Annotated in this window: 46 protein-coding genes, 1 tRNA gene and 16 pseudogenes (2 of these 63 cut by a window edge); 37 read left to right on the forward strand and 26 right to left on the reverse strand. The window is 34.4% G+C overall.

Annotated elements, in window-relative coordinates; translation table 11 throughout:
• Window positions 1-201 (forward strand): annotated as a pseudogene (locus tag O1Q06_RS08175) (PmbA/TldA family metallopeptidase) (its annotated part extends 18 nt beyond the left edge of the window); the annotation flags it as partial.
• Between the two features lie 16 nt (window positions 202-217).
• On the opposite strand, the gene O1Q06_RS08180 reads toward O1Q06_RS08175, so the two are convergent.
• Window positions 218-418: a hypothetical protein gene (locus tag O1Q06_RS08180; RefSeq protein ID WP_410542631.1), complete on the reverse strand. Its 201-nt coding sequence runs from the start codon at window positions 416-418 to the stop codon at window positions 218-220.
• A gap of 24 nt (window positions 419-442) precedes the next feature.
• Window positions 443-1,312, reverse strand: a complete 870-nt coding sequence (locus O1Q06_RS08185; protein WP_410542288.1) for an IS982 family transposase — start codon at window positions 1,310-1,312, stop codon at window positions 443-445.
• Window positions 1,313-1,399: 87 nt separating this feature from the next.
• Here O1Q06_RS08185 and O1Q06_RS08190 point away from each other — a divergent pair.
• The 5 genes and pseudogenes from O1Q06_RS08190 to O1Q06_RS08210 all read left to right on the forward strand — a co-directional run.
• Window positions 1,400-1,870: pseudogene (locus tag O1Q06_RS08190) on the forward strand (metallopeptidase TldD-related protein); the annotation flags it as partial.
• 174 nt (window positions 1,871-2,044) lie between these two features.
• The gene (locus O1Q06_RS08195; protein WP_410542632.1) at window positions 2,045-2,296 is read left to right on the forward strand and encodes a cold-shock protein; all 252 of its coding nucleotides are present in this window, start codon (window positions 2,045-2,047) and stop codon (window positions 2,294-2,296) included.
• Window positions 2,297-2,330: 34 nt separating this feature from the next.
• Window positions 2,331-3,557, forward strand: a complete 1,227-nt coding sequence (locus O1Q06_RS08200; protein WP_410542633.1) for a DEAD/DEAH box helicase — start codon at window positions 2,331-2,333, stop codon at window positions 3,555-3,557.
• A 297-nt stretch (window positions 3,558-3,854) separates the two neighbouring features.
• Window positions 3,855-6,134, forward strand: coding sequence for an AAA family ATPase (locus O1Q06_RS08205; protein ID WP_410542634.1), 2,280 nt, complete (start codon window positions 3,855-3,857; stop codon window positions 6,132-6,134).
• 58 nt (window positions 6,135-6,192) lie between these two features.
• Window positions 6,193-6,819, forward strand: a complete 627-nt coding sequence (locus O1Q06_RS08210) for a hypothetical protein (protein ID WP_410542635.1) — start codon at window positions 6,193-6,195, stop codon at window positions 6,817-6,819.
• A 144-nt stretch (window positions 6,820-6,963) separates the two neighbouring features.
• Here the strand turns inward: O1Q06_RS08210 and O1Q06_RS08215 are convergent.
• A protein-coding gene (locus O1Q06_RS08215; RefSeq protein WP_410542255.1) for an IS630 family transposase occupies window positions 6,964-7,969 on the reverse strand; the annotation gives its coding sequence in 2 pieces (ribosomal slippage) (window positions 6,964-7,509 and window positions 7,511-7,969; 1,005 coding nt in all).
• A gap of 81 nt (window positions 7,970-8,050) precedes the next feature.
• On the opposite strand from O1Q06_RS08215, the pseudogene O1Q06_RS08220 reads away from it, so the two are divergent.
• Window positions 8,051-8,287: pseudogene (locus tag O1Q06_RS08220) on the forward strand (transposase); the annotation flags it as partial.
• Between the two features lie 121 nt (window positions 8,288-8,408).
• Here the strand turns inward: O1Q06_RS08220 and O1Q06_RS08225 are convergent.
• A complete protein-coding gene (locus O1Q06_RS08225; protein ID WP_410542636.1) occupies window positions 8,409-8,756 on the reverse strand; it encodes an IS630 transposase-related protein in 348 nt (115 codons plus the stop codon).
• A 278-nt stretch (window positions 8,757-9,034) separates the two neighbouring features.
• Here O1Q06_RS08225 and O1Q06_RS08230 point away from each other — a divergent pair, with 278 nt between their 5' ends.
• The 5 genes from O1Q06_RS08230 to rnc all read left to right on the forward strand — a co-directional run bounded on the left by O1Q06_RS08230 (window position 9,035) and on the right by rnc (window position 12,833).
• On the forward strand, window positions 9,035-9,925 hold the full coding sequence (locus O1Q06_RS08230; protein ID WP_410542637.1) for a class I fructose-bisphosphate aldolase: 891 nt from the start codon (window positions 9,035-9,037) through the stop codon (window positions 9,923-9,925).
• Between the two features lie 6 nt (window positions 9,926-9,931).
• Window positions 9,932-10,003, forward strand: a tRNA-Cys gene (locus tag O1Q06_RS08235).
• A gap of 107 nt (window positions 10,004-10,110) precedes the next feature.
• Window positions 10,111-10,908 carry a hypothetical protein gene (locus O1Q06_RS08240; RefSeq protein WP_410542638.1) on the forward strand — a complete coding sequence of 266 codons (798 nt, stop codon included), beginning with the start codon at window positions 10,111-10,113 and terminating at the stop codon, window positions 10,906-10,908.
• A gap of 72 nt (window positions 10,909-10,980) precedes the next feature.
• Window positions 10,981-12,048, forward strand: coding sequence for a quinone-dependent dihydroorotate dehydrogenase (locus tag O1Q06_RS08245; RefSeq protein WP_410542639.1), 1,068 nt, complete (start codon window positions 10,981-10,983; stop codon window positions 12,046-12,048).
• 92 nt (window positions 12,049-12,140) lie between these two features.
• A complete protein-coding gene (rnc, locus tag O1Q06_RS08250; protein ID WP_029237654.1) occupies window positions 12,141-12,833 on the forward strand; it encodes a ribonuclease III in 693 nt (230 codons plus the stop codon).
• Window positions 12,834-12,885: 52 nt separating this feature from the next.
• On the opposite strand, the gene O1Q06_RS08255 is transcribed toward rnc, so the two are convergent.
• The 3 genes from O1Q06_RS08255 to O1Q06_RS08265 are packed head-to-tail and all read right to left on the reverse strand — an operon-like array spanning window position 12,886 to window position 14,884.
• Window positions 12,886-13,485: an SCO family protein gene (locus O1Q06_RS08255; protein ID WP_410542640.1), complete on the reverse strand. Its 600-nt coding sequence runs from the start codon at window positions 13,483-13,485 to the stop codon at window positions 12,886-12,888.
• 35 nt (window positions 13,486-13,520) lie between these two features.
• Window positions 13,521-14,225 carry a DNA polymerase III subunit epsilon gene (dnaQ, locus tag O1Q06_RS08260; RefSeq protein ID WP_410542641.1) on the reverse strand — a complete coding sequence of 235 codons (705 nt, stop codon included), beginning with the start codon at window positions 14,223-14,225 and terminating at the stop codon, window positions 13,521-13,523.
• Complete coding sequence (locus O1Q06_RS08265) at window positions 14,225-14,884, reverse strand: Tim44/TimA family putative adaptor protein (RefSeq protein ID WP_341815717.1); 660 nt, start codon at window positions 14,882-14,884, stop codon at window positions 14,225-14,227. Before O1Q06_RS08265 ends, dnaQ begins: the two co-directional genes overlap by 1 nt.
• 164 nt (window positions 14,885-15,048) lie before the next feature.
• On the opposite strand from O1Q06_RS08265, the gene secB reads away from it, so the two are divergent.
• The 11 genes and pseudogenes from secB to O1Q06_RS08320 form a co-directional block, all read left to right on the forward strand.
• The gene (secB, locus tag O1Q06_RS08270) at window positions 15,049-15,552 is read left to right on the forward strand and encodes a protein-export chaperone SecB (RefSeq protein ID WP_007302467.1); all 504 of its coding nucleotides are present in this window, start codon (window positions 15,049-15,051) and stop codon (window positions 15,550-15,552) included.
• A 6-nt stretch (window positions 15,553-15,558) separates the two neighbouring features.
• Window positions 15,559-18,162: an aconitate hydratase AcnA gene (gene acnA / locus O1Q06_RS08275; protein ID WP_410542642.1), complete on the forward strand. Its 2,604-nt coding sequence runs from the start codon at window positions 15,559-15,561 to the stop codon at window positions 18,160-18,162.
• 126 nt (window positions 18,163-18,288) lie between these two features.
• On the forward strand, window positions 18,289-21,429 hold the full coding sequence (putA, locus tag O1Q06_RS08280; protein ID WP_410542643.1) for a bifunctional proline dehydrogenase/L-glutamate gamma-semialdehyde dehydrogenase PutA: 3,141 nt from the start codon (window positions 18,289-18,291) through the stop codon (window positions 21,427-21,429).
• A 166-nt stretch (window positions 21,430-21,595) separates the two neighbouring features.
• Window positions 21,596-22,237, forward strand: coding sequence for a protocatechuate 3,4-dioxygenase (locus tag O1Q06_RS08285; protein ID WP_012481990.1), 642 nt, complete (start codon window positions 21,596-21,598; stop codon window positions 22,235-22,237).
• Window positions 22,238-22,333: 96 nt separating this feature from the next.
• The gene (locus O1Q06_RS08290) at window positions 22,334-23,830 is read left to right on the forward strand and encodes a leucyl aminopeptidase (RefSeq protein ID WP_410543177.1); all 1,497 of its coding nucleotides are present in this window, start codon (window positions 22,334-22,336) and stop codon (window positions 23,828-23,830) included.
• Between the two features lie 256 nt (window positions 23,831-24,086).
• Window positions 24,087-24,299 carry a hypothetical protein gene (locus O1Q06_RS08295; protein ID WP_410542644.1) on the forward strand — a complete coding sequence of 71 codons (213 nt, stop codon included), beginning with the start codon at window positions 24,087-24,089 and terminating at the stop codon, window positions 24,297-24,299.
• Window positions 24,284-26,353 carry an NADH-quinone oxidoreductase subunit NuoG gene (gene nuoG / locus O1Q06_RS08300; protein ID WP_410542645.1) on the forward strand — a complete coding sequence of 690 codons (2,070 nt, stop codon included), beginning with the start codon at window positions 24,284-24,286 and terminating at the stop codon, window positions 26,351-26,353. Before O1Q06_RS08295 ends, nuoG begins: the two co-directional genes overlap by 16 nt.
• Before the next feature lie 73 nt (window positions 26,354-26,426).
• Window positions 26,427-26,786 carry a hypothetical protein gene (locus O1Q06_RS08305; protein WP_410542646.1) on the forward strand — a complete coding sequence of 120 codons (360 nt, stop codon included), beginning with the start codon at window positions 26,427-26,429 and terminating at the stop codon, window positions 26,784-26,786.
• The gene (gene nuoH, locus O1Q06_RS08310) at window positions 26,770-27,795 is read left to right on the forward strand and encodes an NADH-quinone oxidoreductase subunit NuoH (protein WP_410542647.1); all 1,026 of its coding nucleotides are present in this window, start codon (window positions 26,770-26,772) and stop codon (window positions 27,793-27,795) included. The genes O1Q06_RS08305 and nuoH overlap by 17 nt, the downstream gene beginning before the upstream one ends.
• Entirely contained in the window at window positions 27,788-28,786 is a 999-nt protein-coding gene (gene hemB / locus O1Q06_RS08315) for a porphobilinogen synthase (RefSeq protein ID WP_410542648.1), read from the forward strand. Before nuoH ends, hemB begins: the two co-directional genes overlap by 8 nt.
• 306 nt (window positions 28,787-29,092) lie before the next feature.
• Window positions 29,093-29,637, forward strand: a pseudogene (locus O1Q06_RS08320) (IS982 family transposase); the annotation flags it as partial.
• Between the two features lie 47 nt (window positions 29,638-29,684).
• Here O1Q06_RS08320 and O1Q06_RS08325 read toward each other — a convergent pair.
• The 4 genes and pseudogenes from O1Q06_RS08325 to O1Q06_RS08340 form a co-directional block, all read right to left on the reverse strand.
• Window positions 29,685-30,656: pseudogene (locus tag O1Q06_RS08325) on the reverse strand (IS630-like element ISWpi10 family transposase).
• Window positions 30,657-30,793: 137 nt separating this feature from the next.
• On the reverse strand, window positions 30,794-32,248 hold the full coding sequence (locus tag O1Q06_RS08330) for an IS4 family transposase (protein WP_410542423.1): 1,455 nt from the start codon (window positions 32,246-32,248) through the stop codon (window positions 30,794-30,796).
• 44 nt (window positions 32,249-32,292) lie between these two features.
• Window positions 32,293-32,637 carry a transposase gene (locus O1Q06_RS08335; RefSeq protein WP_410542566.1) on the reverse strand — a complete coding sequence of 115 codons (345 nt, stop codon included), beginning with the start codon at window positions 32,635-32,637 and terminating at the stop codon, window positions 32,293-32,295.
• 24 nt (window positions 32,638-32,661) lie between these two features.
• The gene (locus O1Q06_RS08340) at window positions 32,662-33,042 is read right to left on the reverse strand and encodes an IS630 transposase-related protein (RefSeq protein ID WP_410542537.1); all 381 of its coding nucleotides are present in this window, start codon (window positions 33,040-33,042) and stop codon (window positions 32,662-32,664) included.
• Window positions 33,043-33,104: 62 nt separating this feature from the next.
• Here O1Q06_RS08340 and O1Q06_RS08345 point away from each other — a divergent pair.
• The 3 genes and pseudogenes from O1Q06_RS08345 to O1Q06_RS08355 all read left to right on the forward strand — a co-directional run.
• Window positions 33,105-33,513, forward strand: a pseudogene (locus tag O1Q06_RS08345) (hypothetical protein); the annotation flags it as partial.
• Window positions 33,514-33,553: 40 nt separating this feature from the next.
• Window positions 33,554-34,150 carry a riboflavin synthase gene (locus tag O1Q06_RS08350; RefSeq protein ID WP_410542649.1) on the forward strand — a complete coding sequence of 199 codons (597 nt, stop codon included), beginning with the start codon at window positions 33,554-33,556 and terminating at the stop codon, window positions 34,148-34,150.
• A 57-nt stretch (window positions 34,151-34,207) separates the two neighbouring features.
• Entirely contained in the window at window positions 34,208-34,795 is a 588-nt protein-coding gene (locus O1Q06_RS08355; RefSeq protein ID WP_007302502.1) for a CvpA family protein, read from the forward strand.
• A 130-nt stretch (window positions 34,796-34,925) separates the two neighbouring features.
• On the opposite strand, the gene O1Q06_RS08360 is transcribed toward O1Q06_RS08355, so the two are convergent.
• Window positions 34,926-36,251 (reverse strand): phosphomannomutase/phosphoglucomutase, encoded by a 1,326-nt coding sequence (locus O1Q06_RS08360; protein ID WP_410542650.1) that lies wholly within the window; start codon window positions 36,249-36,251, stop codon window positions 34,926-34,928.
• 129 nt (window positions 36,252-36,380) lie between these two features.
• Here O1Q06_RS08360 and O1Q06_RS08365 point away from each other — a divergent pair, with 129 nt between their 5' ends.
• Both O1Q06_RS08365 and O1Q06_RS08370 read left to right on the forward strand, forming a co-directional pair.
• The gene (locus O1Q06_RS08365) at window positions 36,381-36,971 is read left to right on the forward strand and encodes a hypothetical protein (RefSeq protein WP_410542651.1); all 591 of its coding nucleotides are present in this window, start codon (window positions 36,381-36,383) and stop codon (window positions 36,969-36,971) included.
• Between the two features lie 52 nt (window positions 36,972-37,023).
• Window positions 37,024-37,827 (forward strand): annotated as a pseudogene (locus tag O1Q06_RS08370) (IS630 family transposase); the annotation flags it as partial.
• A 12-nt stretch (window positions 37,828-37,839) separates the two neighbouring features.
• On the opposite strand, the pseudogene O1Q06_RS08375 reads toward O1Q06_RS08370, so the two are convergent.
• A pseudogene (locus tag O1Q06_RS08375) lies at window positions 37,840-38,706 on the reverse strand (IS982 family transposase).
• A gap of 87 nt (window positions 38,707-38,793) precedes the next feature.
• Between O1Q06_RS08375 and O1Q06_RS08380 the strand changes: the two are divergent.
• The 4 pseudogenes from O1Q06_RS08380 to O1Q06_RS08395 form a co-directional block, all read left to right on the forward strand.
• A pseudogene (locus O1Q06_RS08380) lies at window positions 38,794-39,000 on the forward strand (transposase); the annotation flags it as partial.
• A gap of 16 nt (window positions 39,001-39,016) precedes the next feature.
• A pseudogene (locus O1Q06_RS08385) lies at window positions 39,017-40,075 on the forward strand (hypothetical protein); the annotation flags it as partial.
• A 19-nt stretch (window positions 40,076-40,094) separates the two neighbouring features.
• Window positions 40,095-41,024, forward strand: a pseudogene (locus O1Q06_RS08390) (IS630-like element ISWpi10 family transposase); the annotation flags it as partial.
• 77 nt (window positions 41,025-41,101) lie between these two features.
• A pseudogene (locus O1Q06_RS08395) lies at window positions 41,102-41,969 on the forward strand (IS982 family transposase).
• Window positions 41,970-42,205: 236 nt separating this feature from the next.
• Here the strand turns inward: O1Q06_RS08395 and O1Q06_RS08400 are convergent.
• From O1Q06_RS08400 to rseP, 5 genes are read right to left on the reverse strand one after another with little or no spacing between them, the layout of a single operon-like run.
• Window positions 42,206-45,259, reverse strand: coding sequence for a WPE palindromic element domain-containing protein (locus O1Q06_RS08400; protein ID WP_410542652.1), 3,054 nt, complete (start codon window positions 45,257-45,259; stop codon window positions 42,206-42,208).
• Window positions 45,260-45,304: 45 nt separating this feature from the next.
• Window positions 45,305-45,736, reverse strand: coding sequence for a 3-hydroxyacyl-ACP dehydratase FabZ (gene fabZ / locus O1Q06_RS08405; RefSeq protein ID WP_410543178.1), 432 nt, complete (start codon window positions 45,734-45,736; stop codon window positions 45,305-45,307).
• Window positions 45,737-45,740: 4 nt separating this feature from the next.
• Window positions 45,741-46,301, reverse strand: a complete 561-nt coding sequence (locus O1Q06_RS08410) for an OmpH family outer membrane protein (RefSeq protein WP_410542653.1) — start codon at window positions 46,299-46,301, stop codon at window positions 45,741-45,743.
• Window positions 46,302-48,635, reverse strand: coding sequence for an outer membrane protein assembly factor BamA (bamA, locus tag O1Q06_RS08415; protein WP_410542654.1), 2,334 nt, complete (start codon window positions 48,633-48,635; stop codon window positions 46,302-46,304).
• 7 nt (window positions 48,636-48,642) lie between these two features.
• Window positions 48,643-49,758, reverse strand: a complete 1,116-nt coding sequence (gene rseP / locus O1Q06_RS08420) for an RIP metalloprotease RseP (protein ID WP_410542655.1) — start codon at window positions 49,756-49,758, stop codon at window positions 48,643-48,645.
• Window positions 49,759-49,858: 100 nt separating this feature from the next.
• On the opposite strand from rseP, the gene O1Q06_RS08425 reads away from it, so the two are divergent.
• Window positions 49,859-50,125 (forward strand): succinate dehydrogenase assembly factor 2, encoded by a 267-nt coding sequence (locus tag O1Q06_RS08425; RefSeq protein ID WP_410543179.1) that lies wholly within the window; start codon window positions 49,859-49,861, stop codon window positions 50,123-50,125.
• Here the strand turns inward: O1Q06_RS08425 and O1Q06_RS08430 are convergent.
• Genes O1Q06_RS08430 through O1Q06_RS08440 form a run of 3 tightly spaced genes read right to left on the reverse strand, consistent with a single transcriptional unit; the run spans window position 50,103 to window position 52,414 of the window.
• Window positions 50,103-50,420, reverse strand: coding sequence for a cell division protein ZapA (locus O1Q06_RS08430; RefSeq protein ID WP_410542656.1), 318 nt, complete (start codon window positions 50,418-50,420; stop codon window positions 50,103-50,105). The two genes, O1Q06_RS08425 and O1Q06_RS08430, sit on opposite strands and share 23 nt — an antisense overlap.
• Before the next feature lie 43 nt (window positions 50,421-50,463).
• Window positions 50,464-50,742, reverse strand: a complete 279-nt coding sequence (locus O1Q06_RS08435) for an HU family DNA-binding protein (RefSeq protein WP_410542657.1) — start codon at window positions 50,740-50,742, stop codon at window positions 50,464-50,466.
• 19 nt (window positions 50,743-50,761) lie between these two features.
• Window positions 50,762-52,414, reverse strand: coding sequence for a 30S ribosomal protein S1 (locus tag O1Q06_RS08440; RefSeq protein ID WP_410542658.1), 1,653 nt, complete (start codon window positions 52,412-52,414; stop codon window positions 50,762-50,764).
• A gap of 103 nt (window positions 52,415-52,517) precedes the next feature.
• Between O1Q06_RS08440 and trmB the strand changes: the two genes are divergently transcribed.
• Entirely contained in the window at window positions 52,518-53,162 is a 645-nt protein-coding gene (gene trmB, locus O1Q06_RS08445; RefSeq protein WP_410542659.1) for a tRNA (guanosine(46)-N7)-methyltransferase TrmB, read from the forward strand.
• 40 nt (window positions 53,163-53,202) lie between these two features.
• Here trmB and O1Q06_RS08450 read toward each other — a convergent pair whose 3' ends face one another.
• The 3 genes and pseudogenes from O1Q06_RS08450 to terL form a co-directional block, all read right to left on the reverse strand.
• A complete protein-coding gene (locus O1Q06_RS08450; RefSeq protein WP_410542660.1) occupies window positions 53,203-53,394 on the reverse strand; it encodes a hypothetical protein in 192 nt (63 codons plus the stop codon).
• On the reverse strand, window positions 53,370-53,891 hold the full coding sequence (locus O1Q06_RS08455; RefSeq protein ID WP_006013204.1) for a pyrimidine dimer DNA glycosylase/endonuclease V: 522 nt from the start codon (window positions 53,889-53,891) through the stop codon (window positions 53,370-53,372). The genes O1Q06_RS08450 and O1Q06_RS08455 overlap by 25 nt, the downstream gene beginning before the upstream one ends.
• 130 nt (window positions 53,892-54,021) lie before the next feature.
• Window positions 54,022-54,411, reverse strand: a pseudogene (terL, locus tag O1Q06_RS08460) (phage terminase large subunit); the annotation flags it as partial.
• 81 nt (window positions 54,412-54,492) lie between these two features.
• Between terL and O1Q06_RS08465 the strand changes: the two are divergent.
• Window positions 54,493-54,912, forward strand: a pseudogene (locus O1Q06_RS08465) (IS630 family transposase); the annotation flags it as partial.
• Here O1Q06_RS08465 and O1Q06_RS08470 read toward each other — a convergent pair.
• A complete protein-coding gene (locus tag O1Q06_RS08470; protein WP_410542661.1) occupies window positions 54,823-55,692 on the reverse strand; it encodes an IS982 family transposase in 870 nt (289 codons plus the stop codon). The pseudogene O1Q06_RS08465 and the gene O1Q06_RS08470 sit on opposite strands and share 90 nt — an antisense overlap.
• Window positions 55,693-55,779: 87 nt before the next feature.
• Here O1Q06_RS08470 and O1Q06_RS08475 point away from each other — a divergent pair.
• Window positions 55,780-56,473: pseudogene (locus O1Q06_RS08475) on the forward strand (IS630 family transposase); the annotation flags it as partial.
• Between the two features lie 15 nt (window positions 56,474-56,488).
• Here O1Q06_RS08475 and O1Q06_RS08480 read toward each other — a convergent pair.
• Window positions 56,489-57,265: pseudogene (locus O1Q06_RS08480) on the reverse strand (terminase); the annotation flags it as partial.
• A gap of 50 nt (window positions 57,266-57,315) precedes the next feature.
• Between O1Q06_RS08480 and O1Q06_RS08485 the strand changes: the two are divergent.
• A protein-coding gene (locus O1Q06_RS08485; protein ID WP_410542537.1) for an IS630 transposase-related protein crosses the window boundary here: on the forward strand, window positions 57,316-57,671 show its 5' portion. 25 nt of this gene lie beyond the right edge of the window; the window shows 356 of its 381 coding nt (coding positions 1-356); its start codon is at window positions 57,316-57,318; its stop codon lies off the right edge, out of view.

Below are 57,671 nucleotides of genomic sequence, written 5' to 3' on the forward strand. Positions count from 1 at the left end.
GCAGCAGATATCACTAAACTAATAAAAAAGCAGAATCAAGACGCAGAAGTTACAATATATGAAACTAATAAGACCTCGGTTTCTCAGCGTCTATCAAAAATTGAACAAATATCACAATCTAAAAACTGTACTGTCGGAATTAGAGCTATAGCAGGTAAGAACAAAGCTGCGTATATTTCCACAAACGATTTGAATAATCTTATACCAATTCTCATTATTAATGAACCAAATAAGAAGCATAGCAGAGTTGTTTAACCGTGGAAGGGGAAAGAGAGGTAATAAATTTACACAAAGCGCATTCAAGCAGAACAATTGTATCGTAGATTTTATTGCGTAAAATGTTCTGTCTTTGCATATTACGATGTATTGCGGATTTGCTGATATTCAAACCAAATCTTTCTTGGATTCTTATTCTCATTTCTCTAATAACGCTAATTCTGGATTAAGGAAGGAAGAAAGTATAGGAAATGGAAGGCTTTTTGGATTTCAAGGAATAGGAAATGAGAGTAGAAAAGATGTGAACCAAGAAATTAACGGGAGATCTATGGCGAGTATGTTCAATTTCAAGTCTACTTTTGAGGTAGCCAAAAATCGTCTCAATGATCGACCTTTTTCTCAGCAAAATCTTTTCATGTAGTGAAATTAATGCGTTTTTCATCCCCTTTTTCACCTTGGTAACAAGTTTCAAACCGCGGTTAAACAACTCTTGGAAAAGCTCTTTTTTAATATAGCCTTTATCACCAAACAAAAGACCGGTTAATTTCTTAGTTAGGTTTGCTACAGGCTCTCTATCGTCAACATTACCTCTTGTAAGCGTAAAAGCTTGAATTTCACCTTTCTCGTTAATTATCAAATGTAGTTTAAAGCCGAAAAACCAGCCATATGTACTCTTGCTTAATTTTGCAATTCCAGCAAAAACCTTATTTCTTGATATTCTTTTTGCATGGCAAACTGCAATAGGAGTTGTATCTATGTATGAGATTCCAGTAAGTTCTGACCATCCGCAAAGGCACTGTAATAGCATGGCTAAATGCCACAAAACCCTGGGCTTTAGAGCAACAAACCTAGTGTATGAAGGCAACTTCGAAAACTCTGATTTGTAGAGCAATGTTAGGTAATGCAGGTAGAAAGCCTTAAAATTTTCACAGGGAGATTGCTGATACAGGAGGATTATTGTGATAATTTCCGAATGTGTAATTTCTGGCACTCTTGTGGGTTTTTTACCGTTTGGCAGTAGTTTATCTGCAAAATTTTTCTCTATATCTCTGCAAAAATCATCGACCAGACAAAACAGTTTTGTTATATCTTCCATGGGTAACCTCATCTATTTTTTTCTATTTGTTGCGTTTACCCTACTCTCCTGACTTTTCTAGTCTCTCTTTAATCCAGAATTAGCGTGTTTGACGGGGGAGGAATAATGAGCAGAAGAAATGAATTTGTAAAAAATGGAGTACTGCAAAACTGGATTTTAGATCTATATTCGGCTAGGAAATTAAACTTGGAAACGACCGCAAATGCAACTCGTGCAAGTAATGCTGCAATTATTCCTTCAGCTAGTAATTTCTATTTCAAAAATGGTAATAGATCGTTTAAGGAATTAGTTGACGAAGTAAAAGAAGGAATATATGTAACTGATTTATTTGGTTTTGGTGTTAATTTAATCAATGGCGATTATAGTCAAGGTGCATGCGGATTTTTTATAGAAAATGGTAAAATAACGTATCCAATACACGAGATTACTGTTACCGACAATTTGAAAAATATGTTTAGCAATTTAGTTGTTGCAAATGACCTAACTTTCTGTGGGCAGTTTAATTCACCAACGATTAAAGTTAGCGAAATGACAGTAGCAGGTTCACTTAGTGATTAAAAATTTTAGTTGCATTAAGTACAATAATTGTGTACTATTACTATGTAATGTTAAGAATAGACTATGGAGTATAGAAGTTTAGTTGCAGTAACTAAGCTTAAAGCATTCTAAATCGTAATTTCAAAGTTTTTCATCACATTAATAATATTAGTTAGTAGTTTAGGAGTTATCCATATGGAATTTGGTAATATAAAATGGTTTAATGCTGAAAAAGGCTATGGTTTCATCAAGCCAGAAGGTAAAGGTGAGGACGTTTTTGTACATGTTAGTACATTAGAACGTTCAGGAATAAGACCTGATGAACTTCGAGGAGAGGATAAAAAGAGAGGAATGAAAGGGGAAAGAGTAAGTTATGAGCTTAAAGAAGAGCGTGGTAGGAACGGAGAAGACAAAAAGTCTGCAATAAATTTAAGATTGGAAGATTAGTCTATCGTGAAGCTTTTTAATAGGGTAATGTATTGTGAGTAATTTTCATGAAATGGGGCTTCCAACTTTGCTTGGGCAAGCTCTAAGTAAAAATAATCTTTGTGTTCCAACCCCGATTCAGGTGCAAGCGATTCCTCTAGCTCTTCAGGGCAAAGATATTCTTGGGTCTGCTCAAACGGGAACTGGAAAAACCTTAGCGTTTGCTATTCCACTGGTTGCTAAATTGATGGATGAGCCAAGCATTGGTTCAGCTTTAGTCATCGTGCCAACCAGAGAGCTTGCTCATCAGGTAACAAGTGAGATAAGAAAACTCTTACCTCAAAGTTCTTTACTAAGAGTTGCTTTGTTGATCGGAGGCGAGCCTATTTTTAGGCAGCTAAATCAGCTTCAGAAAAAACCACAAATTATAATAGGTACTCCTGGTCGTATTATAGACCATATTGAGCGTAAAACTTTAGTTACTCGGAATGTTGGTATTCTTGTGCTTGATGAGACGGATCGTATGTTTGATATGGGCTTTGGAATTCAGATTGAAGAAATTATGAAGCATTTGCCTAAAATAAGGCAAACTCTTATGTTTTCTGCAACTCTTCCTGGAGAAATAGTAAAACTTACTGAAAAATATCTTAATCAACCAGAGCGTGTTTCTGTCGATTGCCAGGCTACAACTTCTGTAAAAATTAAACAAGAAGTTGTTTATGCATCAGAATCAGAAAAATATGGCAAGCTTGTTACACAATTATGTCAGCGCAAAGGATCGATCATTATTTTTGTCAAAACAAAGCGAGGAGCGGATCAGCTAGCTGACAAATTGCACAAAGATGACTATAGCGCTTTGGCAATTCATGGTGATTTAAGGCAGCACAAGCGTGAAAGAGTCATTGATTCTTTTCGTCGTGGCCGCAATCAAATCATGGTTGCAACAGATGTTGCTTCTCGCGGCCTTGATATTCCGCACATTCAACATGTTATCAACTATGATGTACCACAGTCGCAAGCTGATTATGTTCATCGTATAGGTAGAACTGCACGTGCGGGAGCTGAAGGATTTGCATTATCTTTTGTTACACCTCAAGATAAGAGAAGACTGCCTTCACTAGCAGATAAAGAAGGAGAGCCAAATTTTGATTGTAGTATGCAATCTCAAAAACGTAACAGCAAAAAGGTCTTTAAAAGGCCAAGTACGTTAAAGGCTAAATACGGTAGAAAAAAGATCAATGTATTTAAGAAGAAAAGCAGAGTACTAGAAAAAGCGTATTAATGTACTTAACTATTCTTCTATTCTTTAAAAGCTCCAGTAAGCTTGCTGCAAAGTGAAGTGATTCCAGGATGGTAGAAAGAATATATAGCTAGCCCAAATTAGATTTACCTACAATTTGATAATCTTAATTCTGCTGCTTATAACGTTTTGAGATTATCACAACGGTATAATGTTAGGCTGTGTGGACTATAATCTGTAGCTTAATTCAATTTGGCTACAACGATCTGCTAGATTTCAGTTTTTTTAATAATTGTGTGCTATTAATTATATATAAATTTACACTTTTAAAGAGAATAGATGATTTCTAAAAATTTAGAGGCAAGTTTAAGTAGAGCGTTACAGATTGCTTCTGATTGTAAGCTTAAATATGCAAAAGTGGAACATTTGTTGCTAGCATTAACCAAAGATGTGGATGTAGATTATGTTTTATCAAGATGTAACATCAGAGCTGGTGAAATCATAAATATAGATAATATTATATTAAGGAATGATCGTGGTAATAATACAAAAGGTTTTTTACAAGACAACTCCGAATTAACTGTCAATAAAGTTGAGCCTGATGTGCTATTTCAACGCATAATGCATAAAGCCATGATACGAGCTCATCGTCTGGGAAGAAAAGAAATAAATGGAGCAAGTATTCTATTAGAGATTCTGTCTGAGCAAGATTTATACATTGAAGAGCTATTATGCAAACAGAATGCAAAGGATTCTAATTTGATTTATAACATATCCAATATAAAATATTCAGGTGATATAGAAGAATATGTAACTAATCGCAAGATAAAACTTGATAAGAATAACGATATCTCTACTGTAGCAAATAAAGGTGAATTATTAAAAGATGAAGAAGTTCTACAAAATTATTGTAGAAATTTAAATGATTATGCAAGAAGCAAAAAAATAGATTATGTCATTGGTCGTGATTATGAATTAAATCGCACTATAGAAATCTTGCTAAGACGCAGAAAAAATAACCCTTTATATGTCGGAGAACCAGGTGTTGGTAAAACAACAATAGTTGAAGGCTTGGTATTGAAAATTATTGAAGGTAGTGTTCCGAGTGCACTGAGATCCAGCATAATTTATGCTTTGGATTTAGGATCACTTCTTGCAGGAACACGCTATAGAGGTGACTTCGAAGAGAGAATAAAATCTATAATAAAAGTAATTGAGGCAAAACCTGGCGCTATTCTTTTCATTGATGAAATACACACTATTATTGGAGCAGGTTCAACAAGTGGCAGCTTTCTTGATGCTGGCAATCTGCTCAAACCTGCACTTGCAAGAGGTGCGTTGCGTTGTATAGGTGCAACTACATATAGAGAATATAGCAATAGCTTTGAAAAGGATAAAGCATTAGCAAGGAGGTTTCAAAAAATTAATGTAAAAGAGTCTTCTATTAATGATACAGTAAAGATACTAGATGGTATAAAGCATTACTATGAAAGGTATCATGGAGTATATTACACGAAACATGCCATTAAATCTGCAGCTGAACTTTCACACAAGTATATTACTGGGCGAATATTACCTGATAAAGCAGTTGATGTTATAGATGAAGCAGGGGCATATTGTAAGTTACAAAAAAGCAGGCGAAAAATTATAAACAGTAGAGACATTAAGAGTACTATCGCTAGGATTACAAACGTACCTTGCGGGTTTGATGATATGCAAAGAGTAAAATCTTTGAAAGAAAATCTCAATAGGGCCATTTTTGGTCAAGAGCAAGCGATAGAGTTTCTCGTTAATTCTATTAAAATTGCTAAATCTGGTCTGAGAAGTTACAATAAACCCTTGGCAAAGTATCTTTTTGCAGGGCCAACTGGTGTAGGTAAGACTGAGCTTGCGAAGCAGCTAGCACAAAATATGGGTATGAACCTTATTCGGTTTGATATGTCTGAGTATATGGAACCTCACACAATATCTAGAATGATTGGTTCCCCTCCTGGATATGTGGGTTACGACCAAGGTGGATTGCTTACAGAATCTGTATCTAATAATCAATATAGCGTAGTACTTCTTGATGAAATTGAGAAAGCTCATAGTGATATTTATAATATATTACTACAAATCATGGATTATGGTTGTGTTACAGACACTTACGGACGTAAGGTTAATTTTTCCAATACGATTTTAATTATGACAACCAATGCAGGGGCATTTGAACGTAACAAAAGTTCTATTGGCTTTGGGTATAAAAACTTTAACATCAGTGACAGCGAAAAAGCAATGGAACGGGTTTTTAGCCCCGAATTTCGTAATCGTCTTGATGCAGTCATTTCCTTTTCTGATTTGGATGCGGATGTCATTTTGCACATTGTGGATAAATTTATTCAGGAATTAAAAAAACAACTTGTGCAAAAGGGTATAAGCTGCTCAGTGGAAGAAGAAGTAAAGTCTTATCTTGCGCAAACAGGTTATAGCAAAGAAATGGGAGCACGCCCAATAGAGAGGCTGATTGAAAAAGAGATAAAAAGTCATTTGGCTGAAGAAATACTGAATCGTCGATTAATTAAAGGAAAGAAATTAAGGATTTATATTGGTAAACACGGAATTGCTTTTGATATAGTTTAAATTCTTGCTTGAGTATTAAATTTGTAGTATAGTTACTATTTTTTTTAATGAGGCTATAGTGGCAAGTTTAACCAGAAATCAATATTACAGTAATCAAGATTTACGGAATTTATTTTCAAGGCTGGGAATAAAAGCGGAAGAAGTAATAATCCAGGAGTTTGATGATGTACTTAAGTTAGTTGAGCGGTGCTTTAGAAGAGCTTCATTAAAATGTCACCCTGATAAAGTAGTAGGAGAGAAAGAGAAAAAAATAGCTGAAGAAAAGTTTAAAAAACTTAGTGCAGATAAAGATAAGCTAGAGAAATATCTTAACGACTTAAAAGCAGCTGGCATATCTATAATATTACAGCGAGAAGTGCAGGAAAAACAAAGGAGAATCAATGAGATTCTATTGCGTAGAGAGAAAGCTGTGAATAGAGCATGTTTATTTTTTATATTAGCAAATGTGGTACTTGGTCCGTCGCCTCAAGTCAAATATTGCTTATCACAACTTGCTAACAGTGGCAAAGTGCAAAATATTGCTTATAAATTTTATGCATTCAGCATTGGAGTTTGGCCATGGTTATTTATTATATCCTTTTGTAGTATTATCTATGCAGCAAGTAAACAAAGAGGCTCACAAGAAGGAAATCTAGATAGGTTAATAGAAGATACAATCTACTTATTGCTGCTGATCATTATGTAATATGTATATCAGCAGCGTTTGCTGTATGCAGTTTAATGTCGGAAGTTGCACAAAATGGCTGGCCTGTTCAATATGGAACGATGCTAATAGCTAATTTAGCATTAGATTTATTACTTATTGCTTTACTTATACCAATTCTCATTATTAATGAACCAAATAAGAAGCATAGCAGAGTTGTTTAACCGTGGAAGGGGAAAGAGAGGTAATAAATTTACACAAAGCGCATTCAAGCAGAACAATTGTATCGTAGATTTTATTGCGCAAAATGTTCTGTTTTATATATAACCAAAACCTCTCAACAGGATTGAGTTCAGGTGAGTATGGTGGTAGGTATATAATTTCGATATTTTTAGGTGCCTTTAAATTTTTTGACTTATGCCAACTAGCGCAATCCATCAAGAGAAAAGCCTTTCGTATTCCTAAATATTGCGACATCTGTTCAAGGAATATATTTATACAATCAGTGTTGACGTTTGGTGCAAATAAGCTAAAATTCTCTCCATTTCTGGGATTAACTGCACTATAGAGATAAAAATTTTCCCTACCTAATTTTACCTTAACCTGTGTCCTACTGCCTTTTTTAAACCACCCATGTCCAACTTTCGAATGTGTACCAAACCGTGATTCATCGAAGAAAAATAGCTCTTTTTCAGAATGCATGACAATAGTTTCATTGAGGTTTTTTTTAAAACTCCTCTTGCTTGTTTTTATCTTGTCCACTATGAACTGGTCTTGGTGTGATATATGAGAATTTCATTCTTTGCATATTACGATGTATTGCGGATTTGCTGATATTCAAACCAAATCTTTCTTGGATTCTTATTCTCATTTCTCTAATAGTAATATTGGGGTTTTCCTCTATCCACAACTCAATTCGTTCAAGTTGACTTTGGTTCAATATAGTTTTTCTACGGCGTTGAGGTGGAGCAAATAATTTTTCTTCTCTTCCAAATTTTATGTGCTTTATCCATGTAGTAATTGCCTTTCTCGAAATGCAACATATTTTTGCTACAGCTGTTATACTGTGCTTTTTTGCTGCAATTACAGCATTTAGTTTTTTTGCAACATACGCATTATTTCTTACTCTCTTCAGCATCTCTTTTGCTGATTTCACCACTTTTTCATCCAATAATTTTGATCTTAATGCCATCTAAACCTCGCTATTTTACTTACTTCAGTATGGCTTTTTTTCCATTATTTTCTATTCGTTGCTTGTATAGCGGGAATTGGTATTACCAAGGTGAAAAAGGGGATGAAAAACACATTAATTTCACTACATGAAAAGATTTTGCTGAGAAAAAGGTCGATCATTGAGACGATTTTTGGCTACCTCAAAAATAGACTTGAAATTGAACATACTCGCCATAGATCTCCCGTTAATTTCTTGGTTCACATCTTTTCTACTCTCATTTCCTATTCCTTGAAATCCAAAAAGCCTTCCATTTCCTATACTTTCTTCCTTCCTTAATCCAGAATTAGCGTTTGGAGCACGTCCATATTCTCGGTATAACTTATTATCAACTCCTGCTTCATCTATATATAAGATGCTGGAATGGTCTATTTTTGAGATTTTATCAATAAATTGCTGCCTATCTTCTTGATTGCGCTCTTGATATAGTGTGACTTTTTTTTAAAGTAATTTTTACCTGTTTTAGTCTATACCAAATTGAATTTATTCCAAATCCAAGACTTTGTTTCATCTCTGCCAGAGTATGATCTGGATTCTTTGTAACATATTCTTCGAGTATTTTTGGGTCTATTTTTCGAATAAAGCTACCGTTTTTAGATGGCTTTAGGCTTTCACCAGCAGCTTTCTTTTTTAACCAGCGGTACAGCGTTGCTATTCCTATCTCCATGAGCTCTGCTATCTCAACCTTTGTCTTCCCTTTTTCTATCATCAATACTGCCTTTTCCCTTAAATCCACACTATATGCCATTATAACTCAAATACTTTATTATACCTTTATCATTTACTTTAGGAAATACTATAGTTATAAAGAAAAATTTGCATGGTATGACTACAAATTAGTACTTATGCCGCTCGTTCTTCCTATTGTTAAAATGTATTTTGAAGATTTAGTTCAAGAAAAACCACAACAGCATACTACTGATCCTAAAGTTACACCTTTAAATATAGGCGTAGGAACAAGAGCATAAAAAGGTCTTTGCTTCAACTATAGTTTTTGCTACACTTTGAGTAAATTTGAAGATATTAATGAGTGAAGAAGTAAAACAAATCCTAAGTTACTACGAAAGTGAAAACCCTGGAGTAAAGGCGAATCTTACTCGCATTCTTATGCATGGGAAACTTGGTGGAACTGGCAAGTTAGTAATTCTCCCTGTAGACCAGGGGTTTGAGCACGGACCAATAAAAAGTTTTGAAGTTAACCCTGATGCTTACGATCCACATTATCATTTTCAGCTTGCAGTTGATTCAGGAGTAAGTGCATACGCTGCTCCGCTTGGTATGATCGAAGCTGGTGCTTCAACTTATGCTGGAATGCTACCACTTATTTTGAAGCTTAATAGCGCTAACTCTTTGCACTCAAAAAGCTTAACTTCAGACCAAGCAATAACTGCCTCTGCAAAAGATGCGCTGCGTTTGGGCTGCATGGCTGTTGGGTTTACTATATATCCTGGTTCTGCTAAGTGTTTTGATATGATGGAAGAAGCTCGTAAAATTATAGCTGAGGCTAAATCTTGTGGCCTTGTTGTAGTGCTATGGTCTTATCCACGTGGTGAAGGGATTTCCAAAGAAGGTGAAACAGCAGTTGATGTGATTGCCTATGCTGCGCATATAGCGGCTTTGCTCGGTGCCAACATAATAAAAGTAAAACTTCCAACCAATCATCTGGAAAGAGAAAAAATAGAAAATATTGAATCATTATCTAAAAGAATTGAATATATTAAAAAGTCTTGCTTTGCAGGAAAAAGAATAGTAGTTTTCTCCGGTGGTGAGTCAAAGTCAGTGGATGATATATACAATGAGGCAAAAGAAATTAAGCAAGGTGGTGGTAATGGTTCAATTATCGGGCGCAACACTTTTCAAAGAAAAAAAGAGGATGCTTTATCTATGCTAAAAGATATAATTAATATCTACGCATAAAAAAACGGCTGGGTGGCAGAATGGCTTATGCGGAGGACTGCAAATCCTTTTATACCGGTTCAATTCCGGTCCCGGCCTCTTACTCCAATTAGATCGTTTTTTCTTCTGAAATTTTAACAAGAAGTGTGGCTTTGAATGAAATATTTAAAAAAATAAGATACTATATTCAAAATATAAGCAGTAAAATGCCAAAGAGATTAACAGAAGTTCTATTATTGATTGGTTTGCCCTTCTTGCTTACCAGTTGCACTTTTCACTATTTATTAAAGAGCTCGTATACTCATCTTGCACCAGAAAAGTACCCTTCATCCAACAAACAGCCGGTTTACGTCGGTACAGCTTACAGTGCACAGACTATATATAATGCGTTATTTAATGACTTTCTGTTAATAGGTAAGTCATCATTCACAGCCAAACATGGGCGTGCTAGTCAATATGTTAACTATGGAAGAGAAGTTGGAGCAGATGTGATAATCGTATCATTTCAAAATATGCAAAAGGATAAAGAGCATTTTAGCATCACAGAAAAACTATTATGGGACACAAGCTTAACAACATTTCATACAAGGACCATTATAAACTTTGATCAGGACGTACTCTTTCTAAAAAAGGTAGGTGATGCAAAAGCTCCATGGGAATATGTCAAAGGAGAGTTCAAGCTTCACGAAAAAGACGATACTGATCCATATCTAGGGAATTGGGTAGGGTATAGAATATGCAAGATTGCAATATCTTCTTCAGAAGATGAATACTTAGGATTTGTAAATGAAGATAATTGTAAAGAAAAATCTGGAATAAATAAGATGCTTGCTTGGGAGAATGGGGATATAAGGTTGCGGATTAATAAACAATCAAAACAGGGATTTTATTTAAATCGAAACAAGATTCCTATACTAATAAAATCTCAAATTAACAAATTTGGCTACCTCGAATTAGTAGATAAAAATACTGATCAAGTTCTGGTTTCCCTTCAGAAAAATTAGTTTTTACTACCCATAGAAACTATATACTTACTATTTTGATAAACCTCAAGCTTTCTAAGTTATTCTTGTTGCATGGTAAAAAATAAACTAAAAATAAGCAAAGTGTTTTACAAAATGATATTACGTAATTTATTGTTTTTACTGCCGCCTGAAATTGCTCACTCCTTGGTAATAACGGCGTTAAAAAAGATGCCCTGTAGGAAACCTATAGAACTACCTAAGTCTTTAAATGTAAACTTTTTTGGTAATAAAATTAGGAGTCCTGTAGGTCTTGCTGCAGGTTTTGATAAAAATGCGGAAGTTGTAAAGCCGATGCTCTCATTTGGTTTTGGATTTATTGAGGCTGGTACTGTAACTAAACATCCCCAATATGGAAACAAAAAACCGAGAATTTTTCGATTAATTAAAGATGAAGGAATAATTAATAGATTGGGATTTAATAATGAAGGAGTAGACTATTTTCTTAAACAGATAAGTGAAACTAAACTTGGTGATTGTATTTTTGGTATAAATATAGGAAGAAACAGTACATCAAAGGACCAAATCAGCGATTATGTTGAGTTGCTAAAGATAGTATATGGAAAGAGCAATTATATAGTACTGAACATCTCATCTCCAAACACACCTAACTTGCGCAATTTGCACAATAAACAAGAATTATCCAAATTGTTGAAATCTATCACTCTAACCCGAAAATCAATCGATAGCTCTGAATCCATACCGATAATATTAAAAATTTCTCCAGATATAGATCAGCAAACAAAAGAAAATATCGCTGAGCTTACACTAGAATATAAAATTGACGGCTTAATAGTAAGCAACACTACGATAAGTCGAGATTCTTACTATAATGAGAGTGGTGGGTTGAGCGGCAGACCATTGTTTCAACTTTCAACCGAGTTATTGAGTGATATGTACAAGCTTACTAAGAGCAGGATTCTATTGATAGGATGTGGAGGAATTTCAAGTGGTGTTGATGCATATGAAAAAATAAAGGCAGGAGCCTCTTTAGTACAACTGTACACTGCTCTTGTATACCAGGGGCATCAAGTTGTGAACAAAATCAACCTGGAACTTGCGGAATTGGTAAGAAGAGATGGATTTAGTAATGTTACTGAAGCAGTGGGTTGTATACATTAATTTTGGAAGTTATTGATATTGTTTTAGTAAAGTAGAGCTAACTTTTTAGTGTAAAGGTATGATAGGGAGTGCTTTTCTTTTGAATGATGAACATGAAAGTTTTGAACGATATAATATCTAAAGTTATTAATTATAAATTTACAGATCATGCAATATTAGAAGAGGCATTAACCCATCCAAGCGTAAATAAAAGGAATAGCGAAGACCAGATCGTAAGCTACGAAAGGCTAGAGTTTTTGGGCGATAGTATTTTGAACATGGTTGTATCTGCTATGCTGTTTAAAATGTTTCCTGAAGAAAAAGAAGGAGCATTGGCAAAAAGAAAAACGGATCTAGTTTGTGGCAGTACCATTGCTAATGTTGCTAAAGAAATAGAGTTAGGTAACTTTATCATCATGAATAATAGTGAACGTTGCAACGGAGGGAAATGTAACTTAAAAAATTTAGAAAATTCGCTTGAGGCACTAATAGGTGCAATTTATATTGACGGTGGACTTGAGAGTGTTGAAAAATTTATTATCCGACATTGGGAAAAGCTAGCTAAAGACATCCTCGATCCTCCTCAAGATCCTAAAACTTCACTGCAAGAGTGGACTCAGAAAAACAAATTACCTTTACCAGAGTATGAACTTGTAAAACAAACTGGACCAGCACACAATCCTGAGTTTACTATATCAATTTTCATAGAGAATTATGGCAAAGTTTCTGCATGCGCTTCTAGTAAGAAAATTGCTGAACAAAAAGCTGCTGAGTTGATCCTAGAAAAAATTAAAAAAACGACTTAGTTTAATCAAAATAGCTGTTAGCATAAATTTAAAGTAAGCTAAGCTCTTTAGTTCAGCTTACATATTTTTTTATCTCAGCCAGAATCTTATCAGATTGACTTTCATCTGAATTTAAATCAGCTACAAAGTGTGTGACATATTTTCCTTCAGGGCTAATAAGGTATATCATTGAAGAATGGTTAATTTCCTCTTCTCCATCTACTTTACTTGCATATACTTTATACTTTGCAACTACTTCATCTATTTTCTGTCTTTCACCAGTTAGCATTTGTATGCTATGGTCAAATTGCTGATGAAATTCTTTAAGCCTTTCTGTGTTATCGCGCTCAGGATCAACTGTGATAAAAAATGTTTGTAGCTTATTGTCAGTTTTCTTATCTAACTTTGCAAGTGTTTCTGAAATTATTCCGAGATTCATAGGGCAAATTCTTTTGCATGAGGAAAATCCGAAAAAAATCATCATATACTTATTTTTAAAATCACTACTGCGTACTATTTGTCCGTCTTGATTGATCAAAGAAAAATCTCCACCTACCTTAATTTCTGTATTTTGTGAAACAAATATGCCTTGCTTGGTAAAATAACAATAACCTAAGAAGATAGCTGCTACTGTTATTAGCAAACTAGACAATAACCTTATAAACTTTATCATTAAAGAGTTTCCAATAAAGTTAAATCATATATTGATTAGTTGATTGATTCAATATATTCCTTCCAAAGTGGGTTGTTAATTTTATCTAACAATTTCTTATGCTCATCAATTTCTTTACTACTTGGTGAATGTTCTCTGCGAGCTAAATTACGCACTTTATGTTGAATAAACGTAGAGTTATTGTCCTGAGCACATTCATTATTAAATAAAAAGGTTTGCAATCCTCCTGTAAGCTCAACATAGACCTTTGCAAGTAATTGAGCATCAACCAATGCTCCGTGTAACTCTCTACCTTCTAGCGATATATCAAAACGCTTGCATAATGCATTTAAAGAAGCAGGTGATCCTACAAACTTTTTTCTTGCAAGTGGTAATGTATCTAGCACTCTATCTGAGGAAATTAACCCAGCATTTAACTTGCCTAACTCCATATTAAGGAACTTAACATCGAATTCAGCATTATGAATCACCAAAATGTCATTGGATATGAAGTCAAGAAATTCAAGTGCAACATCTGAGAATAGTGGTTTATCTTCCAAAAATTCCTCACTAATACCATGAATCTTAAATGAGTGGTAAGGTATATCTCTTTCTGGATTGAGATATCGATGAAATGTTTTACCTGTTGGAATACGATTAATTAGTTCTACACATCCTATCTCAATAATTCGATGGCCAGATTTAGTATCAAGACCTGTAGTTTCAGTATCAAGTACTATTTCTCGTAGCCTACTTTTCATCAGTTGTCATTTGTTGTTAAATTTTTATCAGTACTTGCCTTCTTATAGTTAATAGAAACAAGTAACCAAGTTAGATCTGATGAATTAATATTTTTTTTGAATTGCCATACATCTTCAACTTTGTTAATAGTAGACATGCTACCTGATGTGATGTTTCCTTCGTTATTCTTAACGAAGTTAATTTGCTCTGAAAGGAAATATACTGCAATAAATATTACGTTTTTTACTAACTTTATTTCTAAGATCTTTTGTGAAACGATAGAAACAATTATGGACTCATGTGTCTCTTTACGATGTTTAATCTTATCCACAAAACTGTTATATAAGTCTTTGTCCAGAAGGGATTTTAATTGAGGTAAATTTCCTTGGTTAAAATATTTTATTATTAATTCAAAAGCTATGCTTGAACCTTCTATAAAATTGGAAATAGAAAACTCTTTGTTTTTTTGTAATATTTGTTCATAAGTAGCTTCTATTGAACTTTTGTCGTTGCTATAAATATAATCTTCGATATTTTCTACCACATCTTCTTTACTTTGACTTACATCCAATACACCTGTTAGCTTTTTTAGGTTGAGACTGGCTGATCTTCCTAAAGAATTATATAAGCGTGAAAAAATAAACGCCGCTAGTAAAGCATATATTACAAGCTCTATCATGGTAACTTAACTCCTTGATATATAAAGTATCTAAATATTATTAATTTTTGATAAAAATATGTTTTTCATATTAACCTATAGTTAGGTTTACTATTCATTTGTAAATGAATATATTATATAAGAAAGTATTAAACATCTCAACTTAATTAAAGGAGACGTAAGAAATGTCACAACACAAAATGAAAATTCATGGTCAGTATGTCAAAGATTTTTCGTTTGAGAATCCAAATTCGCCATTCCTTCCTTCTAGTAAAGCTCCTGATATTAATGTAATGGTTAATATTAATTCAGCAAAATTAGAAGGAACGGAAAATAAAAAAGGAATAAGTGAAGAAAAGCCTTTTCATGAAATTACTTTGCATATAGAAGCCAAAGCAACGGTAAAAGATGAAGATGTAAAAGATGATATAGCTTTCATTTGCGAGGTAAAGTATTGCGGTATTTTTTCAATAGAAAATTTTACAGAGCTAAGTGAGGAAGAGGTGAGACAAGCTTTATTTATTGGTGGACCTACTTTTCTTTTCCCTTTTGCAAGAGAAATAATTGCAAGAACTACAAGTAGTGGTGGGTTTCCTCCACTTATGCTAGATCCTATAGATTTTGAAACTATGTATCAGCAGCAAAGTCAACAACAAAAAAGTAGCGCTAGTAATTCCAATTTTAACTAATACAGGATGAACAATTCTTTAAATGCAAAGACGACTTTAAATATTGATGGAAGGTTATATAACTACTTTAACCTAAGTAACGCTGGTAAATTTTTAGGAGTAAATTTAACAAAATTGCCTTGTTCACTCAAGGTATTGCTTGAAAATTTATTGCGCAACGAAGATGGAGTAAGAGTTAAATTAGATGACATAAAGATATTAGCAGATTGCGTCAAGAAACACATTAATCACGAAATTAGCTACAAGCCAGCAAGGGTTTTGATGCAGGATTTCACAGGAGTTCCTGCTGTCGTTGACTTAGCTTCAATGCGTAATTATGTGAAGAAAAACGGAGGTAACCCCAGCAAAATAAATCCATCTGTACCTGTTGATCTTGTGATCGATCACTCTGTTCAAGTAGATAGTTACGGAAGCACTTCTGCATTTGGTAAAAACGTTGCACTGGAAGTAAAAAGAAATTTGGAGAGGTATCAATTCTTAAAATGGGGAGAGTCATCCTTCACAAATTTTAGAGTAGTGCCACCAGGTACTGGAATTTGCCACCAAGTGAATCTTGAATATTTAGCGCAAGTTGTATGTAACGATAGCGGAGTTCTATATCCAGATACCTTAGTCGGTACAGATAGTCACACTACTATGGTAAATGGTTTATCGGTTCTTGGTTGGGGTGTTGGTGGAATAGAAGCTGAGTCTGTGATGCTTGGTCAACCAATTAGTATGGTAATTCCAGAAGTAGTAGGATTTAAATTAATAGGAAGACTTTCAGAGGGAGTAACAGCAACTGATCTAGTGCTAACGATTACTAATATCCTGAGAACAAAAGGCGTTGTTGGCAGATTTGTGGAATTTTATGGTGATGGCTTAGATTGTTTATCTTTGGCAGATAGAGCAACTATAGCTAATATGGCTCCAGAGTATGGTGCAACTTGTGGATTCTTTCCAATTGATCAGAAGACACTAGATTATTTAAACTTAACCGGAAGGCCAAAAGAGTTGGTTAAATTAGCTGAAGTCTATGCAAAAGAACAAGGGCTGTGGCGTAGTAATGAAGAATTGGCGTTCTTTGACACACTGAAGCTTGATTTATCGAGCGTAGAGCCAGTAATGGCCGGTCCAAAAAGACCGCAAGATAAGGTTTTTCTTTCGCAAGTGGCAGAATCTTTTTCTAAATCATTTCCAGTTAATGAGTCAGAGGAAGGCGATAAACTCCAAGATGGAAGTGTAGTTATTGCAGCAATAACAAGCTGCACTAATACTTCAAACCCAAGCGTAATGATTGCTGCTGGACTTGTAGCGCGTAATGCAGTCAACCTTGGATTAAAATCAAAGCCTTGGGTTAAAACTTCTCTTGCTCCAGGGTCACAAGTTGTAACAGAATATTTAGAAAAATCAGGGTTACAGGAAGATCTAAATGCTTTGGGTTTTAATTTGGTTGGGTATGGCTGTACAACTTGTATTGGAAACTCCGGTCCGCTTAATGAAGATATAGAAAGTGATATTAAGGATAAAAACTTGACTGTTGCAGCAGTTTTATCCGGTAATCGTAACTTTGAAGGAAGAATCCATCCTTTAGTCAAAGCTAATTACTTGGCATCTCCGCCACTTGTTGTTGTGTATGTACTTGCAGGTACTGTACAAATTGACCTGACAAAAGATCCTATATGCAAAGATAAGAATGGAAGTGATGTTTATCTCAAAGATATATGGCCAACAAATAATGAAGTTGAGAGCTGTGTTAAAAGTGTCGTGACGCGTGAAATGTTCATACAAAAGTATAAGGATGTTTTTTTTGGTGATGAGCATTGGCAAAAGATAAAGTGTGAGAAAAGTGAAATCTATGATTGGGACGCGAGAAGCACTTATATACAAAACCCTCCCTATTTTGATAATTTATCGACTAAGAACAATAAAAGCAACATAGTTGATATAAAGAATGCGCAAATACTAGCGATGTTTGGCGATAGCGTCACTACCGACCACATTTCCCCTGCTGGAAATATTGCCTCAAATAGTCCTGCAGGCATATATTTAAAAGGTCTTGGAGTTGAACCGCAAGATTTCAATTCATATGGATCTCGCCGCGGTAACCACAACGTAATGATGCGTGGAACCTTTGCTAATATCAGAATAAGAAATAAAATGGTGAGCGCTGAGGGTGGCTATACAAAACATATTCCTTCTCAAGAAACTATGTCAATTTTTGATGCAGCAATGCAATATAAAAGAGAAGCTGTTCCATTAGTTGTCATTGCAGGAAAAGAATATGGTACAGGTTCAAGTAGGGATTGGGCAGCAAAGGGTACTGCATTACTGGGAATTAAAGCTGTGATTGCAGAAAGTTTTGAACGCATACATAGGTCCAACTTGGTCGGCATGGGTGTTCTTCCACTTATATTCCAAAATGGAATAACCAGAAAGATATTTGATGGTAGTGAGATAATAAGCATAAAAGGTGAGATAGTATCAAATGGAAATCTAGAATGTATCATTAAAAGACAGGATAATTCAAAGCAATCAATACAACTCAAATGCTGTGTACAAACCGCAACTGAGATTAAATACTTAATGAGTGGTGGAGTGTTGAGCTATATACTTGCGCAGTCCTTTTGAGCTATCACAGTCATTAACTAGGTTTTTGAATCGATTTTAGCTCTTTATTTAAATAATAATTTATTCGATGCAAAGTTATGATATAATCTTGCCTTACATATGGTAAAGGGTGTTTTGTAGATAATTATGATCAGTTCTATACAAGAACCTAACGCATTACGAAAACGATTGCAGGCATTTTATCGTGCTGATGAAAAAAGTCACATACGTTATCTTGTAGAAAAATCAGAACTTTCGGCTGATTCAAAAAACATAGTTTACAATATTGCAAAACAAATTGTCGAAAAGATTAGAGGTAGTAAATTAGGCATTATAGATTCTTTTATACAACAGTACTCACTTTCTAATGATGAAGGAGTAGCACTAATGTGTCTTGCTGAATCATTACTTAGAATACCAGACGATTACACAATAGATGAGTTGATCAAAGATAAAATTGCCAACCAAGAATGGAATAAACACTTGGGGCGTTCCTCTTCATTGTTTGTTAATGCTTCTACATGGAGTTTAATTATAGGAAGCAGTATATTAAGAAACAATGAAGAGGATTCAAAATTCTATCACATAATTTCCAGGTTATTGAAAAATTTAGGAGAGCCAATAATTCGCAAAGCGGTAAAACAAGCAATATCCATTCTTGGCAAGCATTTTATTGTTGGAGAAACTATAGAAAAAGCATTGGAAAGTGTGAAATCAGATGACTACAGTAAGTATTTATGCTCTTTTGATATGCTTGGTGAATCTGCTTGCACAGTTGAGGATGCGGAAGAGTATTTTAATTTATACATGCATGCAATAAAAGCCATAGGTGAATCTGCTGACATAAATGATTGCTTTAAATCTCAGGGGGTTTCAATCAAATTGTCTTCGCTGCACTCACGTTATGAATTTAGCCAATTTGATAATATGGCTGAAGAACTGAGAACTAAAGTACTGGAACTTTGTCATGAAGCAAAAAAGTATAATATTTCATTGTGTATAGATGCAGAAGAATCAGAAAGGCTTGAGATGTCGCTCGTGTTATTTGAACAGTTGCGTCTTGATGAGTCACTTTCTGAGTGGGAAGGGCTTGGTCTAGCTGTGCAAGCGTATCAAAAACGTGCTTTGTCTGTTCTTGATTTTGTTGAAGATGTTGCCATTCGATCAAAGCATAAGGTTATGGTGAGACTTGTGAAAGGAGCATATTGGGACTCGGAAATCAAGCGCACACAAGAATTAGGGTTAATTGGTTATCCGGTGTTTACTAGAAAAAGCCACACAGATGTATGCTACCTTGCCTGTGCGCAGAAACTTTTAAGCAAAGAGAATCACTTTTATCCATGTTTTGGAACTCATAATGCTTATACTTTTGCTACTATAATAGAGCTTGCCGATAAAAATCATCCTGGGTTTGAGTTTCAGCGCTTACATGGAATGGGTAAAAGTTTGTATGATTATGCAATTTCAGAACTTGCAACAAGCATCAATTGTCGTATATATGCACCAGTTGGTAAACATAGTGATTTATTGCCATACCTTATTAGGCGTCTTCTTGAAAATGGAGCTAATAGCTCGTTTGTCAATCAAGTAAATGATTCTGACGTTAAAATTGAAGAATTAGTCTCAGATCCATTAGAAAAAGTAAAAAGCTTAGAATATGAGCCTCATCCAAGCATTCCGTTGCCACGAGATATTTTTGGAGAGGAAAGAAAAAACTCCTTGGGAATGGATATTAGCGATTCAATTGCAGTTTCACAATTTGCAAATGATGTAAGGGAATTTAGTGAAAAGAAATGGCAGGTTGGCCCAATAATTGATGGAGAGTCGTTTCTTGACAGTGCGGAATTTACCGAAGTAGTGAATCCTGCACATTTGGAAAATGTAATTGGGGAAGTGTCAAGTGCAACAAGTGCTCATGCTTTAAATGCTCTTGAAATAGCACATAGTGCTTTTACTAAGTGGCAGAATGTTTCAGCAGAAGAGCGCGCTAAATGCCTTGAAAAAGCTGCAGATTTGCTTGAGGAAAGGATGAAAGAGTTAATTTATATTCTGATTGTAGAAGCAGGAAAAATCTTATCCGATGCAATAGCAGAAGTAAGAGAGGCAATCGACTTTTTGCGCTATTATGCAATGATAGCAAAAAATGAACTGAATGACTGGAAAAAATTGCCAGGTCCAACAGGTGAAGATAACTTCATCTTTTTTGAAGGCAGAGGAGTTTTCTTATGCATATCACCGTGGAATTTTCCACTCGCTATCTTCATTGGACAGGTTTCAGCTGCACTTGCAGCAGGTAATGCAGTGCTGGCAAAACCGGCAGAGCAAACGCCGATTATTGCCTATGAAGCCGTTAAGATACTACACGAAGCTGGAATACCAAAAAATGTGCTACACCTTATTCCAGGGGATGGTTGGTATTTAGGTAAAATATTAGTACCAGATAATAGAATTTCCGGTGTAGCTTTTACTGGTTCAACACAAACTGCTCAAATAATTAATCGAATGCTTGCTAGTAGAGATGGTCCTATTGTGCCACTTATCGCTGAGACTGGTGGATTAAATGCTATGATTGTTGATAGTTCTGCTCTTTTAGAGCAGGTAACTAAGGATGTTTTAATTTCTGCATTTCGCAGTGGCGGTCAACGTTGTTCTGCTCTCAGAGTGCTATTTATTCAAGAAGATATAGCAGAAAAACAGGTAAAAATGATATGCAATGCAGCTCAAGAACTAAAGATAGGTGACCCAATACAACTGAGCACAGATATTGGTCCAATAATTGACAAAGCATCTATTGATATGCTCACTAAACATACGGAAAAAATATCAAGGGATGAAGATTCAAACCTTTTGTTCAAGGTGCCCATGGATACAAATTCTTATAATGGTTATTTCTTTCCTCCGTACATTTATGAGATACAAAAAATTTCGCAATTAAAGCAAGAAGTGTTTGGGCCTATTTTACATATCATACGTTTTAATAAGTCGCAGTTAAATGAAGTTATAAGTGATATAAACAATACAGGATATGGACTTACGTTTTCTTTGCAAAGCCGTGTACAAAGTCAGATCGCTTTAATAAGCAAGAAAATATCAGTTGGAAATGTATACATCAATCGCAATCAAATAGGTGCAGCAGTTGGAACACAACCATTTGGCGGTAGAGGACTGTCAGGTACCGGACCAAAAGCTGGTGGTCCTAATTATCTGCAACGTTTTTCTATAGAAAAGGTTGTAAGTGTCAACACTGCAGCATGTGGCGGTAACATTAAACTTGCGTGTTTGGATTGATTTGCAATTTCTAAATTGGAAGTCCGTGCAGTTGTGTATGCAGTACTAAAACCTAAAACTCATACATTGAAAGGATAGTTGTGATTCTAAGGAGGCTTCAAAGAAAGTCTTGTCTTTAATAAAAGAAAAAGGTTGCTATAATTCTGATAAAAGCACTATAAACAAAATGAATGTAAAAAATATCTTATTAGCGTTTTTAGTACAATTTATATTCGATTTGTCATTATTTGCAGCTGATCCTATTTTGCTTAATTGTATTGAAACTCCAGGGATTTATGATCTTGAAACAAGGCCAAAAAGCTTTAACTCTTCAAATAATTTAAGAAGAAAACCTGGCTCTCCAAATAATGCATCAGGAGAATTAATAAATGTAGTGGGTAGAGTTACTGATGTAAATTGCTTACCGATACAAAATGCTGTGGTTTCTATATGGCACGCAGACTCACTTGGCATGAGCTATTATGATGAAAATGTGGAGCTTGATCCAAATTTTGCTGGATCAGGAAGATTTGTAGTAAATAACCTTGGCTATTATAATTTTATTACAATAGTACCAGGTAAAATTGGTGATAGGGCTCCACACATCAACTTTTTGGTCCAACATCCAGATTTTCCAGAATTCACAACACAAATGTTTTTTGCTGATCATAATTGCGATAACTGTGATGATCTTCTTCTTGGTAATCTTATTGAGAGTGGACTTGCAAGCCTTCTGATAGCACCATTTACTTATAACAATCAGGCTATGAAGACCTACACATTTAATATAACCCTAGGTGGGCATAACAAATTTTCTGATAAAAGATAAAGCCCTTGCATATCAGCTGAGTTCATAGTAGTCTTAAGCGCTATTGTACTTAAAATGTATATGAAAAATATCTTACTAATGTTTTTACTATGCTTTATGTGCAGCTTACAATTATTTGCAACGGAGATGTCAACGATGAAGATAACAATTTCTAAAGCTTTACCCGATTTTGAGACGCTAGTGGTAGGTTTTTTTGAGGGTGATAAGCTCATAACTAATGTTCTACAAGATAAGCAAGCTATAGATAACATCAAGAAATTTAGTGATTTTAATGGAGGTTTTGGTGAATTTTTCTCCGTTACTTCATCAGAGGGAAAAAATATTATAGTTGCTGGTCTTGGAATGAGAGATGAATGGGATGAAAGCAAAGGATTAAATATTGGTGGTAAAATATATTGTGAGCTAAGCAGGTTAAGAATCAAGCGAGCGGCAATCTCAATCGAAGGCAATGCAGCAAATGTTGCATACGGTGCATTTTTGCGCAGTTTTAAATTTGATAAGTATAAAACCAAAAAGGATGAAAAAGTTACAGAAGTAGAGGAGATCACAGTGCTAACGAAAGATGAGCAATTCAGTAGTGCTGAAAAATCATTTGAGCGTTTAAGACAAGAAGGTGAAGGCATATTTCTTGCACGTACTCTTACCATTGAACCACCTAATGTTTTATATCCAGAATCCTATGCTGATTATATAAAAACCGAGCTTACTAAGCTTGGCCTTGAAATCGAAGTGCTTGGTAAGAAGCAGATGGAAGAGAAAAAAATGGGAGCATTGCTTGGGGTAGCACAGGGAAGTAGTAAAGAGCCAAAATTAGTAGTGATCAAATGGAATGGAGCTTCCAAGGAACAAAAGCCTGTAGCTTTTGTGGGTAAAGGCATAACGTTTGATACTGGTGGAGTGTCACTCAAGCCTTCGCGTGGCATGGAGTCAATGAAATATGACATGGCGGGTTCTGCTACTGTGGTTGGGGTGATGCGTACTCTAGCTGGACGAAAAGCAAAGGTAAATGCAGTTGGTGTAGTTGCACTTGCAGAAAATGCAGTGGACGGTAATGCTCAAAGACCAAGTGATGTAGTAACTTCGATGTCTGGACAGACGATAGAAGTGTTGAACACTGATGCAGAAGGAAGGCTCATACTTGCAGATGCTTTATGGTATACACAAGATAGATTTGCACCGAAATTTATGATTGACCTTGCAACTTTAACTGGTGCTATAGTGGTTGCACTGGGAAATAATGAATATGCTGGTCTTTTTTCAAATAACGATGAATTAGCAAATCATCTGATTGATGCAGGAAATGAAGTAAATGAAAAATTATGGCGCTTTCCTATGAATGAAACTTATAACAAAATTATTGATTCGCCGATTGCTGATGTGCAAAATATAGCTCCTGCAGGTTCTGGTGGGGATAGCATAATGGCTGCACAGTTTCTACAGCGTTTTGTGAACGACACTTATTGGGCGCATTTAGACATTGCGGGCGCTGCTTGGCATGAAAAAGGCACTGATATTTCTCCAAGAGGGGCAGTAGGTTTCGGTGTAAGGTTGCTCAATAGATTAGTTGAAAAATACTATGAGGTTAATGATTAGGGATATTTGTATTGGGTTTATGGCTTAATTCATGGCTAAATGATTGTCTATTTACAAGGTGTAGAAAATGATATCATAAAAGTAACTTGCACTTTCTTTTTGGAGGATTCTAAAGTTACGAACTTGAGCAGCATTAAGAAAGTATTTTTGTTCAAATGATGATTGTAATGATGATCTATTAAAACTTTAAAGCCATTTAGTATTGACGCTATATACTTAAGTGTTAGAATAAAATGAGAAGTTTTTAGGAGTTTATATGGCAGTAGGTGGAAAAGCAAAGACAGCTAGTAAAAATAACCCTACTCAGCGTAAGAAAGCCGAGCAAAAAATGTATAAAGATAAACCGGTAAAACCTGTTAGATATATAGATCGTGACTCGCGCATGAATTATATGTCTGCTCAATACGATGACGGCAATCTAGTTGAAGATGAGGTGAGCGGCAATCCTATAAAGTGGGAAGCTGTATAGTAGTTGTGGTTAAAGTTACTATTAATTCTAAGGAATGTGAAGTAGAGCATGGGCTCACTATAATTCAAGCTTGTGAAGCTGTGGGCGTTGAAGTTCCGCGGTTTTGTTATCATGAGCGTTTAGCAATTGCTGGTAACTGCAGAATGTGTTTGGTTGAAGTTGAGGGTGGCCCTCCAAAACCAGTAGCTTCTTGTGCAATGCCAGTTGCAGAGGGTATGGTTATTCGTACCGATACTCCCAAGGTAAAAAAGGCGCGTAAAGGAGTACTCGAATTTTTACTAATTAATCATCCACTTGATTGTCCAATTTGTGATCAAGGTGGTGAGTGCGATTTGCAAGATATAACAATGGCTTATGGGAAAGGAATAAGCAGACTTGATGAGCATAAAAGAGCTGTGCCAAAAAAACATTTTGGTCCGCTGATTGAAACTGTAATGAATAGATGCATTCATTGTACTCGATGTGTTAGATTTTTGTCTGATGTTGCAGGTACAAATGAACTTGGAGGAATCGGAAGGGGAGAAAATGTAGAGATTAGCACTTACATAAAAAGGCATATTAGCTCTGAATTATCTGGAAATATCATAGATCTCTGCCCGGTAGGGGCTTTAACTTCAAAGCCTTACTCCTTTACAGCGCGTCCATGGGAGCTATCACATTGTGAGACTATAGATGTGCTGGATGCTGTGGGAAGTAGCATTAGAGTTGATTATCGTGGCCTGGAAGTTATGCGAATATTACCAAGGCTGAGCGAAGAAGTGAACGAAGAATGGATATCAGACAAAACTCGTTTTGCTTACGATGGACTCAAAGTACAACGCCTCGATCGACCTTATATAAAAAAAGAGGGCAAATTAATTCCAGTTGATTGGAATGAAGCATTGGCTTTTGCTGCAAAGAAACTAAAGAGTGCGAAATCAAACAAAATAGCTGCAATTGCAGGTGATTTAGCAGATTGTGAGTCTATGCTTCTACTCAAAGAAGTGATGCAGAAGCTTGATTCGTGGAATATAGACTGCAGGCAAGATGGTGCAAATCTTACATCAAGTAATCGTGGATCTTATGTGTTCAATACCACTATTCAGGGTATAGAAAGTGCAGATTTATGCTTGCTAATCAATACGAATCCAAGGATAGAAGCACCAATCATTAATGCAAGATTGAGAAAGAGATATTTACAAGGCAATTTTCCTATTGCAAGCATTGGCCCTAACGTTGAGTATTTATACCATGTTGAGAGGTTAGGCAATAACCCAAATATCTTAGACGAAATAGCAAAAGGAAATCATAAATTTTGCAAGCTGCTGAGTGTTGCCTCAAATCCTATGCTCATCATCGGTCAAGATGCATTAGTAAGAGATGATTCTGAATCAATTTTAGCGCTAACTGGCAAAATTGCAGAAAAATTTAACATGATCAGAGATAACTGGAATGGCTTTAACGTACTGCATAAGGCTGCAGCAAGAGTTGGTGGACTCGATATTGGATTTGTTCCTAAAAAAGATGGAAAAGATGTTAGTCAAATACTAAAGCAAGCAGAAAGTGGCGAGGTGGAAGTTGTTTATCTTCTTGGTGCAGATGAAATTGATACATCAAAATTAGAAAATACATTTGTAATTTATCAAGGCCACCATGGTGATAGGGGAGCGCATATAGCAGATGTCATTCTACCTGGAGCTGCATACACAGAAAAATATGCAACTTATGTAAATACTGAAGGGCGAGTACAGAGAACAAATTTAGCTGTTTTTCCTCCTGGTGAAGCAAAGGAAGATTGGTTGATTATTAAAAATTTATCCCAATATTTGAGCCTTTCCTTGTTATATGATAGTTTATTTGATGTGAGAAAAAAATTAGATACTATCGGTCCACAGTTTAGAAGTGTTGATCAAGTGGTAAAAAATACATGGGTACCAATCAGCAATGGTAAAATAAATTTAAGTAATACGCCTTTTACTTTAAAGGAGTGTAATTTTTATATGACAGACTCAATAGGTCGCGCTTCAAAAATAATGGCAGATTGTACTAAGGATTTTTATGAACACTCTACTTAATATTTTATTTATTCTAACACCATTATTACTAATAACTCTGGTATATTTTCAACGAAAATTAAACTCTATATTTTTGTGTAAAGAACAAAATACATTAGAAAAACAGTTCGTTTATAAGCTAGTTGATTTTATCAATGATATTATTGCACTATTTACGGAAGGATATGTATGGATGGCAATAACATTTATTATAGTTACCGAGGGAAGAGGGAATTATTTGCCTCTCACAATGATCTTAATTATGATTTCACTAGTGTCATTCATATGCATATCATTTTACTATTCTATTAAGCTAAATGCTGTACAGAAAAGTGTTGTCCTGTTGATTTCAATAGGGACATTGTCTTTTGTGTCTAGAGCATTTGCTGTATTTTTTATTGCCACAATTATGAACTATTTTTTTGATTTAGGGTTGCATGTACTTGATATTTGATATTCTTTTTCTTCTTATTCCACTTTTGCTTTCAGTAGCATATTTAGTGTACTTTGAGCGTAAAGTTATTGGTGCAATTCAACTAAGGCATGGTCCAAGTGTAGTAGGGCCATTTGGGCTACTACAGCCATTTGCAGATGCTATCAAATTGATAATTAAAGAGCCGATAATACCATTTAGAGCAAACACCATACTGTTTATTATGGCTCCAATGCTCACCTTTATTTTAGCATTAATTTCCTGGGCAGTTATACCATTTGGAGCTGAAATAATTACAGAAAATGGACAGCAGGTAATAATCCCTAAGGTAATATCAAATATTAATGTTGGAGTGCTTTATGTGCTAGCTATATCCTCTTTGGGAATATATGGCATTATTATTGCAGGCTGGTCTAGTAATTCTAATTATGCATTTCTTGGCGCTATAAGGTCAGCTGCTCAAATGATTTCATATGAAGTTTCAATAGGTCTAATAGTTGCTACAATTGTTATTACAACTGGCACATTAAATCTTGGAGAGATGGTGGTAGCGAAACATAATATGCCATTTTGGATTGATTTATTACTAATGCCTATAGGAATAATATTTTTTATTTCTTTGCTTGCCGAAACTAATCGTCACCCATTTGACTTACCAGAAGCTGAAGCAGAGCTCGTCTCTGGGTATAACGTCGAGTATTCATCAATGCCTTTTGCTCTCTTTTTCTTGGGAGAATATGCAAATATGATTTTAGCAAGCGCTATGATGACAATATTCTTTCTAGGAGGGTGGTATCCTCCATTAGAGCTTAGTTTGCTGTATAAAATTCCTAGTTTAATCTGGTTTGTTTTGAAGATAGTTGTACTTTTGTTTATATTTGTTTGGATTAGAGCTACAATACCTCGTTATCGTTATGATCAATTAATGCGTCTTGGTTGGAAAGTATTTTTGCCAATATCGGTACTTTGGGTAATACTCATTTCAGGAGTGTTGCTTTTTACTGGGAATTTGCCTGGATCCAATGTTTAATTTCCCAAATACAAGGTTAAGGCGTAGGCGCTCAGGCAAGTGGATTCGCAATTTAACAAGTGAAAGCACTTTATCAGTAAATGATTTGATTTTTCCCTTATTTGTTTATGACGGAGAAGAAACAATTGAGCCAATTTCTGGCTTACCTGATATCAAATGTTATTCAATAGATGGATTAATTTCTATAATTCAGAAAGCTAAGGACTCGGGGATTAATGCTGTTGCAATTTTTCCTGTAGTTGATAGTAAACTAAAATCTGAAAACGCCGAGGAAGCGTACAATCCTGACAATTTAATCTGTAAAGCAATTTGTGCTGTAAAATCAAATGTACTGGATATTGGCATTATTGCAGACATTGCACTAGACCCATACACTACTCACGGTCATGATGGCATTTTAAAAAGCAGTAGGATAGATGTAGAAAATGACGAGACTGTGTCAGCATTATGTAAGCAAGCACTTGTTTTAGCAAAAGCAGGATGCGATATAGTTGCTCCTTCTGATATGATGGATGGCAGGATAGGAAAAATAAGAAAAACATTGGATGATAATAACTTTCAGAATGTGTCAATATTGTCCTATGCAGTAAAGTACTGTTCTAGCTTCTATGCGCCGTTCAGGCAAGTTGTCGGTTCGTGCGCATCATCAAATTTCATCGACAAAAGTGGTTATCAAATGGATTATAGAAATGCACGTGAAGCAATCTGCGAAATAGAAATGGATATAGATGAAGGTGCAGATTTTATTATGATAAAGCCGGGTATGCCATACTTAGATGTAATAAAAACAGCAAGTGAAAAGTTTAATTTTCCGATTTTTGCTTACCAAGTAAGCGGTGAATACGCAATGATAAAAGCTGCAGCAAATAATGGCTGGCTGGATTATAACAGAGTGATTTATGAGTCCTTAATTGGTTTTAAACGTGCAGGTGCAAGTGCAATATTTACCTATGATGCACTTGATGTTGCAAAAAATTTGGTATCTACTTAGCAGTGTGGAACATTTAAGTAGGTAGCTGGCCGAAGTGACTTGACAAACCTTCCCACTTTCCTTATCATATCAATAAAATTATTTATCCTTGTTTTTAATCTCTGCAGATTTAACAACAAAAATTCAGTAAGAAACTCAGGTATTTATTGGCAAATTACATAAAATTATAGCGGCTGCATGTCTTTTTTATTTTTTCTACGTTCAGCCAAATCGCGCTTAAAACGCTAATTCTGGATTAAAAAGAGAATAGAAAAGTCAGGAGAGTAGGGTAAACTCAACAAATAGAAAAAATAGATGAGGTTACCCATGGAAGATATAACAAAACTGTTTTGTCTGGTCGATGATTTTTGCAGAGATATAGAGAAAAATTTTGCAGATAAACTACTACCAAACGGTAAAAAACCCACAAGAGTGCCAGAAATTACACATTCGGAAATTATCACAATAATCCTCCTGTATCAGCAATCTCCCTGTGAAAATTTTAAGGCTTTCTACCTGCATTACCTAACATTGCTCTACAAACAGAGTTTTCGAAGTTGCCTTCATACACTAGGTTTGTTGCTCTAAAGCCCAGGGTTTTGTGGCATTTAGCCATGCTATTACAGTGCCTTTGCGGATGGTCAGAACTTACTGGAATCTCATACATAGATACAACTCCTATTGCAGTTTGCCATGCAAAAAGAATATCAAGAAATAAGGTTTTTGCTGGAATTGCAAAATTAAGCAAGAGTACATATGGCTGGTTTTTCGGCTTTAAACTACATTTGATAATTAACGAGAAAGGTGAAATTCAAGCTTTTACGCTTACAAGAGGTAATGTTGACGATAGAGAGCCTGTAGCAAACCTAACTAATACCAAATTCCATTACTAATCGAACAAATAAGAAACATTACAAACTCATTTAATAGTAGCACTGGAAATACTGACAATAAAATTACACAGAACATCTTCAAGTAAGCCTATGGTATCGTAGACTCTGTTGCGTAAAGTATTGTGTTTGATATATTGCCACAACCTCTCAACAGGATTCAGTTCTGGTGAATAAGGAGGCAAGTATATAATGGTAATGTTTTTCTGAATTTTCAAACTTTTTGATCTATGCCAGCCTGCACAATCCATTACAAGAAAGGCTTTTTTCGTGCCTAAATCTTTCGACATCTGCTCCAGAAATATATTCATACAATCAGTGTTTACATATGGAGCAAGTAGGCTAATTTTCTTACCACTTCTTGGATTTACCGCACTGTAGATATAGAAATTTTGTCTACCAATTTTCATTTAACCTGCGTTCTGACCCCTTTTTTAAACCATCCGTGTCCGATTTTTGAATGAGTTCCAAATCGTGATTCATCAAAAAAATACCTCCTTTTCAGGGTGGGAATTGACTATTTTATTGAAGTATTTTTTAAACTCTTCTTGCTTGTTTTTATCTTGTTTATGGTGAATTGGCCTCGGTGTTATATAAGAAAACTTCATCCTTTGTATCTCACGATGCACTGTTGATTTGCTAATGTTTAGGCCAAATTCCTCTGAGATTTTTATTTGCACTTCCTTAATAGTAATATTTGGATTTCTTTCTACCCATATTTCAATTTGCTCACGTTGATTTTTGTTTAATTTGCTTTTTCTTCGCCGCTGAGAAGGGGAAAATAATTTTTCTACTCTACCAAATTTTAGATGCTTTATCCATTCAGTCAAAGCAGTCCTTGAAATTTTACATATTCTTGCCACAGCGCTTATACTACTTTCTTTTCCTGCTATCACCGCTTGTAACTTTTTTGAAACATATGCGTTATTTCTGACCTTTTTTAACATTTCTTTCGCCAAATTTACAACTTTTTCGTCTAACAGTTTTGACCTTAATGCCATTTATACCTCTCTATTTTATCTACTCTAGTATCACTTCTTTCCCATTATTGTCTATCTGTTCTTTACATAGTGGGAATTGGTCTGAGGCGGCTTTTGATGGTATGCCAACAGTGTTCTATGGGATTCAAATCTCACTTTTACCCACAACTTTGAGAGGTCATTATGCGAAGCATAACCATGCTTTCCCTGAGGTTTTCATAACCACGCCATAGAGTCATAGTTCCTGGTAAATTATCACTTTTTCTATTCATAAATCCACCTAATTTTCCTAACCAAATAATAGCTTGTTTTATGTTTGGAGGTTCTTCTGGCAATTTGGCTACTTTATGCTCACGTATGTAAAGGGTTTTCCACTCTTCATTACTTAAAACCTTAGTACAAACCTCCATAGGATTCGATAAAGCGATTTTTGTTAAATATAAAATATTAAATGCAATAATGCTCTTTATAGCGATTAATTTCTCTAATCTTTCTTTTGTAGCTAAACGAGAGCTTTCTACCTTACATCCTGATTTTAAAATCCTAAAATACTCCTCGATTTTCCATCTTAGCTTATACCAATTTATCCTTTCTATAGCATCTAAAGTGCTATTAACTGGTACATTAGTCAGCAAAGTCCAATCAATAGCTTCTACTCTTTCAGGAGGATTTGTTTCTTTGGCACTTACTACATATATAGCGATTTTATCACTTATTTTATGCTCTGTATCTTTCGATCCATAAATGTAAGGAGATCTGATAGGTATATAGCCTTTCATATACCTGACTTCAATGTTAGCTTTTCTTGAGATCTGGTATTTATTTTCAGCAACATTCAAGACAATTTCCTTTTTTACAGGCAGTTGAGTTATACGTGTTTGCAAATCCGTTTTTCCCCCTTCAATACAGATGAATTTCCTATTAGTTCGGTTGCGGATTACATAAAAACTGTCCAATGATTCAACAGTCCATAAAAACTTAAAAATATCTGCTTCCCTATCACCAATAGTAACAAGCTGTACACCTTCTGCGAGGTTATTTAGGGTTTCTTTTAGTGCCGCTATCCACTTATAGCTTTCTTTCTCCTTTATAGCAGTACGGTATTTCCTGTTTGCTTTTTCTTGGGCTGTTTCTTCCCTGATAGAACGTGCCCAACACTGTTGAGAAGATAGCCCTAAAGGTAATCCGTCTTTGTTAACCATTAAGTTACTGTGCAATAACAAACCCTTTTTATATTTTGTATAGGCTTTAGAAATACTACCTAGACCCTTAGTCTTTATATGAGAGTCAAAATCCAAATAACTTGTATCTTGAACTGAAAATACCAGCTCATTTCCTTTTATCCTTTCCATAGTTTCTTTATAATGGGAAGAATAAATTTCCTTAGCTTCAAGCTTCTCATTGCTAAATAATCTGTATGCACCTTTAGCTTCTTTCCATCCTACACAGCTTTGACTAATTGACCCAGACGCCTTATTCTCTATTAAATAGCTTGTTTTAATAAGTCTTGTATTAAGCCTTACATCTCCCAGATTAACATGTCTCAACTCTTTTTCTAGCCATTTATCTCCTAAGCCATCAGCACATTGTACATTTCTATTTACTTCACACATTTTTACCTCATCTTAAGTATATTTTTCTCTATCTTACTTGCTTTTTATACTTGTGGGTAAAAGTGAGGATTCAAATCTGGTGAATATGTTGGAAGATACAGCACATGACAGCCAAAAGACTCTATTAATGATTTTGTTTTAGTGGTCTTATGAAATGTAGCATTATCCATAACTATGGTTGTGCCAAGTGGCAATTTAGGTTTCTCCAACCATATATTGAATACCTCTTTGTCACACCCACCTTTGAAAGTCATTGGTGCAATAAATCTCATTCCAATCCACCCGGCTACTATACTGATTCTCTCTCGCTGGAATATCTGCATAAATTTTCTTTCCTCTTGGAGCACGTCCATATTCTCGGTATAACTTATTATCAACTCCTGCTTCATCTATATATAAGATGCTGGAATGGTCTATTTTTGAGATTTTATCAATAAATTGCTGCCTATCTTCTTGATTGCGCTCTTGATATAGTGTGACTTTTTTTTAAAAGTAATTTTTAGCTGTTTTAGTCTATACCAAATTGAATTTATTCCAAATCCAAGATTTTGTTTCATCTCTGCCAGAGTATGATCTGGATTCTTTGTAACATATTCTTCGAGTATTTTTGGGTCTATTTTTCGAATAAAGCTACCGTTTTTAGATGGCTTTAGGCTTTCACCAGCAGCTTTCTTTTTTAACCAGCGGTACAGCGTTGCTATTCCTATCTCCATGAGCTCTGCTATCTCAACCTTTGTCTTCCCTTTTTCTATCATCAATACTGCCTTTTCCCTTAAATCCACACTATATGCCATTATAACTCAAATACTCTATTATACCTTTATCATTTACTTTAGGAAATACTATAGTTGCAGGCCAACCTTCTCCACAGCCTAAAAATGTTTCTCATGAAAGTGAAAATCCTTTACCCAATAAAACCACAAGCCCTTCACCAGTAACAAGTATAACTCCACCAGCTACTAAAACTGCTTTCAAACCGCTGTTAAAAATCGTGTTTTCTTCGAAAGAGACTTATTTTTGTCTATTTTTAGTAGCAGCTTCTATATCAGCACTCTGCCTATGGCACTTGCCACTGGGAAAAGTGTCAATTTTAAAGGAATTGGTGCCAACAGAAAAAAAGGAAAAGTATCGGTCTAACATTAAACATAGGGTTACCGATATTAATTACACTGTGCGTTTTGAACCTGGCTTACTTTCTATATTCTGAATATTCTGTAGAATCTATTGAGCAGATAAGTGAAAAAGATCTTCCTTTGCACATCTAACAAATAAGATCTTTTGTGATATAATTATTTATTTTATTGCATGTTTAAAGGAATTATCCAAGATATTGGCACTATAACTGATATCACTATCCACCCTAACTCTGATCAAATCTTCCATATTGAGACACAAAATTTATCCTCTATAAACAAAGGAGATTCAATATCCTGCTCCGGAGTGTGTTTAACTGTTGTCGACATAATGAACGATGTATTCACAGTTCAAGTATCTCAAGAAACCATGAAGGTTTCTAACTTAAATACGTGGGAAACAGGGAAAAAAATAAACCTAGAACAAGCAATGAAACTGAGTGACAGAATTGACGGCCACTTGGTTCAGGGTCATGTGGATGACACAACAGAAATTTTAACAATCAATCAAAATTTAGAATCTCATGAAATCAGACTATCATGCCCACAAGAATTAATTAAATTTATTACAAAAAAAGGTTCTGTAACGCTAGATGGAGTTTCCCTTACAGTAAATTCAGTTGTCGATCAAGAATTCACTGTGAATATAATTCCCTATACATGGAAAAACACAACTTTTCAGCATAATAAAACAGGTAATTACCTAAATTTAGAAGTTGATATGATTGCCCGGTACTTAGACCAGCTGATAAAATATCAATACAATTAATTTTACAACTTTGTTATTTACAACTATTATATCTTGAAAATCATATAGATATAAAATATGTTTTTCGATAGCCTAATTATCTTTATTATTGTCTTGTGTGTAATAATATCGATAACTAGAGGTTTTATAAAAGAGCTATGTGCATTAATGTTCTTGCTCTTATCAGTCTTTTTGACAGCTAGTTACTATGATTTTTTTATTATAAATTATAGTAAGTATTTTAACTCTAAAGTTACACAAAACATACTTTCTACAATCTCTGTATTTATTATACTTAATCTTACATTCATGACAATGAATAACTGGCTAATGTACATATTATCACCTATAAGGTTGGGATTAATGGATAGAGTTACTGGAATCTTTGTCGGAGCACTCAGAGGAATATTGCTTTCTTATGTACTATTTTTTGCTGTGCACTTATATTGCCACACAGTATATGATAAAAAAGAGGGAGAGTCTAAAATAGACGCAGAAGACATATTGCCCAATTGGATAATAAATTCACACTCTTATCAGGCTTTGTTTGTGACAACAGAAGAAGTAATTAACATGTATGTACCAGAGTCATTGATACTAAAGATAAAAGAGATTGGTGAGGAAATGGTTGATCAAGAAAAACCTCAAAACAATAAAGAAAAGTGAGTGTTGATTTTCTATAGCTAAACTAGCCTAGACAGCTATTATCCACAGCAATTCGCCATAGGTTACCAATTCCTATGACTAATGAAACAAAACTGCAGACATTGACGAATAAGTAAATCATCAAAAAAATTTAAATGTATAACTTTAGTTCATCAATGTAATAAAACAAAACTTTTTTAGTGAGTTCAAAATCTTCTAAGGTATTTCCTTCACATCTTGCTGTAATACAGTTTTGCGTATTTGATACTCTAAGAAGCCACCAACCTTTATTATCGGTTACCTTAATACCATCAAGCTCTGAAAATACAATATTTTTCTGCTTTAGTGTCTCCTTTACTGACTCAATTATTTGAAACTTTTTCTCATCCTTCACTACAATTTTTACTTCATGAGTGATATATAACTTTGGCAAATCTTCAATCATCTCAGATAGGCTTTGGTTTTTCTTAAGTAAAATGTCAATGGCTTTAACAGCAGAATATAGTCCATCATCGAAACCCAGCTCAGAAAAGAAAAAATGCCCACTGAGTTCACCGGCAAATTTTGCTCCTTCTTCTACCATCTTTTTCTTAACTAGTGAGTGTCCAGTGGCACAGGTAATTATTTGTCCTCCTAATTTGCTAACAAAATCATGCACTTTCATACTCATTTTTACGTTGGCAATAACTTTGCTTTTTGGGTGTTCCGCCAATACTTCACGTGAAAAAATCATAAACAAGTGATCATTGGAAACAACATTACCTTTATTATCAATCAAGCGTACCCTATCACCATCACCATCAAGTGCAATACCAAGATCACATTTATCTTTCTTGACAATATCTATTAACTGAGCAAGATTTTTCTCTTCTATGGGATCTGGGTCATGCAGTGGAAACGTTCCATCTATAAAGCTATTGGTTACGATGTGTATATGATCTGGTAAAATCTTTTCAATATACCTTACAATTGTTGGGCTATTGCCAAAATCCCAAGCTATTTTTAGTTTTTGTGTAGCGTTATTCTTGAGCGCATTTTTTAATATGTTAACGTACTCACTATATATATTCGTGTTAATTAAGCTTCCAATTTTCGTGCTGTTTTTAATTGTATTGCCTATAATTTCCTTCATTTCTTGATCTGAGTAAACTTTTTTACTACTGAAAAATTTAAAGCCGTTATATTCTCTGGGATTATGAGAAGCAGTGATCATAATCCCAAGATCTGCCTGCATTGTTGCAGCGTAGAGCATAGGTGAAGAACAGAGCCCAACGCGTATAACATTCGCACCGGATAAAATCAAGCCTCTGATTAATTCTTTTTCTATACTTGGTGAATCTATCCTGCTGTCATAGCCTACACAAACGTTAGCTGCAGTTTGACCGAATTTTCTACCTATTTCATACCCATCACTGATTTGCAGGTCTCTGCCTACCACACCTCTAATATCGTATTTTCTTATAATATTATTGTCCATACTGCACTTCTTGGAGTGGTTAATATATAACATTCCCGTCAAATACTCAAGTTTATTTAACTATAAAATTAGTTGATTTTTTAAGAAAATATGTTAATATTATAATATAGCTCTCTAAAAATAAAAATTATGCCAAAAGAAAATTTACTTGTAACTGAAAATCAAGGTTTAGATGTAGATGAGCAAAAGAAAAATGATATTTTAAGTTTCATTGAACCTTGCAACAATTTTCAGGATTTTATAAAAAAATTAGAGGAAGAAAACTTAATTTGGTATTTTATTGGCCCTTTACGCAAAGATAAGGACATTAAAGAACAGATAAATTTAAAGTGGGAAAATGAGTTTCAAAAGTTTGAGCAATCAATAACCGCAACACATAAAAAATTTGAAGAATCTCTACCAGGTGAAAATTTCTTAGTATATACAACAAAAGATAATGACTTTCAAATTAGGTTTGAAAATAAAGAAAAACCAATAGAGATTAGCGCCCTTTTAAGAGCCAGCGACGAAGGTAAGGTTCATAACCTATCTTTGGGGAAAGATAGTCAAATAACTGCAACCAAAAAAGGCAGCGAAAGGCACTATGATTTTACTGGTTCAAGCTCATGTGAGATGACCATTAACTGGCAAGCTAAGGATTCTAAAGGCAATAGCATAGATTGTAGCATGACTGTAGAAGTAAGTTCTAATACCAATTCCCGCTATACAAGCAACGAATAGAAAATAATGGAAAAAAAAGCCATACTGAAGTAAGTAAAATAGCGAGGTTTAGATGGCATTAAGATCAAAATTATTGGATGAAAAAGTGGTGAAATCAGCAAAAGAGATGCTGAAGAGAGTAAGAAATAATGCGTATGTTGCAAAAAAACTAAATGCTGTAATTGCAGCAAAAAAGCACAGTATAACAGCTGTAGCAAAAATATGTTGCATTTCGAGAAAGGCAATTACTACATGGATAAAGCACATAAAATTTGGAAGAGAAGAAAAATTATTTGCTCCACCTCAACGCCGTAGAAAAACTATATTGAACCAAAGTCAACTTGAACGAATTGAGTTGTGGATAGAGGAAAACCCCAATATTACTATTAGAGAAATGAGAATAAGAATCCAAGAAAGATTTGGTTTGAATATCAGCAAATCCGCAATACATCGTAATATGCAAAGAATGAAATTCTCATATATCACACCAAGACCAGTTCATAGTGGACAAGATAAAAACAAGCAAGAGGAGTTTAAAAAAAACCTCAATGAAACTATTGTCATGCATTCTGAAAAAGAGCTATTTTTCTTCGATGAATCACGGTTTGGTACACATTCGAAAGTTGGACATGGGTGGTTTAAAAAAGGCAGTAGGACACAGGTTAAAGTAAAATTAGGTAGGGAAAATTTTTATCTCTATAGTGCAGTTAATCCCAGAAATGGAGAGAATTTTAGCTTATTTGCACCAAACGTCAACACTGATTGTATAAATATATTCCTTGAACAGATGTCGTAATATTTAGGAATACGAAAGGCTTTTCTCTTGATGGATTGCGCTAGTTGGCATAAGTCAAAAAATTTAAAGGCACCTAAAAACGCTAATTCTGGATTAAGGAAGGAAGAAAGTATAGGAAATGGAAGGCTTTTTGGATTTCAAGGAATAGGAAATAAGAGTAGAAAAGATGTGAACCAAGAAATTAACGGGAGATCTATGGCGAGTATGTTCAATTTCAAGTCTACTTTTGAGGTAGCCAAAAATCGTCTCAATGATCGACCTTTTTCTCAGCAAAATCTTTTCATGTAGTGAAATTAATGCGTTTTTCATCCCCTTTTTCACCTTGGTAACAAGTTTCAAACCGCGGTTAAACAACTCTTGGAAAAGCTCTTTTTTAATATAGCCTTTATCACCAAACAAAAGACCGGTTAATTTCTTAGTTAGGTTTGCTACAGGCTCTCTATCGTCAACATTACCTCTTGTAAGCGTAAAAGCTTGAATTTCACCTTTCTCGTTAATTATCAAATGTAGTTTAAAGCCGAAAAACCAGCCATATGTACTCTTGCTTAATTTTGCAATTCCAGCAAAAACCTTATTTCTTGATATTCTTTTTGCATGGCAAACTGCAATAGGAGTTGTATCTATGTATGAGATTCCAGTAAGTTCTGACCATCCGCAAAGGCACTGTAATAGCATGGCTAAATGCCACAAAACCCTGGGCTTTAGAGCAACAAACCTAGTGTATGAAGGCAACTTCGAAAACTCTGTTTGTAGAGCAATGTTGGGTAATGCAGGTAGAAAGCCTTAAAATTTTCACAGGGAGATTGCTGATACAGGAGGATTATTGTGATAATTTCCGAATGTGTCATTTCTGGCACTCTTGTGGGTTTTACCGTTTGGCAGTAGTTTATCTGCAAAATTTTTCTCTATATCTCTGCAAAAATCATCGACCAGACAAAACAGTTTTGTTATATCTTCCATGGGTAACCTCATCTATTTTTTTCTATTTGTTGAGTTTACCCTACTCTCCTGACTTTTCTATTCTCTTTTTAATCCAGAATTAGCGTTAAAAATATCGAAATTATATACCTACCACCATACTCACCTGAACTCAATCCTGTTGAGAGGTTTTGGTTATATATAAAACAGAACATTTTACGCAATAAAATCTACGATACAATTGTTCTGCTTGAATGCGCTTTGTGTAAATTTATTACCTCTCTTTCCCCTTCCACGGTTAAACAACTCTGCTATGCTTCTTATTTGGTTCATTAATAATGAGAATTGGTATAAGGGCATAAAAAGAGTGATTGATGAACCAAAATTTGGAGAAATAACTGACCCAAAAGAGGTATTAAAATTAGTTGAGCAGAATAAAGAAGTTTTTATCAACGGAAAAACTCTACATCAAGCTTTTACTGACATGGACAAAAGTGTGAACGAGCAGCAAACACCAGCAGAGGAAACATTTACAAAAGATTCACCACAGTCAGCTACACCAAGTAGCAGTGGATATTCTTCTCTTAATACACCTTCTTCACGCAGAAGTTCTTTCTCTGGCGTTAGTGAATTTAGTGACGAAGAAGATGAAATGCTTGAGAATAGCATGTCTGATGACGAGAAAGAGTACGAACAAGAAGGATCAGAAAATGGAGTGGATGAAATTATAGACGGAATTGAGGAGTTAAAAGAAGAAAAAGAAACGTTTGCTCAATATTTTGCAAAGCAGGCAAAGCAGCTTGAGGATCTAAAGTCAGAACGTAACTCCTTGAAAAAGGAAATTAATGAACAACAGCAAGCAATATTTGAAAGAGATCAAAAAATCAAGGAACAAGATGCTTATATTAAGTCACTTACAGAGAAACTCAAAAAATCAGAAGAACTTAATCACAATATAGAAAAGGAAGGTGATACAGGAATAAGAACACTAAGTGAAGAAAAGCAAATTGTGGAAAAAGAAGTCACAAGACTTAAAGATGAATTGAAAAGAAAGGAAAAAGAGTTAGCTGAAAAGGATAAAGACATAGAGCGATTAGCACAAAAAGTAACCGTACTAGAACAAAGTCAAAAAGATAAAAATGCTAGGATAACAGATTTAACTAATCAATTGAACGATAAAGAAAGTGAGATTCAGTCAACAAATAGAATAAATGAGGAACTACAGGAAAAATTTAAGCAAAGTGAAGCTAAGTTAAGTGCACTAGAAAAAAAGAATACAAATTTTGAAAATGATCTCAAGAAAACATTGGCAGAAGGTTTAAAGGATAATCACGAAAAGCAGTTGTTATACCAATTCCCACTATGTAAAGAACAGATAGACAATAATGGGAAAGAAGTGATACTAGAGTAGATAAAATAGAGAGGTATAAATGGCATTAAGGTCAAAACTGTTAGACGAAAAAGTTGTAAATTTGGCGAAAGAAATGTTAAAAAAGGTCAGAAATAACGCATATGTTTCAAAAAAGTTACAAGCGGTGATAGCAGGAAAAGAAAGTAGTATAAGCGCTGTGGCAAGAATATGTAAAATTTCAAGGACTGCTTTGACTGAATGGATAAAGCATCTAAAATTTGGTAGAGTAGAAAAATTATTTTCCCCTTCTCAGCGGCGAAGAAAAAGCAAATTAAACAAAAATCAACGTGAGCAAATTGAAATATGGGTAGAAAGAAATCCAAATATTACTATTAAGGAAGTGCAAATAAAAATCTCAGAGGAATTTGGCCTAAACATTAGCAAATCAACAGTGCATCGTGAGATACAAAGGATGAAGTTTTCTTATATAACACCGAGGCCAATTCACCATAAACAAGATAAAAACAAGCAAGAAGAGTTTAAAAAATACTTCAATAAAATAGTCAATTCCCACCCTGAAAAGGAGGTATTTTTTTGATGAATCACGATTTGGAACTCATTCAAAAATCGGACACGGATGGTTTAAAAAAGGGGTCAGAACGCAGGTTAAATGAAAATTGGTAGACAAAATTTCTATATCTACAGTGCGGTAAATCCAAGAAGTGGTAAGAAAATTAGCCTACTTGCTCCATATGTAAACACTGATTGTATGAATATATTTTTGGAGCAGATGTCGAAAGATTTAGGCACGAAAAAAGCCTTTCTTGTAATGGATTGTGCAGGCTGGCATAGATCAAAAAGTTTGAAAATTCAGAAAAACATTACCATTATATACTTGCCTCCTTATTCACCAGAACTGAATCCTGTTGAGAGGTTGTGGCAATATATCAAACACAATACTTTACGCAACAGAGTCTACGATACCATAGGCTTACTTGAAACGCTAATTCTGGATTAAAAAGAGAATAGAAAAGTCAGGAGAGTAGGGTAAACTCAACAAATAGAAAAAAATAGATGAGGTTACCCATGGAAGATATAACAAAACTGTTTTGTCTGGTCGATGATTTTTGCAGAGATATAGAGAAAAATTTTGCAGATAAACTACTGCCAAACGGTAAAAACCCACAAGAGTGCCAGAAATTACACATTCGGAAATTATCACAATAATCCTCCTGTATCAGCAATCTCCCTGTGAAAATTTTAAGGCTTTCTACCTGCATTACCTAACATTGCTCTACAAACAGAGTTTTCGAAGTTGCCTTCATACACTAGGTTTGTTGCTCTAAAGCCCAGGGTTTTGTGGCATTTAGCCATGCTATTACAGTGCCTTTGCGGATGGTCAGAACTTACTGGAATCTCATACATAGATACAACTCCTATTGCAGTTTGCCATGCAAAAAGAATATCAAGAAATAAGGTTTTTGCTGGAATTGCAAAATTAAGCAAGAGTACATATGGCTGGTTTTTCGGCTTTAAACTACATTTGATAATTAACGAGAAAGGTGAAATTCAAGCTTTTACGCTTACAAGAGGTAATGTTGACGATAGAGAGCCTGTAGCAAACCTAACTAAGAAATTAACCGGTCTTTTGTTTGGTGATAAAGGCTATATTAAAAAAGAGCTTTTCCAAGAGTTGTTTAACCGCGGTTTGAAACTTGTTACCAAGGTGAAAAAGGGGATGAAAAACGCATTCATTTCACTACATGAAAAGATTTTGCTGAGAAAAAGGTCGATCATTGAGACGATTTTTGGCTACCTCAAAAATAGACTTGAAATTGAACATACTCGCCATAAATCTCCCGTTAATTTCTTGGTTCACATCTTTTCTACTCTTATTTCCTATTCCTTGAAATCCAAAAAGCCTTCCATTTCCTATACTTTCTTCCTTCCTTAATCCAGAATTAGCGTTTGAAGATGTTCTGTGTAATTTTACTGTCAGTATTTCCAGTGCTACTATTAAACGAGTTTGTAATGTTTCTTATTTGTTCGATTAGTAATGGAATTTGGTATAATGTATAAATGTACAGACTTACAACTTTTGGTTGGTAATACCATAATGGAAATTTATCATTCATTTTAGAAAATACTATAGTATAGATTTATTAATAAATAATATATATTATGATATAATTAGTGCGAAGTGGGTTTACCAGTTGGACCCATAAAGATTATTTCCTCTCCTTCTCTTAAGCCTCTGCACAAATTAGTGGAGCCGCCAGTTTCAAGCACAATAGTGGAAATAATTCCTTTTTTTTTGTCTACTTCAGTGCCGGTTACAGCTATACCTTCCATAGCAAGGGTTGTATTATTGACTTTTCTGCTATTGATTGCAAAATTTTGCAACCTAAAGAATTGTCCGGGTTTAAAATTTTTTGCCGCAAGTGGTGCTTTGATCACTATTTCCACAACTTTGTCAGTTAAATATTGAATTTTTATAATCTTTGCGGTGAATTGCTCTTTGATTCTATTAAAAAATTTTTCGTTAGCCAGGTGTTCTGATATTATTCCAGCGCGTGACGCTTTAGTGTACAAATGCTGCAATTTGTAGGTAATTCGCATAGTAGGTGGTGTTATGCAAGTAGCTGACACTGGAATCCAGTTCTGACTATACAACCATCTGATGTACTCATTCAAAATTAAGTTTTCTGGATCCCAGTGTCTGGGCACTGGAATGACATCTTTTTTGGTGAAAGTTACTCTTACATTACAACATTCATACAAGTGTGCATATGACTCCGAGATTCTAGCTGGAGTGGGAGAAATGAAGCTAACTCTATTCAAAAGCTGAGAAATGATAGGGTAGCCGTTCTTAGCACTTGCCATAGCTTTCACGACGCTGCCGCTATACGAAGGGTGAAGATCACCAAAAAAGCTAATTGTTTTATTGTCTTGCTTATATACCAATATCCTGTCTTTATCCTGCATCTTAGGAGAAAATACTGGATCTATTTCTTTTCCTAATGAGTTTAAATGAATAAAATATCCATTACTTAGTTGAAAATGCTTTTTATCTTCTGTTGCAATAGCCGTGTTTGGTTCAGTGCCTGCTGCTATGAGAATAGAGCGTGCTTTGATACATTTAATTTCGTGGGATTTTGTATCAATTAGTTTTATCAACTCAGCATGATTATATTTGTCTGTAACAATTTCAATAGGCTCTAAGTTTTCAATGAAGTAGATTCCTTCTGACAATGCATTTTGCACCTCTTCGCTATTTAATCGATAGCTCGGTGAATCTTTTAGCTCTTTTCTGTATATAATTTTCACTCCCCCGAAGCTCTTAGTTAGTTCCAATATTTTTGCTTCTCTATTCTCTTTTTTTGCTAACTCTTGCTCTGCTTGGATCAATTTTGCGTGCGATATAAGCTCATTTGCAATTTCATGTTCTTCTTCCGTCCAATCTTTTTCAACATATTTCTTTCCATACTTATCAACTAATATCTCATAACGAAGAAGAAATTTTTCTACTTGAATTGGATAATATGCTAAAGCTTCAGTGGCAGTATCAATTGCAGTGAGTCCTGCACCTATGACAACTATCGGCATGCGAACTTGCAGATTTGCTATGGAGTCGAACTTAAGAGCACCGGTAAGTTGTAATGACATCAGAAAATCAGATGCCATGCGCACTCCGCGAGCCAGCATATTCTTTATTTTGATCATTCGTGGCTTGCCAGAGCCAAGTGCTAGTGCGATGTGATCAAAACCCAAGTTGAAGGCATCATCAACATTAATCGTGCCATCAAAACGAATGCTTCCATAAAGTGCGAAATTCTCACGCCTTTCCAGTAGTAATCTAATAATCTTTAAGTAATTTTTATCCCATCGGGAAGTAATGCCATATTCTGCCACCCCACCAAACCCATCTGCCATGCGTTCACTCAATTTTTCGTGTTTGAAATCTTTAATTAGCTGAAAATTATCGATCAAAGGTTCAATCTTTAGTCCATCAATGGCGATAACGTTATGCCCATCGTTTAATAAATGATGAGCTAAATTAAAACCCGCAGGACCAAGTCCTACAACTAGAACGTTTTTTCCAGTATTTTCTTTTGGCAATGGACGCTGAAAATTTAAAGGATTCCAACGGCTAAGCAGAGAATATATTTCAAATCCGTACGGCAAATTGAGTACGTCGTCCAAAATCCTTGTTTCAACCACTGGCACATTTACAGGCTCTTGTTTCTGATATATGCATGAGTTTATGCAATCATTGCATATTCTATTCCCAGTAGCTGCACATAATGGGTTATCTATCATCACAATTGCAAGACTTGCTATGCTATATCCTTCGCTTTTTACCAGATTCATTTCTGATATTTTCTGCTCTAGTGGGCAGCCGTGCAGCTCAACTCTAAGTGGAGACTTTTTGAAAGTGTTGTCATCATTGATTAGCCCCTTTGAGCAGCTGTCCTTACTTTGCTTATGACAAAATATGCAGTAGTGAGCATTATCTAGCGCTTTATTCAAACTCACCTTTTTGCTTGTTAGATCAAAACCATATCTTCTTTTCACCTCATTTGAATACAGAACCTCAACCTCGTCTACTTCTTTTTTCAAGAATGATACGAGATTTTCGTAATCAATTTTCTTATGTATGCTAAATAGTATATTCTGTTTATTTTTTACTCTCCAAACTGCATATTGAGCTGCAAGTTCTATTTCTTCTTTGTGATCCTCTTTATTTTCAAGCCAATTCATTACCTGCTCAGAAAAGTTTTTTTCTGTTGTTGGCAAAGTAAGGAAACTATTTAACCTGTTGGTTACATAATCAATATTTACTACATCAGTGTATTTCTTCAATGCATAGCGCTGAACAAAAAACCTTTTGCATCTGTATATTACAGCAAAGTCGTTGTGTTTTTTCTTTAGTTCCTCTATTTCTTTTTCAATGTTGAAAAGTTTTGCAATGAATTCATCAAGTAAATATGAAAGGTCTATTATTAACTGGCTATTACAATCATCTGTCATCCAAGCTGGAATCCATCCTTCTTGTTTTCTAGATCCCAGTGTTAAGCACTGGGATGACATCGAAGAAGAAGCTGCTTTTTCTCTTGCTTCAATTAATGAACAAAACAAGCTTTCATCTGACGATTTTATGTAATCTAAAAACGCCTCATCTAACTTTATTAATTCACTACGAGTGTATAAGTTTGAAAATGAGATTTTGAAATTCAGTTGCATCTTTATACTATACAGCGTACATACTGTTTCTTACAAATGAAGATTTTATTTATTTTTTAATGCTGCTGAGATTATTGCTTCTGCAACTTTTTCTTCCTTAACATATGCAACACACTCAAATTTGTGTAGACCTAAACGCACACTTTGAATATTAGCTTGAAGAATCAATACGTCTCCTGGAGTAACTGGCTTTGTGAATTTTGCATTTTCAATTGATCTCAAGTAAACAACTTTATTTTCCATTACCTTTTTACCTAGAACACATATTGCAGATACCTGAGCTAAAGATTCAATTATCAAAACTCCTGGCATTATCGGATGGCCAGGAAAATGACCAATAAAAAATTGCTCGTTGAAAGACACGTTTTTAATTGCTTTTATACTCATACCAGGATCGCATTCTATAACCCTATCTACTAAGAGAAAAGGATAAGAATGTGGTAGTATTTTTATAATATCATTGATATTACATTGCATAAGTCTATTCAATGTTTTGCAAAGCAAATTCGGGTATTTCCTTGTTTACATTTTTTAATACTACATCCGATAAATCTACTTCATCCATAGAGTATAAAACTTGATTCTTTTTTGAAATAAATAGTACCAAATCTATGTTGTTTTTTTCTGCTGTTTTTTTAGCAACTTCTTTTATCTTGTTAAAGACACTTTCTACTGCTTCTCTATAATTTTCTTCTAAATGTGACATTTTCTTAGCGTAATTATCCCTAACACTTACAGTATGCTTACTAAATTGTTCTGTCTTTTCTTTTTTTGCTTCTTCTGACAAAAGGTCAAATTCCTCTTTCGATGGCTTAAATTTTTCTAACTCATTTTCAAATTCCTTCTGTAATCTAGAATTCTGCTCCTTTATTTGTTGTTGTATATTTTGCAGAGCCAGAGATTCATTGACAACCTTATCACTATCAATAATGGCAGCCTTTGTATTAAGCGTGCTCTGAGGTTGATACCCTACAAACTTATACCCCACAAATAAGGAAATAATTAAGGCAATAACTGATGTAAATAACTGTATATATTTCATTCAAATCCCCGCTTCAATAGAAATTTTAACGTTTGTTGATGGTATTATGTCACAAGCTTCCTTTACTAAAGGAAACCCAAAATCTAATCTAATTCTACCAAAAGGAGAGGGCATTGAAAAGCCAAAGCCTGGTGATACTCTTATAAGCTTACTATCGTAATATTCTCCACTATATCCCTCCTTTTCATCTAAACCAAAAAGTGTTGCATAGTCAACAAATAGTGAGCCTTTGATACCAGCATAGTCGTATAATTTAGATAGTGGAAAATCTACTTGCTGTGTTAAATTAAAATAAGTTTTGCCTCCCAATGAGCTTTTATTTTTGTCTTCTGCTCTTGGTCCAATGCCGGAAAGATCAAATCCTCTAATCTCATTACCCCCTTTAAAAAAGTGCTGGCCAATGTTTAGATCTTCATCGGTATAAGAAAAAATATGACCTGCTGCTACTTTAAAGCGCAGTGTTATATCATCATCAATTTTGCTTAATATAGGATGTGTATAAAAAGATAAGAATTCAGATTTTAGGAAATTTACATTTCCTCCCAATCCTGAAATATCCTGATTTAAGCGCAATAAATATCCCTCTTTAGGAGTATAGAGGTTATCCAGTTTATTGTATGATAACGTATATCCCACTGATGAAACCTGATACTCACCTTCTTGATCTCTTATTATCTCAGAGATATCCTCATCTTTTCCACTCTTATTGTCCATGTGTATGTGATTATACTTATAAGAATATTGAAAGGAATTGGTTAGATTTTCTGAGATTTTATATGATACTTTTGCTATTCCTCCCCAGTTGCAGGTATCGAAAGTAGTGTTTGGTTTGTCTTGTTTTTCATAAAAAACACCCATGCCTAGTGAAGTATCAGAGTCGTTAAAATTATTTTCAACAGCGTCTATACTAGTAGAAAGAACATATTGACTTTTTTCAAGAGCAAAAGATATTTCTTTACCACTACCAAATAAATTACGATCTGTGAAATCGGTTTTAACAAATACTCCACCAGGAAGAGACATACCACCTGTTAAAGATAACGAGGCAGTTCTTTTTTCTTTAACATTTAAATCAAGATTCACTGCATTGTCATCCACTGTATAACTATTTATTTTTACTGTTTCAAAGAAATCACTATATATCAATTTTCTACGTGATTTTTGGATCTCAGATGTGTTATATGCGTCACCTTCTGCCATACTAAGTTTTCTTCTAATTACTTTATCTAAAGTGCGGTCATTGCCATCAATAGTAATTTGGTTTATATAAATCTTTTTACCTGGTAGCACTTTGTAAGTTACATCCACAATATTGTTATGTTGTGTATATTCTGGATTAACTTTTGCAAATATATATCCTTTTTCGCTTAAATGTTTACTTATTTTTTCTGCTGTATTGTTAATTTTAACTCTATTAAATATTTGATTATTTTCCTCTTTGATAAATTCTAATATTTCTTCCCTTAAACTTAAATCCTGAATCTCAGTTTCAATATTAACTTCATTATTTCCAAATAAGTATTGCTGCTTTTCATCAATCAAAAAAGTTAACTCTATTTGGTTATTATTATCAACCTCAACAATTGGTTGGATATTATTTTGAATATATCCCTTAGATGAATAGAAGCGATCAAGCAGTTCTGTGTTAATCAGTAGATATTGAGGTGAATAATGAGTTCCGCTTTTAAAAATGGCTCTAAATAACTTACTAAATATATCATTGCTATGCCTTTTGATAACTTGCTCTAACTCATTTGCTGAAAAGTTTTTATTACCTATAAATCGTAAACCCTTAATTTTAGACGTTCTTCCTTCTTTTATCTTAAAAATTAGGTTTATCCTATTGCTACCAAGCTTATCTAGCTCATATGCAATTTTAACACCAATTTTACCACTGTTCCTATAAAGAGTAGCTAGATTTATTAAATCGTTTTGTAATTTTGTTTCAGTGAAAATAGTTAGTGATTTTGACTGGATAACGTTATTTAGCAACTCTTTACTGTTAAATAACTTATTGCCTTTCAATGTTACTTTGTTAATCAATGGATTCTCATGAATTTTTACTACTAAGTTTTTTTCATCATCGATATAGGCGTTAATACTAGCAAATAACTTTGTTTTATATAAATCTTTTATAACTGAATCTACATCATCATCATTTATATGATTACCTGGTTCCAATTTTGTATAAAACCTTATTGTTTGATCACTTACTCGCTCATTGCCAATATACTTAATATTTTTTATCTGTACTTTTTCCTTATTTTCTAGAGCAACAAGTAGAGTGGGAAAAGAAATAAATATTATTATTAGTATGTGAAATAACTTTTTCATATGTATCTTAAAAAAGATGCCTAATATCATTTGTGATTGCAACTGCCATCAACAAAAACAGTATGGTAGCACCAAAAGTGGCTGCATATTTTTGATATTTCAAACTCAGATCTCTACGTATAACTGCTTCTATAATATAATGAAATAAATGCCCACCATCTAGTAGTGGTATTGGCAGTAAGTTAATTGCAGCTAAATTGGCTGAAATAATTGCCATAAAATATAGAACCATAATAAGTCCCTTTTTAGCTGATTGCCCTGAATATTTTGCAATTTTTATTGGCCCACCTATTTCATTTATACTCCTTTTACCAACAACAATTTGAAAGAGTGCTTTGATTGTTAAACACATAGTGTGGTAGGTTTCATTCACTGATAGGCTAGCAGCTCCAAGAAAAGATGACTGTTTTAACCCTATCATATTAATTGAGGTAATTCCTATAGTTTTTCTTTCTATTATGTTACCAAAGACATCTCTATCCTCAACTGTAAACGGAGTTAGGATAGTTCTGTACTCTTCGTTATTTCTGCTATACTTAATTTCTATTCTTGTTTCAGGGTTGGACATTATCACGCGTGAAATATCTTCAAAGTATTTTATTTTGTACTCATTGATCTGTATAATAGTGTCACCTGGTAATAGGCCAGCTTGCTTTGCTGCACTTTCTTCAATTACATTACCAATTACTGGTGGAGTGCGATAATAACCTGCCACGCTGAAAAATATTGTGAAGACTATAACGGTAAATATCATGTTTGCAAAAGGCCCTGCAAAAACTATTGCTGCTTTTTGATATCGAGGTTTTGTATGGAATGAGTATAATTTTTCTTCTTCAGTTAATTTTTGTTGATCAACAGGAACGCTTGCTGCATTAGTATCCCCTAACATTTTAACGTAACCACCCAATGGAAAGGCACTTAATTTCCATCTAGTTCCAGACTTGTCGTTAAAACCAAAAATTTCAGGACCAAAGCCTATAGAAAAAGATTCAACTTTAACCTTGCATGCTTTAGCGACAATATAATGCCCAAATTCATGCACGAATACTATGATAGAAATTATTAAAGAAAACGATAAAAAATAATATATTCCAGCGCTAAGTTGATGAGAAATTAATTCCACCTATGTTTTAAATCTTAATCAAACGTTGAGTATATTAAAATGCGCCTTGCTTGACAAGTATTTAGTTTAGTCTTTAAATTAAAAAAAAAGTTTAATGACGATGATAGATATCTCCTTATTAAGAAGAAAACTGATGTATAGGAGTTGGCATAGGGGTTGTAAAGAAACTGATATACTTTTAGGGCATTTTGCATTGAAATATCTTGATAAATTTTCCTTAAGTGAACTAATTGAATACGAAAAAATAGTTGATCTTGATGATTGCGAATTATATTGTTACATAACTCGTAAGAGACTTCTCCCCCCTGATTTGAGTAGTGAGGTAGTCGATTTGATTGCTTGCTTTAATCACTTATGCACCCAATAATCTTGTTTACCCTATCTAATACTTCAGCATATTCTACTCTTTTTTCCTCCCTATGCTTTTTGCATTCTTGATTTATTTCGTCTAATCGCTTTGTTAATTCTAAAATTTTGTCTTCGAGAGTCAATGCTGCAAGTAAGAAATTTAATGCATCTGAGCCCTTACCTCCAGTTCTTTGAGATATGGAGCTAACTAGCTTGTTGAAGCTATTAGCAAGTTGTAATAAATGGTCCTTCTTTTTACTTTCGCAAGATATTTTATATGTGTTATTATGTATAACTATTTCTACTACTTGCATATGATGCTATATTGTACAACTTTCAAATTTACAATATAGATTTTCATTCATTTATCAAGAGGGATAACTTTTTACTGCTACGAAAATAAGTTTTAAAGTATCGATGTTTTGCAACCTTCTGTGACGTCAAATTACTTGCTTCTTTCAAGTTATAGCTTCTAATTGAAAAAGAACCAAACCCCCTGATTTCAACTCTATTATGATATTTTAACGTGTTTGAAAACACTCGAAAAAAACTATCAACTATGGCTGCTATAATAACCTTATCTAACAAAAGGTTTTTTTTTGCCACTTTTGCTATTATATCAGATTTCGTTGCCATTTATATGAAGCACAAGAAGTTATTTGGCAGATAATATTATATTATATTTTTCAACACCTACTACTTCAACTTGTATTTTTTCTGATATAGAAAACTTTTTATTTTCTGGTAAATGCTCTTGATCTACTAAAAGGGTTACATTGTTCTCAATTTCAACGATTAGACCATTTTCCTCTCTCTTACTTACAGTAACCTGAATTTTATCCCCTACTTTAACTTTCTCTATCAGTTCTTCAAGAGGATCATACTCTATTTGTTTTACTCCAAGATAAATTCTTGTCCGATCTACGTTAGCCCTTATCACTTTTGCTTCTATTTCATCACCTGCATTATACTTTTTTATCTCATCTGAATTGTTTTTCGACCAACTTAGATTTTGCATATAAATTGTTCCTTCTACGTCCTCAGATATCTCAGAATTATCAAAAGTCACAGATATTTGTGAACCATTGTTGCTTTTAACTTTACCAGAAACAATAGAACCAAGAGGATATTTATCAATAAATACTTGCCAAGGATTCTCTACGCACCTTTTTGTGCTTAAACTCATCTTATTTTTAATAATGTCAATACCGAGAATTTTTACATCCACTTCTTGTCCTATTGTTACAAAACTACTAATTGGTAAATTACTCTTGCTCCAAGTTATTTCTGATGAGTGTACCAAACCCGCAATCCCAGGTTTAATCTCAACAATGAATCCACAATCTTTTATACCCGTTACGCATCCTTTGTGTACGCTGTTAATTGGACATTTTGACTCTAGATCTTGCCAAGGATTGTCTCCTAATTGTTTTACACCCAGGGAGATTTTTCCATTTTCTCTATCTATTTTTATAATTTTAGTTTTTATATGCTGACCACAAGAAAAAATTGCAGATGGATGACTTACATTACTCCAAGAGATATCCGTAATATGTAGCAGTCCATCTATAACTCCCACTGTATCTGATTCATGAATGCCAACAAATGCACCGTAGTGAGTGATGCTTTTTATTTTGCCTTCTACTACATCACCTTCATTTAAAGATTCTAAAAACTTAATTTTTTCACCAGCATGCAACTTCTCTAATACCAGCTTTCTTGATACTACAATATTCCCCTGCTTCTTATCCATTTTAAGAACGATGAATTTTTGTTCAGTTTCAATAAGGTGATTAGCATCTTTTATTTGCTTCAAATCCACATGACTCAGCGGTAAAAACGCACTTATTCCATCACCAAGATCAACAATAAAACCGCATTTAATTGAGCGTTTAATGATTCCTGTTACTTCATCTTTTGTAATTGCGCTTTCTTCCAATTTATTCCATTTTTCGTCTCTGATTGCTTTCTCACGACTAAGAACAACATTACCATGGTAATCTTCAATTCTTTCAACATAAACTCTAATTTTCGAGCCAACAGTGATATCATCATTACAACTGAGCTCCTTAATCAGAATTCTTCCGTCTGACTTTAAACCAACATCAACCACAATATCATTAGAATTTCTTCTTGTGATTATACCTTCTACCACATCTCCTTCTTTGATTTTGTTAGCAAAAGAATCTTCACAAAAGTCATTGTCTTGATTATCAAATTGATTTTGAAATATCTCTTCTATGAACCTATTTGATGATAGCCTCTTGATAGCAACTGTACTTTCCATACCTTTTAATTTTAACTTCATTAGAACTCATATATTATATAATATTAATAATTAGTGACAAGTAAATTCTCATTAATTCATTTCGAGAATTGCTTAAGCTATAAAAGATTAAGTTATGTAAGATATGTTATCTAGGAATAATAATTGGATTAGGTCATTTTCCAGAAGATCTAGGTTGAAGTTGAATGTTTTGGGGAAGTATTCTATTAAAAACAGCAAGGAATCTATAAAAAAGATCGTAGACTTACAAAAAAGAATACGGGTAGAAATAGGTTTTGGTAATGGCGAAAATATGCTTCATCAAGTATCCAATGAACCTGATCTATTATTTATAGGATGTGAGCCTTATTTAAAGGGGGTTTCTTCCTTGCTAAAAAGCATAGAAGCACACAGCATAAAAAATATTTTAATATGGACAGAAGATGCAAGAGAATTAATTGCCAATTTTCCTGACAACAGTGTTGAAAAATTCTTTATTCTCTTTCCAGATCCATGGCCAAAAAGAAGTCACAACAAAAGACGGTTAATTAATACGGAATTTTTAAATTTATTAGCAAAAAAAATACTTGTCACAGGGGAAATATTTATTGCAACTGATCATCAAGATTATGCAGAGTGGATAGAGTTACATATAAAGCAGTGTAACTCTTTAATCTATAAGGAAGATAGTTTTGCGAATTATACTCCTACAAAATACCACAGAAAAGCGCTAGAATATCAGAGTAAAATAAAGTTTTTTAAAGTAAGTGTTATGTCTAAACTGACTTAGATTTGCCTCTACTTGTTAGTACAGATGTGTACATGACACTCTACAGTGCAAACAGCCCATCATGTATTGGAAATAACAGTTCACTAAATTCTTTAATCTCACAAATAGAAAGATCAATAAACTTGATAAACATCAACATTATCGGCCAGCATTGCTTTTGTAGCTTCAATTTACCTTTTTTATGACCGATTTGGATAATTTTATAACCTATAGCATTTTGTCTAGCAACCAATCTGGTGCTTCTCTACCTTTTTCCCACTTAGCAAATCTCATCTTTTCTTTTAGGTAATATTCTCTATAGGCTTCTATTGGGTTACTACATTTATATCGATCAGGTAACGCTTGTGTAAAAGCTTGTATATCAGCTGATCGAAATATTAGCAAATCCTTGTTATTATCGCACCAATCTATAACTTCTTCGGATTTATGCGTTCTTTTGTATCGCAAGCTATATTCTATACACAATTCTTTTCCATGTTTTATTAACCAATCAAAGTTTCCTTTTGATTGTCTAGCCCATAAAGAACAAGGATGGTTTTTGTGAGTAAGTTTATATGGAACTTCTATATTCTGGTTTGTAATGCTGACTAAAGGATTTGGCTCTTTTAATGCTATTGAAAAAACACTGCTAAGCAATTGAGCAGTTTCTAGCGGCATTTTTACTATGTGCTTATCGCATAACATTTGTGCTGCAGTTACAGGATTTTCGTCTAATATAAAGATATTCATCTAAGCACCCAGAGATAGAATTTTTGCGTAGTATTTATTTCAATAAACCCTAAAATATCATTCAGAAAATGGATAAGTTAAATAAGCTCAGTTAAAAAAATTATACACAATTCCGAGGAACCTTTTCAAGCTACAATGAACGTATAGCTACCACTCTAGCAATATTGTTTCTCACCCACTGAAGATATTGCACGGTACTGTCTACTTGATCATCGTGACGGGTTTCTGGAAACATTAAAATCTCATATTCAAAGTCGCTAAGCCATACTGCTTGGTTAGGGAGAAAAACCCGCTCAGATTCTATAATTGGTACAATTCGGTGAAATCGAGTTAATTTGTCATCATGTGGTACTATTTGAATAATAGGTAAATCACTGTTTTTCCTGAGCTCCTGAACCAATTGCTGACCGCTTGCTTTTGCTTCGATTAAAATTGCGTGTGGCTTCCACCTTGCAGCCAGCGATAGAACTTTCTCTTTAAGTTTTGGATATTCAAGTTTTGCGCGATATACATCGAGTAATACCAATTCCCGCTATACAAGCAACGAATAGAAAATAATGGAAAAAAGCCATACTGAAGTAAGTAAAATAGCGAGGTTTAGATGGCATTAAGATCAAAATTATTGGATGAAAAAGTGGTGAAATCAGCAAAAGAGATGCTGAAGAGAGTAAGAAATAATGCGTATGTTGCAAAAAAACTAAATGCTGTCATTGCAGCAAAAAAGCACAGTATAACAGCTGTAGCAAAAATATGTTGCATTTCGAGAAAGGCAATTACTACATGGATAAAGCACATAAAATTTGGAAGAGAAGAAAAATTATTTGCTCCACCTCAACGCCGTAGAAAAACTATATTGAACCAAAGTCAACTTGAACGAATTGAGTTGTGGATAGAGGAAAACCCCAATATTACTATTAACGCTAATTCTGGATTAAGGAAGGAAGAAAGTATAGGAAATGGAAGGCTTTTTGGATTTCAAGGAATAGGAAATAAGAGTAGAAAAGATGTGAACCAAGAAATTAACGGGAGATCTATGGCGAGTATGTTCAATTTCAAGTCTATTTTTGAGGTAGCCAAAAATCGTCTCAATGATCGACCTTTTTCTCAGCAAAATCTTTTCATGTAGTGAAATTAATGCGTTTTTCATCCCCTTTTTCACCTTGGTAACAAGTTTCAAACCGCGGTTAAACAACTCTTGGAAAAGCTCTTTTTTAATATAGCCTTTATCACCAAACAAAAGACCGGTTAATTTCTTAGTTAGGTTTGCTACAGGCTCTCTATCGTCAACATTACCTCTTGTAAGCGTAAAAGCTTGAATTTCACCTTTCTCGTTAATTATCAAATGTAGTTTAAAGCCGAAAAACCAGCCATATGTACTCTTGCTTAATTTTGCAATTCCAGCAAAAACCTTATTTCTTGATATTCTTTTTGCATGGCAAACTGCAATAGGAGTTGTATCTATGTATGAGATTCCAGTAAGTTCTGACCATCCGCAAAGGCACTGTAATAGCATGGCTAAATGCCACAAAACCCTGGACTTTAGAGCAACAAACCTAGTGTATGAAGGCAACTTCGAAAACTCTGATTTGTAGAGCAATGTTAGGTAATGCAGGTAGAAAGCCTTAAAATTTTCACAGGGAGATTGCTGATACAGGAGGATTATTGTGATAATTTCCGAATGTGTAATTTCTGGCACTCTTGTGGGTTTTTTACCGTTTGGCAGTAGTTTATCTGCAAAATTTTTCTCTATATCTCTGCAAAAATCATCGACCAGACAAAACAGTTTTGTTATATCTTCCATGGGTAACCTCATCTATTTTTTTCTATTTGTTGAGTTTACCCTACTCTCCTGACTTTTCTATTCTCTTTTTAATCCAGAATTAGCGTTATTAGAGAAATGAGAATAAGAATCCAAGAAAGATTTGGTTTGAATATCAGAAAATCCGCAATACATCGTAATATGCAAAGAATGAAATTCTCATATATCACACCAAGACCAGTTCATAGTGGACAAGATAAAAACAAGCAAGAGGAGTTTAAAAAAAAACCTCAATGAAACTATTGTCATGCATTCTGAAAAAGAGCTATTTTTCTTCGATGAATCACGGTTTGGTACACATTCGAAAGTTGGACATGGGTGGTTTAAAAAAGGCAGTAGGACACAGGTTAAGGTAAAATTAGGTAGGGAAAATTTTTATCTCTATAGTGCAGTTAATCCCAGAAATGGAGAGAATTTTAGCTTATTTGCACCAAACGTCAACACTGATTGTATAAATATATTCCTTGAACAGATGTCGCAATATTTAGGAATACGAAAGGCTTTTCTCTTGATGGATTGCGCTAGTTGGCATAAGTCAAAAAATTTAAAGGCACCTAAAAATATCGAAATTATATACCTACCACCATACTCACCTGAACTCAATCCTGTTGAGAGGTTTTGGTTATATATAAAACAGAACATTTTGCGCAATAAAATCTACGATACAATTGTTCTGCTTGAATGCGCTTTGTGTAAATTTATTACCTCTCTTTCCCCTTCCACGGTTAAACAACTCTGCTATGCTTCTTATTTGGTTCATTAATAATGAGAATTGGTGTAAATAGAATGTATTATCTACTTTTGTCCAGGTAGTGCAGACACTAAAGTCACTTGTATTGTTTGTTGAAATTGCAGTATCCCAACTTTGTGTTACATGCAAGAGGCTATCAGGAAAATTTTTATAGCGCTTCAACCACTCTCGTTTAATTATACCACTTGAAAGTGGTATAGGGTTTTGTTGGTATTGAGCAGCAAAACCATAACTCCCAAGTCCAGCTTTTATCATCTCAATTTCTTCTTTTCCTTCAGTTAGGGAATACAACAATTGACCTTCTTTTCTTGAGTATATTTCCTGTTCATGCTCTGGAATATGATTATTAACTGAATAAATAATCTCCTTATCTTCAGCTATTATTGGTAAACAAACATGATGCCATATGTTTCTTGGTTTACAGAGGAGGTGACCAGTTAAATCTTCTAAATGGAGTCTGTGCATCACAAGAACGATAACTCCTTTTTTTCTGTCGTTGACCCTGGTTACTAAAGCCTGATCAAACCAGTTTGCAGCACGCTTTCTAAATGTTTCGCTCAAAGCTTGTGCGGGACTTAGTGGATCATCCACAATAATGAAATCTCCACCTTCACCGGTTAATGTTCCCCCAACTGATGTTGCAATTCGACATCCTCTTTGCACTGTTTGAAATTTATATTTAGTGTTTTGATCTTTGCATAATTCTACTTTCGGAAATAGCTCTCTATACCAATCAGATTGCATTATGCACCTTGTATCGAGTGAGTGCTTTTCGCTAAGCAACCGAGAATAACTTGCAACTATAGTATTTCCTAAAGTAAATGATAAAGGTATAATAGAGTATTTGAGTTATAATGGCATATAGTGTGGATTTAAGGGAAAAGGCAGTATTGATGATAGAAAAAGGGAAGACAAAGGTTGAGATAGCAGAGCTCATGGAGATAGGAATAGCAACGCTGTACCGCTGGTTAAAAAAGAAAGCTGCTGGTGAAAGCCTAAAGCCATCTAAAAACGGTAGCTTTATTCGAAAAATAGACCCAAAAATACTCGAAGAATATGTTACAAAGAATCCAGATCATACTCTGGCAGAGATGAAACAAAATCTTGGATTTGGAATAAATTCAATTTGGTATAGACTAAAACAGCTAAAAATTACTTTTAAAAAAAAGTCACACTATATCAAGAGCGCAATCAAGAAGATAGGCAGCAA

The organism is Wolbachia endosymbiont of Tetranychus urticae (genome assembly GCF_046529255.1).
In the GTDB taxonomy this organism is placed as follows: domain Bacteria; phylum Pseudomonadota; class Alphaproteobacteria; order Rickettsiales; family Anaplasmataceae; genus Wolbachia.

What these genes read in the sequence shown, in the direction of transcription:
- O1Q06_RS08180 (WP_410542631.1), bottom strand. Translation starts at nt 418, where the DNA reads ATGAGAATAAGAATCCAAGAAAGATTTGGTTTGAATATCAGCAAATCC.
- O1Q06_RS08185 (WP_410542288.1), bottom strand. Translation starts at nt 1,312, where the DNA reads ATGGAAGATATAACAAAACTGTTTTGTCTGGTCGATGATTTTTGCAGA.
- O1Q06_RS08195 (WP_410542632.1), top strand. Translation starts at nt 2,045, where the DNA reads ATGGAATTTGGTAATATAAAATGGTTTAATGCTGAAAAAGGCTATGGT.
- O1Q06_RS08205 (WP_410542634.1), top strand. Translation starts at nt 3,855, where the DNA reads ATGATTTCTAAAAATTTAGAGGCAAGTTTAAGTAGAGCGTTACAGATT.
- O1Q06_RS08225 (WP_410542636.1), bottom strand. Translation starts at nt 8,756, where the DNA reads ATGGCATATAGTGTGGATTTAAGGGAAAAGGCAGTATTGATGATAGAA.
- O1Q06_RS08230 (WP_410542637.1), top strand. Translation starts at nt 9,035, where the DNA reads ATGAGTGAAGAAGTAAAACAAATCCTAAGTTACTACGAAAGTGAAAAC.
- O1Q06_RS08240 (WP_410542638.1), top strand. Translation starts at nt 10,111, where the DNA reads ATGCCAAAGAGATTAACAGAAGTTCTATTATTGATTGGTTTGCCCTTC.
- O1Q06_RS08245 (WP_410542639.1), top strand. Translation starts at nt 10,981, where the DNA reads ATGGTAAAAAATAAACTAAAAATAAGCAAAGTGTTTTACAAAATGATA.
- rnc (WP_029237654.1), top strand. Translation starts at nt 12,141, where the DNA reads ATGAAAGTTTTGAACGATATAATATCTAAAGTTATTAATTATAAATTT.
- O1Q06_RS08255 (WP_410542640.1), bottom strand. Translation starts at nt 13,485, where the DNA reads ATGATAAAGTTTATAAGGTTATTGTCTAGTTTGCTAATAACAGTAGCA.
- dnaQ (WP_410542641.1), bottom strand. Translation starts at nt 14,225, where the DNA reads ATGAAAAGTAGGCTACGAGAAATAGTACTTGATACTGAAACTACAGGT.
- O1Q06_RS08265 (WP_341815717.1), bottom strand. Translation starts at nt 14,884, where the DNA reads ATGATAGAGCTTGTAATATATGCTTTACTAGCGGCGTTTATTTTTTCA.
- secB (WP_007302467.1), top strand. Translation starts at nt 15,049, where the DNA reads ATGTCACAACACAAAATGAAAATTCATGGTCAGTATGTCAAAGATTTT.
- acnA (WP_410542642.1), top strand. Translation starts at nt 15,559, where the DNA reads ATGAACAATTCTTTAAATGCAAAGACGACTTTAAATATTGATGGAAGG.
- putA (WP_410542643.1), top strand. Translation starts at nt 18,289, where the DNA reads ATGATCAGTTCTATACAAGAACCTAACGCATTACGAAAACGATTGCAG.
- O1Q06_RS08285 (WP_012481990.1), top strand. Translation starts at nt 21,596, where the DNA reads ATGAATGTAAAAAATATCTTATTAGCGTTTTTAGTACAATTTATATTC.
- O1Q06_RS08290 (WP_410543177.1), top strand. Translation starts at nt 22,334, where the DNA reads ATGTGCAGCTTACAATTATTTGCAACGGAGATGTCAACGATGAAGATA.
- O1Q06_RS08295 (WP_410542644.1), top strand. Translation starts at nt 24,087, where the DNA reads ATGGCAGTAGGTGGAAAAGCAAAGACAGCTAGTAAAAATAACCCTACT.
- nuoH (WP_410542647.1), top strand. Translation starts at nt 26,770, where the DNA reads ATGTACTTGATATTTGATATTCTTTTTCTTCTTATTCCACTTTTGCTT.
- hemB (WP_410542648.1), top strand. Translation starts at nt 27,788, where the DNA reads ATGTTTAATTTCCCAAATACAAGGTTAAGGCGTAGGCGCTCAGGCAAG.
- O1Q06_RS08330 (WP_410542423.1), bottom strand. Translation starts at nt 32,248, where the DNA reads ATGTGTGAAGTAAATAGAAATGTACAATGTGCTGATGGCTTAGGAGAT.
- O1Q06_RS08335 (WP_410542566.1), bottom strand. Translation starts at nt 32,637, where the DNA reads ATGAAGCAGGAGTTGATAATAAGTTATACCGAGAATATGGACGTGCTC.
- O1Q06_RS08340 (WP_410542537.1), bottom strand. Translation starts at nt 33,042, where the DNA reads ATGGCATATAGTGTGGATTTAAGGGAAAAGGCAGTATTGATGATAGAA.
- O1Q06_RS08350 (WP_410542649.1), top strand. Translation starts at nt 33,554, where the DNA reads ATGTTTAAAGGAATTATCCAAGATATTGGCACTATAACTGATATCACT.
- O1Q06_RS08355 (WP_007302502.1), top strand. Translation starts at nt 34,208, where the DNA reads ATGTTTTTCGATAGCCTAATTATCTTTATTATTGTCTTGTGTGTAATA.
- O1Q06_RS08360 (WP_410542650.1), bottom strand. Translation starts at nt 36,251, where the DNA reads ATGGACAATAATATTATAAGAAAATACGATATTAGAGGTGTGGTAGGC.
- O1Q06_RS08365 (WP_410542651.1), top strand. Translation starts at nt 36,381, where the DNA reads ATGCCAAAAGAAAATTTACTTGTAACTGAAAATCAAGGTTTAGATGTA.
- O1Q06_RS08400 (WP_410542652.1), bottom strand. Translation starts at nt 45,259, where the DNA reads ATGCAACTGAATTTCAAAATCTCATTTTCAAACTTATACACTCGTAGT.
- fabZ (WP_410543178.1), bottom strand. Translation starts at nt 45,736, where the DNA reads ATGCAATGTAATATCAATGATATTATAAAAATACTACCACATTCTTAT.
- O1Q06_RS08410 (WP_410542653.1), bottom strand. Translation starts at nt 46,301, where the DNA reads ATGAAATATATACAGTTATTTACATCAGTTATTGCCTTAATTATTTCC.
- bamA (WP_410542654.1), bottom strand. Translation starts at nt 48,635, where the DNA reads ATGAAAAAGTTATTTCACATACTAATAATAATATTTATTTCTTTTCCC.
- O1Q06_RS08425 (WP_410543179.1), top strand. Translation starts at nt 49,859, where the DNA reads ATGATAGATATCTCCTTATTAAGAAGAAAACTGATGTATAGGAGTTGG.
- O1Q06_RS08430 (WP_410542656.1), bottom strand. Translation starts at nt 50,420, where the DNA reads ATGCAAGTAGTAGAAATAGTTATACATAATAACACATATAAAATATCT.
- O1Q06_RS08435 (WP_410542657.1), bottom strand. Translation starts at nt 50,742, where the DNA reads ATGGCAACGAAATCTGATATAATAGCAAAAGTGGCAAAAAAAAACCTT.
- O1Q06_RS08440 (WP_410542658.1), bottom strand. Translation starts at nt 52,414, where the DNA reads ATGAAGTTAAAATTAAAAGGTATGGAAAGTACAGTTGCTATCAAGAGG.
- trmB (WP_410542659.1), top strand. Translation starts at nt 52,518, where the DNA reads ATGTTATCTAGGAATAATAATTGGATTAGGTCATTTTCCAGAAGATCT.
- O1Q06_RS08455 (WP_006013204.1), bottom strand. Translation starts at nt 53,891, where the DNA reads ATGAATATCTTTATATTAGACGAAAATCCTGTAACTGCAGCACAAATG.
- O1Q06_RS08470 (WP_410542661.1), bottom strand. Translation starts at nt 55,692, where the DNA reads ATGGAAGATATAACAAAACTGTTTTGTCTGGTCGATGATTTTTGCAGA.